Annotated in this window: 50 protein-coding genes, 1 tRNA gene, 2 rRNA genes, 1 pseudogene and 1 riboswitch (2 of these 55 cut by a window edge); of the genes and pseudogenes, 15 read left to right on the top strand and 39 right to left on the bottom strand. The window is 66.1% G+C overall.

The window, feature by feature from the left end:
* From M5E06_RS15925 to M5E06_RS15875, 10 genes are all read right to left on the bottom strand, one after another.
* Window positions 1-608 carry the 5' portion of an IS630 family transposase gene (locus M5E06_RS15925; protein WP_252138993.1) on the bottom strand. The gene continues 487 nt to the left of window position 1, outside the view, so only the first 608 of its 1095 coding nucleotides appear in the window; its start codon is at window positions 606-608; the stop codon falls past the left edge of the window.
* Between the two features lie 344 nt (window positions 609-952).
* Window positions 953-1726: a 3-oxoacyl-ACP reductase gene (locus M5E06_RS15920; RefSeq protein ID WP_252138992.1), complete on the bottom strand. Its 774-nt coding sequence runs from the start codon at window positions 1724-1726 to the stop codon at window positions 953-955.
* A gap of 10 nt (window positions 1727-1736) precedes the next feature.
* The gene (locus M5E06_RS15915) at window positions 1737-2747 is read right to left on the bottom strand and encodes an ABC transporter substrate-binding protein (RefSeq protein ID WP_252138991.1); all 1011 of its coding nucleotides are present in this window, start codon (window positions 2745-2747) and stop codon (window positions 1737-1739) included.
* Between the two features lie 6 nt (window positions 2748-2753).
* Window positions 2754-3503 carry an ABC transporter permease gene (locus M5E06_RS15910; RefSeq protein WP_252138990.1) on the bottom strand — a complete coding sequence of 250 codons (750 nt, stop codon included), beginning with the start codon at window positions 3501-3503 and terminating at the stop codon, window positions 2754-2756.
* Window positions 3500-4282: an ABC transporter ATP-binding protein gene (locus M5E06_RS15905; RefSeq protein ID WP_252138989.1), complete on the bottom strand. Its 783-nt coding sequence runs from the start codon at window positions 4280-4282 to the stop codon at window positions 3500-3502. Before M5E06_RS15905 ends, M5E06_RS15910 begins: the two co-directional genes overlap by 4 nt.
* Complete coding sequence (locus M5E06_RS15900) at window positions 4272-5747, bottom strand: acyl-CoA reductase (RefSeq protein ID WP_252138988.1); 1476 nt, start codon at window positions 5745-5747, stop codon at window positions 4272-4274. Before M5E06_RS15900 ends, M5E06_RS15905 begins: the two co-directional genes overlap by 11 nt.
* A 14-nt stretch (window positions 5748-5761) precedes the next feature.
* Complete coding sequence (locus tag M5E06_RS15895; protein ID WP_252138987.1) at window positions 5762-6859, bottom strand: LuxE/PaaK family acyltransferase; 1098 nt, start codon at window positions 6857-6859, stop codon at window positions 5762-5764.
* Between the two features lie 104 nt (window positions 6860-6963).
* Window positions 6964-7096: riboswitch (TPP riboswitch) on the bottom strand.
* A gap of 611 nt (window positions 7097-7707) precedes the next feature.
* Entirely contained in the window at window positions 7708-8811 is a 1104-nt protein-coding gene (locus M5E06_RS15885) for an ABC transporter ATP-binding protein (protein WP_252138986.1), read from the bottom strand.
* A gap of 17 nt (window positions 8812-8828) precedes the next feature.
* Entirely contained in the window at window positions 8829-10256 is a 1428-nt protein-coding gene (locus M5E06_RS15880) for an amidase (protein ID WP_252138985.1), read from the bottom strand.
* A 13-nt stretch (window positions 10257-10269) separates the two neighbouring features.
* On the bottom strand, window positions 10270-11649 hold the full coding sequence (locus M5E06_RS15875) for an aminotransferase (RefSeq protein ID WP_252138984.1): 1380 nt from the start codon (window positions 11647-11649) through the stop codon (window positions 10270-10272).
* A 212-nt stretch (window positions 11650-11861) separates the two neighbouring features.
* Between M5E06_RS15875 and M5E06_RS15870 the strand changes: the two genes are divergently transcribed.
* The 4 genes from M5E06_RS15870 to M5E06_RS15850 all read left to right on the top strand — a co-directional run bounded on the left by M5E06_RS15870 (window position 11862) and on the right by M5E06_RS15850 (window position 15975).
* Entirely contained in the window at window positions 11862-12815 is a 954-nt protein-coding gene (locus M5E06_RS15870; RefSeq protein WP_252138983.1) for a transketolase, read from the top strand.
* A complete protein-coding gene (locus M5E06_RS15865; RefSeq protein ID WP_252138982.1) occupies window positions 12812-13843 on the top strand; it encodes a transketolase family protein in 1032 nt (343 codons plus the stop codon). Before M5E06_RS15870 ends, M5E06_RS15865 begins: the two co-directional genes overlap by 4 nt.
* Window positions 13844-13901: 58 nt before the next feature.
* The gene (locus tag M5E06_RS15860) at window positions 13902-15215 is read left to right on the top strand and encodes an aspartate aminotransferase family protein (RefSeq protein ID WP_252138981.1); all 1314 of its coding nucleotides are present in this window, start codon (window positions 13902-13904) and stop codon (window positions 15213-15215) included.
* Window positions 15216-15297: 82 nt separating this feature from the next.
* Entirely contained in the window at window positions 15298-15975 is a 678-nt protein-coding gene (locus tag M5E06_RS15850) for a GntR family transcriptional regulator (RefSeq protein WP_286208854.1), read from the top strand.
* 24 nt (window positions 15976-15999) lie between these two features.
* Here M5E06_RS15850 and M5E06_RS15845 read toward each other — a convergent pair whose 3' ends face one another.
* From M5E06_RS15845 to M5E06_RS15780, 14 genes are all read right to left on the bottom strand, one after another.
* Complete coding sequence (locus M5E06_RS15845) at window positions 16000-16746, bottom strand: SDR family NAD(P)-dependent oxidoreductase (protein ID WP_252138980.1); 747 nt, start codon at window positions 16744-16746, stop codon at window positions 16000-16002.
* The gene (locus M5E06_RS15840) at window positions 16743-17546 is read right to left on the bottom strand and encodes an ABC transporter permease (protein WP_252138979.1); all 804 of its coding nucleotides are present in this window, start codon (window positions 17544-17546) and stop codon (window positions 16743-16745) included. Before M5E06_RS15840 ends, M5E06_RS15845 begins: the two co-directional genes overlap by 4 nt.
* Window positions 17547-17584: 38 nt before the next feature.
* Complete coding sequence (locus M5E06_RS15835) at window positions 17585-18835, bottom strand: ABC transporter permease (protein WP_252138978.1); 1251 nt, start codon at window positions 18833-18835, stop codon at window positions 17585-17587.
* Between the two features lie 25 nt (window positions 18836-18860).
* A complete protein-coding gene (locus M5E06_RS15830) occupies window positions 18861-19919 on the bottom strand; it encodes an ABC transporter substrate-binding protein (protein WP_252138977.1) in 1059 nt (352 codons plus the stop codon).
* Between the two features lie 79 nt (window positions 19920-19998).
* On the bottom strand, window positions 19999-21042 hold the full coding sequence (locus M5E06_RS15825; RefSeq protein WP_252138976.1) for a polyamine ABC transporter substrate-binding protein: 1044 nt from the start codon (window positions 21040-21042) through the stop codon (window positions 19999-20001).
* Between the two features lie 1005 nt (window positions 21043-22047).
* Entirely contained in the window at window positions 22048-22797 is a 750-nt protein-coding gene (locus tag M5E06_RS15820) for an SDR family oxidoreductase (protein ID WP_252138975.1), read from the bottom strand.
* Window positions 22798-22888: 91 nt separating this feature from the next.
* Window positions 22889-23602, bottom strand: a complete 714-nt coding sequence (locus M5E06_RS15815; protein ID WP_252138974.1) for an ABC transporter ATP-binding protein — start codon at window positions 23600-23602, stop codon at window positions 22889-22891.
* Window positions 23603-23636: 34 nt separating this feature from the next.
* Window positions 23637-24839 carry an ABC transporter substrate-binding protein gene (locus tag M5E06_RS15810; RefSeq protein WP_252138973.1) on the bottom strand — a complete coding sequence of 401 codons (1203 nt, stop codon included), beginning with the start codon at window positions 24837-24839 and terminating at the stop codon, window positions 23637-23639.
* Window positions 24840-24895: 56 nt separating this feature from the next.
* Window positions 24896-25897, bottom strand: a complete 1002-nt coding sequence (locus M5E06_RS15805; protein WP_252138972.1) for a branched-chain amino acid ABC transporter permease — start codon at window positions 25895-25897, stop codon at window positions 24896-24898.
* Window positions 25898-25900: 3 nt separating this feature from the next.
* Complete coding sequence (locus M5E06_RS15800; protein ID WP_252138971.1) at window positions 25901-26818, bottom strand: branched-chain amino acid ABC transporter permease; 918 nt, start codon at window positions 26816-26818, stop codon at window positions 25901-25903.
* On the bottom strand, window positions 26815-27564 hold the full coding sequence (locus M5E06_RS15795) for an ABC transporter ATP-binding protein (protein ID WP_252138970.1): 750 nt from the start codon (window positions 27562-27564) through the stop codon (window positions 26815-26817). The genes M5E06_RS15800 and M5E06_RS15795 overlap by 4 nt, the downstream gene beginning before the upstream one ends.
* Before the next feature lie 92 nt (window positions 27565-27656).
* Entirely contained in the window at window positions 27657-29300 is a 1644-nt protein-coding gene (locus tag M5E06_RS15790) for an MFS transporter (protein ID WP_252138969.1), read from the bottom strand.
* Between the two features lie 138 nt (window positions 29301-29438).
* A complete protein-coding gene (locus tag M5E06_RS15785) occupies window positions 29439-30941 on the bottom strand; it encodes an aldehyde dehydrogenase (protein WP_252138968.1) in 1503 nt (500 codons plus the stop codon).
* A 223-nt stretch (window positions 30942-31164) separates the two neighbouring features.
* Window positions 31165-31785 (bottom strand): helix-turn-helix domain-containing protein, encoded by a 621-nt coding sequence (locus tag M5E06_RS15780; protein WP_252138967.1) that lies wholly within the window; start codon window positions 31783-31785, stop codon window positions 31165-31167.
* A gap of 230 nt (window positions 31786-32015) precedes the next feature.
* Here M5E06_RS15780 and M5E06_RS15775 point away from each other — a divergent pair, with 230 nt between their 5' ends.
* The 5 genes from M5E06_RS15775 to M5E06_RS15755 all read left to right on the top strand — a co-directional run bounded on the left by M5E06_RS15775 (window position 32016) and on the right by M5E06_RS15755 (window position 38311).
* A complete protein-coding gene (locus tag M5E06_RS15775) occupies window positions 32016-33443 on the top strand; it encodes an NAD-dependent succinate-semialdehyde dehydrogenase (RefSeq protein ID WP_252138966.1) in 1428 nt (475 codons plus the stop codon).
* 72 nt (window positions 33444-33515) lie between these two features.
* Window positions 33516-34880, top strand: a complete 1365-nt coding sequence (locus tag M5E06_RS15770) for a class-II fumarase/aspartase family protein (protein WP_252138965.1) — start codon at window positions 33516-33518, stop codon at window positions 34878-34880.
* A 132-nt stretch (window positions 34881-35012) separates the two neighbouring features.
* Entirely contained in the window at window positions 35013-36404 is a 1392-nt protein-coding gene (locus tag M5E06_RS15765; RefSeq protein WP_252138964.1) for a class II fumarate hydratase, read from the top strand.
* Window positions 36405-36444: 40 nt separating this feature from the next.
* Entirely contained in the window at window positions 36445-37293 is an 849-nt protein-coding gene (locus M5E06_RS15760; RefSeq protein WP_502801984.1) for an SDR family NAD(P)-dependent oxidoreductase, read from the top strand.
* A 124-nt stretch (window positions 37294-37417) separates the two neighbouring features.
* A complete protein-coding gene (locus tag M5E06_RS15755) occupies window positions 37418-38311 on the top strand; it encodes an AraC family transcriptional regulator (protein WP_252138963.1) in 894 nt (297 codons plus the stop codon).
* 201 nt (window positions 38312-38512) lie between these two features.
* Here M5E06_RS15755 and M5E06_RS35575 read toward each other — a convergent pair whose 3' ends face one another.
* Window positions 38513-38641, bottom strand: coding sequence for a hypothetical protein (locus tag M5E06_RS35575; RefSeq protein WP_286208823.1), 129 nt, complete (start codon window positions 38639-38641; stop codon window positions 38513-38515).
* Window positions 38642-39305: 664 nt separating this feature from the next.
* Entirely contained in the window at window positions 39306-39806 is a 501-nt protein-coding gene (locus M5E06_RS15750) for a hypothetical protein (RefSeq protein ID WP_252138962.1), read from the bottom strand.
* Between the two features lie 422 nt (window positions 39807-40228).
* Here M5E06_RS15750 and M5E06_RS15745 point away from each other — a divergent pair, with 422 nt between their 5' ends.
* Window positions 40229-42106, top strand: a complete 1878-nt coding sequence (locus tag M5E06_RS15745; protein WP_252138961.1) for an ELWxxDGT repeat protein — start codon at window positions 40229-40231, stop codon at window positions 42104-42106.
* A 160-nt stretch (window positions 42107-42266) separates the two neighbouring features.
* Entirely contained in the window at window positions 42267-42542 is a 276-nt protein-coding gene (locus M5E06_RS15740) for a hypothetical protein (protein WP_252138960.1), read from the top strand.
* An 80-nt stretch (window positions 42543-42622) separates the two neighbouring features.
* Here the strand turns inward: M5E06_RS15740 and M5E06_RS15735 are convergent, their stop codons facing one another.
* From M5E06_RS15735 to M5E06_RS15695, 9 genes are all read right to left on the bottom strand, one after another.
* The gene (locus tag M5E06_RS15735; protein WP_286208822.1) at window positions 42623-44182 is read right to left on the bottom strand and encodes a nitrite reductase; all 1560 of its coding nucleotides are present in this window, start codon (window positions 44180-44182) and stop codon (window positions 42623-42625) included.
* Between the two features lie 38 nt (window positions 44183-44220).
* Window positions 44221-44724, bottom strand: coding sequence for a siroheme decarboxylase subunit beta (gene ahbB / locus M5E06_RS15730; RefSeq protein WP_252138959.1), 504 nt, complete (start codon window positions 44722-44724; stop codon window positions 44221-44223).
* Window positions 44721-45197, bottom strand: a complete 477-nt coding sequence (locus tag M5E06_RS15725) for an AsnC family transcriptional regulator (protein ID WP_252138958.1) — start codon at window positions 45195-45197, stop codon at window positions 44721-44723. The genes ahbB (M5E06_RS15730) and M5E06_RS15725 overlap by 4 nt, the downstream gene beginning before the upstream one ends.
* Entirely contained in the window at window positions 45194-45685 is a 492-nt protein-coding gene (ahbB, locus tag M5E06_RS15720) for a siroheme decarboxylase subunit beta (protein ID WP_252138957.1), read from the bottom strand. Before ahbB (M5E06_RS15720) ends, M5E06_RS15725 begins: the two co-directional genes overlap by 4 nt.
* 32 nt (window positions 45686-45717) lie before the next feature.
* A complete protein-coding gene (locus tag M5E06_RS15715; RefSeq protein ID WP_252138956.1) occupies window positions 45718-46176 on the bottom strand; it encodes an AsnC family transcriptional regulator in 459 nt (152 codons plus the stop codon).
* Window positions 46177-46190: 14 nt separating this feature from the next.
* Window positions 46191-47396 (bottom strand): cytochrome D1 domain-containing protein, encoded by a 1206-nt coding sequence (locus M5E06_RS15710; protein WP_252138955.1) that lies wholly within the window; start codon window positions 47394-47396, stop codon window positions 46191-46193.
* Window positions 47393-47737, bottom strand: coding sequence for a c-type cytochrome (locus tag M5E06_RS15705; protein WP_286208821.1), 345 nt, complete (start codon window positions 47735-47737; stop codon window positions 47393-47395). Before M5E06_RS15705 ends, M5E06_RS15710 begins: the two co-directional genes overlap by 4 nt.
* Entirely contained in the window at window positions 47730-48533 is an 804-nt protein-coding gene (gene cobA, locus M5E06_RS15700; RefSeq protein WP_252138954.1) for a uroporphyrinogen-III C-methyltransferase, read from the bottom strand. Before cobA ends, M5E06_RS15705 begins: the two co-directional genes overlap by 8 nt.
* Window positions 48534-48610: 77 nt before the next feature.
* The gene (locus M5E06_RS15695; protein ID WP_353654345.1) at window positions 48611-50200 is read right to left on the bottom strand and encodes a cytochrome D1 domain-containing protein; all 1590 of its coding nucleotides are present in this window, start codon (window positions 50198-50200) and stop codon (window positions 48611-48613) included.
* Between the two features lie 258 nt (window positions 50201-50458).
* Here M5E06_RS15695 and M5E06_RS15690 point away from each other — a divergent pair, with 258 nt between their 5' ends.
* The 4 genes and pseudogenes from M5E06_RS15690 to M5E06_RS15675 all read left to right on the top strand — a co-directional run.
* A complete protein-coding gene (locus tag M5E06_RS15690; protein WP_252138953.1) occupies window positions 50459-51160 on the top strand; it encodes a Crp/Fnr family transcriptional regulator in 702 nt (233 codons plus the stop codon).
* A gap of 3 nt (window positions 51161-51163) precedes the next feature.
* The gene (locus M5E06_RS15685) at window positions 51164-51943 is read left to right on the top strand and encodes a cyclic nucleotide-binding domain-containing protein (protein ID WP_252138952.1); all 780 of its coding nucleotides are present in this window, start codon (window positions 51164-51166) and stop codon (window positions 51941-51943) included.
* Window positions 51944-51989: 46 nt separating this feature from the next.
* Entirely contained in the window at window positions 51990-53207 is a 1218-nt protein-coding gene (nirJ, locus tag M5E06_RS15680; RefSeq protein ID WP_252138951.1) for a heme d1 biosynthesis radical SAM protein NirJ, read from the top strand.
* A 464-nt stretch (window positions 53208-53671) separates the two neighbouring features.
* Window positions 53672-53794 (top strand): annotated as a pseudogene (locus M5E06_RS15675) (transposase domain-containing protein); the annotation flags it as partial.
* Between the two features lie 18 nt (window positions 53795-53812).
* Here the strand turns inward: M5E06_RS15675 and M5E06_RS15670 are convergent.
* The 4 genes from M5E06_RS15670 to M5E06_RS15655 form a co-directional block, all read right to left on the bottom strand.
* A complete protein-coding gene (locus M5E06_RS15670) occupies window positions 53813-54097 on the bottom strand; it encodes a hypothetical protein (RefSeq protein ID WP_252138950.1) in 285 nt (94 codons plus the stop codon).
* A 40-nt stretch (window positions 54098-54137) separates the two neighbouring features.
* Window positions 54138-54214: transfer RNA gene (locus M5E06_RS15665), tRNA-Met, on the bottom strand.
* Between the two features lie 78 nt (window positions 54215-54292).
* Window positions 54293-54408, bottom strand: a 5S ribosomal RNA gene (gene rrf, locus M5E06_RS15660).
* Between the two features lie 147 nt (window positions 54409-54555).
* Window positions 54556-56869: ribosomal RNA gene (locus M5E06_RS15655) — 23S ribosomal RNA — on the bottom strand; it runs 431 nt beyond the window's last position.

Below are 56869 nucleotides of genomic sequence, written 5' to 3'. Positions count from 1 at the left end.
GTGCGCCGCTCCACTTGACCAGGGCGCATCGGCAGCACCGGCTGAGTGCGGTCGAGGGCTTGGATCTGGGTCTTCTCGTCCACGCACAGCACCAGAGCACGAGCGGGTGGGGCCAGGTAGAGGCCGACGATGTCGCGCACCTTGTCAACGAACTGCGGGTCACTCGAGAGCTTGAAGGTCTCGCTGCGGTGCGGCTGGAGCGAGAAGGCCCGCCAGATGCGGTGCACGGTCGCGGACGACAGCCCCGAGGCGCGGGCCAAGGAGCGCGTGCTCCAGTGGGTGGCGTCGACCGGCGCCGCCTCGAGCGTCGTGGTGACGACCTCGGCCACCTTGTCATCGCCGATCTTACGGGGGGCGCCCGGGCGGGGGTCGTCAAGCAAGCCACCCATCCGCCGCTCGGCAAAACGTCGGCGCCACGTCGCGACCGTCAGGCGGGTGACGCCGATCCGCTCGGCAATGGCGACATTGGTCAGGCCGTCGGCGGCAAGCAGAATGATCTCCGCCCGTACCGCATCGGCCCGCGCGATCTTCCGACGGCGCGAGCGCGCCTTCAGTTCACCTTGCTCGGCCTCGCTCAGTTCAATCCGTACCGCCGATCCCCAAGCCATGCCGTCCTCCATATCGGTCAGGCCGCTCAGAAAACCATCTCCAACGGCATATGGATAAAAATTCCTGAGACGGAACCCTAGGCGATAATCCGGCGCTTAGACCAAGCGCAGGCCGGGGCAAACTCGACATCCGTCAGGCACGTGTCATCGGCCCCGGATGAGGTACGCACCATCAAAACGACGATAGAGCCCTTATTCCATGCCGATTCATACCAGTTTTCCTCAATTTATGCGCCATGGTCTCCACCGGATTGGGAATCGGCCCCTTCGCCGACACACCGACTCTGATGCACGATCTTGGACAGGCGGCTCTCCAGCACTGGTCGCGCAGGCCCGGAAACAGGTCAGGTGCCGCCCATCACCAAGCCTCCATCCACCGTCAGCGTCTGCCCGGTTATGAACCGGCTCCAGTCGGAGGCGAGGAACAGCACCGGCCCGGCGACGTCCTCCGGCGTCGCGATACGGCCAAGCGGGGTTAGGGCGGTGATGCGGTCCTTCACCGGTTCCGGTGTCGACCGACTGGCGTCGGTGGGATAGACCAACCCCGGCGCCACGCAGTTGACACGGATGCCAAACGGCCCAAGCTCCGCCGCCAGGGTGCGGCTGAAGCCAATCAGCGCCGCCTTGGCGGTCGTGTAGTCGTGGTAGGGAACGGTCGGCCGCGCCACGAGGTCGGTCGCCATGTTGACGATGCTGCCCGCTTCCCGCCGGCGCAGCGCCGGCAGCACCGCCCGGCAGACGGCATGGGTGCTTTTCAGCGCCCCGTCGATCTGGGTCTGGTAATCGTCCCACTCGGTTTCCCAGAACAGCCGCCGCCGATCAGGGTCGAAGACATAGGGAGCGAAGGCGTTGTTGACGACCACGTCCAGCCCGCCGAACTCCGCCACCGCCGTCTCCACCATCCCGACGACCGCCGCTACGTCGGTCACGTCTGCGCGCAGCGGCAGCCCGTCGCCGCCCAGCGCCCGACACTCCGCCGCCACTGCTTCAGCCGCCAATTGGTTCCGGAGGTAGTTGACCACCACCATGGCCCCTTCCGCGGCGAAGGCGCGGGCGATGGCGGCACCGATGCCGCGCCCGGCACCGGTGACGAGGATGACCTTGCCCTGGAAATCCATAACGGTCCCGTTACTGCTTGGGTGGAATCAGGTCGGTGCGCACCACGGCACCCGTGTCGAGCGGGCGGGCGATCAGGCCCAGTTGGTGGAAGGTGTCGGCCCCCTTCTGCATCACGCCGGGATCGAAGGCGCCCAGCCCCTCGCGCTCCGTCGTCTCCGACACGGTGGAGGCGTTGCGCAGCTTGATGATGCCCAGGTTTACCGCCTCGTCCGAACCGTTGATGGCGCGGGTGACGGCGATGCGGGCGGCCTCCTCCGGATTGGCGATCATCCAGGCGGCACTGTCGCGATAAGCGGCGAGGAAGCGGGCGAGCAGCGGCTTCTTATTGCGGTAGGTCTCCTCCGTCACCACGAAGATGTCGCTCGGCAGGTTCAGGCTGTCGCGCACCTCGATCACGTTGACCTCGGGCAGGCCCTTCAGCCGCGCGACGTAGAGGCCGGTGTCGGTCGCCGCCGTGGCGTCCACCTGCCCCTGGATCACCGGGGCGAAGTTCAGCAGGCCGGTCACCTCGATGGTCACGTCCTTCTCGCTCAAGCCGACCTGATGCAGGAGCACGGCCAGATTCTGCCGGGTGCCGCTCGACAGGCTGTAGACGCCGACGCGCTTGCCCTTCAGGTCGGCGGGCTTGGTGATGCCGTTGGCCTTGGGCGACACCACGTTGAAGACGTTCTGCGGGTAGATGTTGTAGATGGCCACCAGCTTCTCGCCCTTGTCCAGCGCCAGATAGAAGGCGGCGGGATCGGTGAAGGCGATGTCGGCCTTGCCGGTCAGCATGGTCTGGATCGCCGACCCGCCGCCGGTGCCGGGCACATAGTCCAACGCGATGCCCTTGGACTTGAAGAAGTCCTTGTCGGGCTCGGCCAGCAGATTGGTGATCTCGCTGATCGGCTGGCTCCAGCCCGCCACCGTCACCTTGTCCAGCGCCCCGGCCGGCGTTTGGGCGAGCGCGCCGGACACGCTGCCCAACAGCAACGCCCCCACGAGTGCGGACACCCCCGCCGCACGAGAAAACAGCCCCATTCCCAGTTATCCTTTCGCCTGTCGAGACAATAGCCACCGCTCGATCAGCAGCGTGGCCTGATACACCAGCATGCCCAGCGCAGTGATGACCGCGAACAGGGCGAACATCAGCGGGGTGTCCATCATCCCCTGCGCGGCGATGATCGAGGCGCCCAGCCCCTGGCGCCCGCCGATGAATTCCCCCACCACGGCGCCGACCAGCGCCAGCACCACCGCCACCCGCAGCCCGGCCAGGATTACCGGCAGGCCCGAGGGAATTTTGAGCCGCGTCAGGGTGCGCCAGCGCCCGGCCCGCAGCATGCGGAACAGTTCCCGCTTGGCGGGATCAACGCGGTCCAGCCCGGTTAGCGTGTTCTCCAACAGCGGGAAGAAGCAGATCAATGCCGTGATCGCGACGGTGGAGGACATGCCGAAGCCGAACCACAGGATGAACAGCGGCGCCAGCGCCAGCTTCGGCACCACCTGGCTGGCGATGACGTAGGGGTAGAGCAAGCGGCGCAGCCCCGCGACTTCCGCCAGCGCTACCCCGGCGACAAAGCCGACGAGACAGCCGATGCCCAGCCCCAGCGCCATCTCCGTGGCGGTCATCGCCAGATGCGACAGCAGCCGTCCGCTCGCCAGACCGCTCCACAACGCAGCCCCCACCGCCGAGGGCGACGGAAGCACCAGCGCCGGGATCCCCGACCAGCGGCAATAGCCCTCCCATCCCGTCAGCAGCAGCGGCGGCAGCAGGATCGCGGCGATGCGGGTCGTCATTCCGCCGCCTCCGCCCGCCGGAGTCCGGACGCGCCGTCCATAGCGTGGCGCAGATCGCGGCACAGCGCGTTGAAGCGCGGGTCGTAGCGCAGGTCACGCGGGCGCGGGCGGGGCAGATCGATGGAGACGCTGTGGCGCAGCCGCCCGTCCGCCATCACCGCGACGCGATCGCCCAGATAGACCGCCTCGGCGATGTCGTGGGTGACGAACAACGCGGTGGTGCCGCGCTGCGCGCACAGCCGCAGAAGATCCTCCTGCAACTCCTCGCGCGTGAGGGCGTCAAGCGCGGCGAAGGGCTCGTCGAGCAGAAGCAGCGCCGGATCGGCAATCAGCGCGCGCGCCAGCGCCACCCGGCTCTGCTGCCCGCCCGACAGAGCCCGCGGTCCCCGCTGCGACAGCCCCGCCAGCCCGACCAGTTCCAGCAGGTCCAGTGCGCGGGCGCAGTCGTCGGCGGTGGCACGGCGGTGCAGCGTCACCGGCAGCAGCACATTATCCAGCACCGTCAGCCATTCCAGCAGCGTCGGCGTCTGGAAGACGACGCCCACCGCATCGCCCGGCCCCTGCACCGGCGCCCCGTCCAGCCGCACCTGTCCGGCGGCGGGGGCGAGAAGTCCGGCGGCCAGCTTCAGCAACGTGGTCTTGCCGCAGCCGCTGCGCCCCAGCAGGCAATGAACCGCCCCACGGCCAACCGTCCAGTCGACACCATCGACAATCGCAGCATCGCCGTAATCGAAGCGCACGCCCTCGAAAACCAGGAAGGTGGCCGGATCAATCGGCATAGCGGGCTAACCCCTCTGCCAGCCCTTCCGCCGACCGCTCGATCTCCGTCACCGTCACCAGATCCAGCAGGTTGAACCGGCCGTCGTGGTGCCAGCCGGCCTCCGGCGCGGTCATGTTGCCTAAGGCGCAGAGCCGCGTTACCCCCGCCGCCCCCAGTGGTCCGGCCAGGCGGAACAGTTCCTCCGGCGCCGCCGCGATGCCGGCGGTCTGCAAAATGGCGCGGTGCGGGGCGACGCGGCCCGCCACCTCCGCCAGATCGTCCACCGCCACCACGGCGATCGTCCGGTTCAGCGCGGTCGGCGCCAGCCCATCCGGCGCGTCGGTGCAGGACACGCACCAGCCGCCCGCCGGGTCCGACAGCAGCAGATGACCGGACCCGTCCAGGCCGCGCATCGTCTGCCTGTCGCGCCAGCCGGCGACCTCGCCGGCCTCCGCCATCGACAGGGCCCGGCGCGGTTGTTTGCGAGCCAGCACCGCAAGTTCATGAGCGAGCATGGCGGCGAAATCCTGCGGCGAGAGCCGGCCGCCGCGTTCGACAAACAGCGTGTGCGGCGAATAGCAGCCTTGCTGATCGTAGCGGGCGATGTCGTGGGCGGCCAACCGTGCCGTCTCCCCCGCCCGCCGCGGGTCGAGGGCGGCTCGCGACACCAGCGCGAAGCTGATCTTGTGACCATAGGGCAGGAATCGGGTGCTCACCGGCACCCGGTCGCGGATCGCCGCCAGCGCCGCATTGCCGCCATAGGCGACCACGGTATCGGCCTGGGCCAGCCATGCCCGCTCCGCCGCCGCGTCGCCGCCCTTCCACCACACCACCGCCAGGCAGTCGCCCAGCCTGGGATCGATCTCCGCCAGCAATTGCGCGAACCAGCCCGCGAACAGCGGTTCGGCGCTGGGCAGCTTGCCGACCGTCCCGGACTTGACCAGCAGGCCAGAGATAAGGCTCCATAAAGGCAGTCCCGGCACATTGCCCGCCCAGACATGCAGCAGCAAATCGGGACCGAAGGCGCGGGTGAAGCCGCCCTTGGGTGCCGGCTGGAACTCGTCCAACACCTGCGGGTTCGCGAAGTCCTCCGTCAGGAAGCGGCGCAACTCATGCGCGCGGAAGGTCTTCAGATAGCCGGTCAGCCCCAGTCTCACCATCTCAGCGTCATAGCCGGTGACGATGGGCAGCAGCCGCTCCGCCCTGCGGCGCCAGGGATCCTCGCGATTGAGCAGCCGTTGGATCGCCGCGTCGATCACGGTTACGATGTGCGCCGTCGACAGCGTCTTCAGATAGCCGCGCGCCGTCGCCCGGACCGTCGCGGAGACCCGCTCCACCTGCCAGGCATCCAGCACCGGCACCGCCACGCGCAGCGCCGCAGCGCCCGATCCGAAGGTCAGCACGCGCCGCTCCACCGCCTCCGGCGGCAGACCGGGCAGATGACCGGCCGGTTCCGGACGGGAGAAATCGTCGCCGAAAGCCAAGGCCGCGCTCCCGCTCAACCGCGTGCGGCGGCGAGGAAATCCTCCACCGCCAGCGAGCAGCCCTTGGCTTGCGCGCCGGCGACACGTCCCAGCAGGCGGAAGCCCCCCTCCTCCAGAATGCCGGCGTCTTCGGTCAGGATGGCGGCGACCGAGTTGATGTGGGCCAGATCATGGTGCACCAGCACGCCCATGTTGCCGGGCGGCACGTCCAGGCCGGACAATGCGTCGACGACGCGGCTGCGGATCCAATGCGGGCCGGATTTCAGCGACGGACAGACCGCATTGCCGTCGTCGTAGAACTGGGTGCTCAGCTCCGTCATTCCGTACATGTTGATGCAGCGCTGACGCGGCACGCCGAAGAATTCGGCCAGCTGGCCGTAGAACTCGTCCGGTTGCAGCTCGCGCGACTGGCCCTTGAAGCCGCCGGTGTCGAGGATGCGGCTTCCCTCCGGCAGGCCGAAGCGGCGGCCGTCGCGCGCCATGGCGTCCATCAAATGCACGAAGCCATAGCTGGCGCCCAGCAGGGCGAAGGGCTCCCCCGACCGCTCGGCGGCGTCCAGCCGGTCATAGAGCCCGGCGATGTCGATGCCCGCCTCGCCGATCCAATGGAGGCTGTCCGGCGTGCCGCATTCCGCCCGCGCCAGCTCCAGATAATGGGCGAGCGAGGAGTTCGGCATTGCCGTCTCGGTCGGGAACAGGATGCCCATCGCCATCCGCTCGTCCCCTGCCCCTGCCCCTGGCATGAAGCGGCGGCGGAAGTTGAGCAGCGTGGAACGGTCGTAAACCGTCAGGGTCGTGTGGTGGATCTGGCCGCGGATGCCGCCCTTGGTCGTGCCGCTGGTCATGAAGATACGGGCGGATTCCTCCGCCGGGCGGCAGCTGAGCGTCAGATCCTTGAAGGCGTTGATCGGCACCGCCGGGATGTCGCGCCAGCTCTTTACCCCGCGCGGCACCCGGCCGCGCTGCATGGCGAAGCGGCGATAGGGCTGGTTGTGCTCGAACTGGTGGGCGAAGACCGCCAGCGCCAGGGCGTTGAAGGCCTCGTCGGCCGCCGCCCCGGTTCCGATGTCGGCCTCCATGAAGGCCAGAACCTTGTCGTAGATCGCGCTCACGGCCACCCTCCTCATCCCATTTATCTCCAAACGGCACCGACCGATGGAGCAACAAACGAATCCGGAACGAGCCTGTGGGGTATGGATCTGCGCGTCGGCCGCAAAGGCCTTCTCGTCCCGCATCCCTACGCCGGCATGACCCGGATCAGGTTCTAAGGGTTGCCGCGTCGCCCGGACGCGAAGGACCGGGCCGGCGGGTGTCTCAGCCTCCTGAACGAGGCTCCCCTGGGAACGGAACGGAGCCTAGAAGACCATCGCGCCTTCTGTCAACGCCGGGGATGCCGGCCCTCTCAGCGTCAAGGATTGTCATTTCCCCCTCCTCCTGCTGGCGTGCATACACCGTCGACAGAACGCCGGCTCGGCGAGGGAAGGTGAAACTCAATATATTTGCGGAGCAATAGCCTACCCGCTCCGCACCACCGGCGATGCCGCCGTTCCGTCGGCGGTGCGTCTCCTTACGCTCCTCCGCTAACGCACTCCCCTGCCAGCGCGGGGCTGGATTCCGACCTGCACAGCGAGCTGGCGGGCGTCCTGGCGGTCTGCGAGGGCGCCGCTCGGATGCGCAAGACCCAGATGCACGAACGCCCCGGCTCTTTCGAACCGGGGCGTCAAGTGTCGGTGGTTGCGGGGGCAGGATTTGGCCTTTACCGGACGCGTGCTCGATATTGAAGAACGGATGGAGTTCGAAAAGCATGGTACGAGGAAGCGACGATCCTGGCGGAAGCTATACATCGGCATGGATGTGGCAAACGGCCGGATTGTCGCCGCAGCTCTCACCGACCACGCGGTCCCAACTAACGGTGTGGAAGGCGCGAAAGCGCCTCCCCGCCGGCGGGATGTCGTTTCGATCAGTGACCCACCGGCAGTGCGATGGCGTCGGCCGGTCCCCATTCCACCCGATAACGGCCGCCCGGACGCACATGCTGGTGATCGGCATTGTTGGGAATTTTCGCGACCAGCCCGGCGGCCGGACCGTCCGCCAGATGCACGCGGATGTGGTCGCCCAGATAAATCAGGTCGGAGACATGGCCGAACAGGCTCCGCTCTCCTCCGGCGCCACCAGCCGCCTCTGCCGGCACCAGCCGGACCCGCTCGGGCCGCAGCGACACGGTGACCGAAGCACCCGCCTCGAGACCGGCGGCAACACGGGCCTGCACCACCGAACCGCTTTCCAAACGGATGGTCCCGCGATCGTCCTGCCGGTCGGCCAGCACCCCAGACAGCCGGTTGTTCTCGCCGATGAAGCCGGCGACGAAGACGGTGGCTGGTTCCTCGTACAGTTCCGCCGGCGTCGCCAGCTGTTCGACCCGGCCGCGGTTGAAGACGGCAATGCGGTCGGACATGGTCAACGCCTCCGCCTGGTCGTGGGTGACATAGACCATGGTCACGCCGAGACGTTCATGCAGATGCTTGATCTCGAACTGCATGTGTTCCCGCAAGTTCTTGTCCAACGCCCCCAATGGCTCGTCCATCAGGACCAGATCCGGTTCGAACACCAGCGCCCGCGCCAGCGCCACCCGCTGCTGCTGCCCGCCCGAAAGCTGGGACGGGCGGCGCTGCGCCAACGCACCCATCTGCACCATGTCGAGCGCGCGGGCCACCCGCCGCTCCGTCTCCGCCCGCCCCATCCGCCGCACCTTCAGCGGATAGGCCAGATTCTCGGCGATGGTCATGTGGGGGAACAGCGCGTAGTTCTGGAACACCATGCCGATGTTACGGCGGTGCGGCGGCACATTCTGAATCGGCTTGCCGGCCACACGGATTTCGCCGCACGACGGCGCCTCGAACCCCGCCAGCATCATCAGGCTGGTGGTCTTGCCGGAACCGGACGGCCCCAGCATCGTCAGGAACTCCCCCTTCGGGATCGACAGGTCCAGCCCTTCGATCACCAGAGTGCGCCCGTCATAGCTTTTCTGGACGCCGGCGAACTCCACAAATCCCTGATTTTCCATGATCATACCCTCCGGGGTCAGGCGGCGTGGACGGGCGGGCGGCGGTCCCGCCAAGGGCGGGCGGCTTCCAACTGGGCGGCAAGACGGAACAGCGTCGTTTCATCGCCGGCGCGGCCGGTGAACTGGGAGCCGACCGGCAGCCCTTCGGCGTTCCAGGACAGCGGAACGCTCATCGCCGGCAGACCGGCCATGTTGGCGAAAGTGGTGAAGGCCAGGAATTGCATGAAGCGGTCCATCACTGCCTCCCCGCCATACAGCCCGGCATCGAAATGGCCGAGCTTGGGCGGCGGCGAGCCCAGCGTCGGCGTCAGCCAGACATCGTAGCGGTCCAGGAAGCGTCCGAGGATGCGCGAGAAGTCGTGGAACCAGCCGAGATCCGTCACGTAATCCGCCGCCAGGATGCGGCTGCCGCGCTCAAACAGGTAACGGTTGAAGGGTTCGACTTCCTCCACCAGCGCGGCGGGGGAGCGGTTGTTGGCGCGGCCGATGCTCCACAGGCTACGCGTCGCCGTCATCGACCAGAAGCGGCGATAGGCCGATTGGTACTGCTCCGCATCGAAGACCGGGGCGGCGATTTCAACGTCATGCCCCAGCTCGGCGCAGAGGCGTGCGGTGTCGCGCACCGCCGCCACGCAATCCGGGTCGACGTCGGTGCCCAACAGCGACCGGTCGGTGACCGCGATGCGCAACCGTCCAGGCTCGCGGCCGACCTGCGACAGGAAACTTCCGGCCGGCGGGGCGGCGGTATAGGGATCGCCGGCCATCGGCCCGTGGGTGGCGTCGAGCAGGACCGCGCTGTCGCGTACGGTCATCGTAACCACATGTTCGTTGACGATGCCGCCCAGGCTGTCGCCCAGATCAGGCCCCATGGTGATGCGCGCCCGCGTCGGTTTCAGACCGAACAGGCCGCAGCAGGAGGCGGGAATGCGGATGGACCCGGCGCCGTCGCCGCCATGGGCCGTCGGCACCATGCCGCCAGCCACGGCAGCCGCGGCGCCACCGCTCGACCCGCCGCTGGAGCGGCGGGTGTCCCACGGGTTGCGGGTCGGGCCGAACAGCACCGGCTCCGTCGTGCCGAGCGTGCCGAACTCGCACAGGTTGGTCTTGCCGACCGTCAGCAGGCCGGCCCGGCGGTAGCGCGCCATCAGTTCGCTGTCATGATCGACGACGGCGCCGGCCAGAAGGCGGGAGGCGCCGGTGGTCGGCGTGCCGCTGACATGGCAGTAGAGATCCTTGATCAGGAAGGGCACGCCGGCGAAGGGGCCGGACGAGGCCTCTCCACGCGCCAGTGCGGCGCGCGCCTGATCGTAGAGCGGCAGGATCACCGCGTTCAGCACCGGGTTCACCGCCTCGATGCGGGCGATGGTGGCATCGAGCAGTTCGGCGGCGCTGAGCTCGCCGTCGCGGATCAGGCGGGCCTGATCGAGCAGATCGAGATAAGTCATGACGCGTCCCTCCTCAGGCGGCAAGGCTGTCGCGGGACAGCGCGTCGGCAACATCGTCCAGCGCGGCGCGCAGCCGCTCCACCAGCGCGTCGATCTGGCCGGGCTCGATGACGTAGGGGGGGCAGAGCGCGATGTTGTCGCCCATGTTGCGGATGATCGCGCCATTGGCGAGGCAGCACCGCTCCACCTGCGCACCCACCCGCAGGGCGGGGTCGAAGTCGCGGCCGGTCGCCGGGTCGGCGGTCAGGCCGATGCCGGCCAGCAGGCCGACGCTGCGGATTTCACCGACCAGCGGGTGCCCGGCCAACGCCTCGTCCAGCGCGGCGCGCAGATGGGCGCCCAGCCGGCGGGCGCGGCCGACCACGTCGATCTCGTGATAGATGCGGATCGCCTCCGCCGCGACCGCTGCCGACACCGGGTGACCGGAATAGGTGAAGCCATGGCCGAAGACGCCGACCTCCGCGCTCTGGTCGGCAATCGCCTGATAGATGCGGTCGCTCAGCGCCACCGCGGCGATGGGGATGGCCCCCGACGACAAGCCTTTGGCCATCGACATCATGTCGGGCAGGAAGCCGAAGGTCTGGCTGCCGAACCAGTTGCCGGTGCGGCCGAAACCGCAGATCACCTCGTCGGCCAGCAGCAGGATGTCGTGGCGGGCCAGCACCGCCTGGATTTTGGGGAAATAGGTCTCCGGCGGCAGGATCACCCCGCCCGCCCCCATCACCGGTTCGGCGATCATCGCCGCGATGTGATCGGCACCCTCCGCCTGGATCAGCGCCTCCAATTCGGCCGCCAGCCGCGTTGCATAGTCCTCCTGGCTTTCTCCCGGCTCGGCATGGCGGGCATGGTTGGGGCAGGCGGTGAAGACCACGCCTTGGTCCGGCAGGTTGAAGGCGCGGTGCATGTGCGGCAGGCCGCTGAGCGCCGCGCCCATCACCGTGCTGCCATGGAAGGCGCCAAAGCGGCTGATGATCTTGCGCTTCTCCGGCCGGCCGCGCGCGGCGTTGTAGTACCAAGCCAGCTTCACCATGGTGTCGTTGGCTTCCGACCCCGAATTGGCGAAAAAGATCCTGCCGCCCTTGATCGGCGAAATGCCCGAAATCGCCTCCGCCAGCGCCACGCAGGCGTCGTTCGTGCGGTGGTTGAATGTGTGGTAGGTCGCCAGCGTCCGCATCTGGCGGGCGGCGGCATCGGCCAGCCGCGCCTCGTCGAAGCCGAGTGACGCGCACCACAGCCCGGCCATCCCCTCGATATAGCGGCGGCCGGCCTCGTCGACGACATGGACGCCGTCGCCCCGCACCAGGGCGAGCGGCCCGCGCTCCTCGTGGGCGCGGGCGTTAGTTTGCGAATGCAGATGCAGGTCGATGTCCAAGGCACGAAGGGCGTTGGTCATGGGATCGGCTCTTCCTGATTGCGGGAATTGGGTGGGGGCGCCGACGGCGTTCCGGCTGCGGACCCGACTGGAGAGTGGGTCGGAAGGAGCGGCAACGTCGCGCTTGCCATTTCCAGCTTGTATCTTATAAGTTATAAGTTGTCGAGGGCAATTCGGCGCGCCTTCGTACCCCGCCGCTCACGTTCCAGCGCCGATCCGCTGACAGGAAGACCATGCCAACGACCGCCACCGCCGCACCGGCGCCCGATCCCATGGGCGCCGACCGGACCATCACGCCTGCCCCTCTGACACCCGAAACAATCGCCCATCTGGAGGAGCGGGCCCGCCATGTCCGGCTGGAGACGATCCGGCTGATCGCCATCGCCAAGGTCGGCCACTATTCCTCGACCTTCTCGTGTGCGGAACTGTTCGCGACGCTCTATTACGACGCCATGCGCCTGCGGCACGGCGAGCCGCGCTGGCCGGACCGCGACCGCTTCCTGATGGGCAAGGGCCATGCCGCGGTCGGACTTTACCCGCTGCTGGCCGACTGGGGCTTCTTCCCGAAGGAGCTGCTGGACGGCTACACCCGGCTCGGCAACCCACTGGGCGACCATCCGGACATGACCAAGGTGCCGGGGGTGGATTTCAGTTCCGGCTCCATTGGGCATGCGCTGTCCGCCGGGCTCGGCATGGTGATGGGCGGCCGGATGACGGGCCAGCGCTTCGACGTCTATGTCATGCTCGGCGACGGCGAGATGCAGGAGGGGCAGGTGTGGGAAGCTGCGATGGCCGCTGCCCACCAGAAGGCCGGCAACCTGATCGCCATCGTAGACCGCAACGGCTACCAGCTCGACGGTCAGGTGGACGAGGTGATGGGGATCGAGCCGCTGGCCGGCAAATGGCGCGCCTTCGGCTGGGAGGTGCATGAGGTGGACGGCCACGACGTCGCCGCCCTCGCCACCCTGTTCCGCCGATTGAAGCAAGACAGCGCGCGCGAAAAGCCCGCCTGCATCATCGCCAGAACGCTGAAGGGCAAGGGCGTCGGCTACATGGAGCGCGAGGCCGGCTGGCACCTCGGATATCTGGCGCCGGAGGACGAGGCCGCCGCAATCGCCGAGATCATGGGCCAGCCCGCCTACCCGGCCACCACCCGCGAAGACGCAGCCCAGGGAGACGCCCGATGACCGCCCCGATGACCGACGCTATGATTGCCGCCACGACCATCGGCGACACCCTCACCCGTCCGGTCGATCCCGGCAGCTGGCAGTACCGGCAGCTCAACTCCCGCGCACCCGGACTGTCCTACCTGTCGGACGCGCTGTCGGCACTGGTGGCGGAAGGCCATCCGGTGATGGCCGGGACCGCCGACCTGCAATATTCCAACGGCCTGGCTCGCTTCGCCGCCCGCCATCCCGACCGCTTCGTCCAGTTCGGCATTTCGGAGCAGAACATGGTGTCGGCGGCGGCCGGCATCGCCACAACCGGGGTGATGCCTTTCGTGGCGACTTTCGCATCCTTCCTCGGGCTGTTGTGCTGCGAGCAGATCCGCATGGATGTCGCTTATTCCGCGCTGCCGGTGCGGCTGATCGGACACCATGCCGGCATCGCGCTCGGCTTCTACGGCACCTCGCACCATGCGACGGAGGATCTGGCGATCATGCGCTCCATCGCCGGGCTGACCGTGGTCAATCCTGCCGACGGGCCGCAGCTGGCCGCCGCGATCAGGGCATCGGCCGACCACCCTGAGCCGATCTATTTCCGCATCGGCCGTGGGCAGGAACCGAACGTCTACGACGACCTCCCGGACTTCCAATTCGGGAAGGCGATCGAGCACGAAACGGGCACCGATCTGACCGTCATCGCCTGCGGCACCATGGTCCATCCCTGCCTTGAAGCGGTCCGCACCCTGCGGGCTTCCGGCCTGTCGGTCGGGCTGATCGACATGCACACGATCAAGCCGCTCGACCGCGACGCGGTGCTGGTGGCGGCCGAACGCTCCCGCATCATCCTGACTGTGGAGGAGCATAACATTCTCGGCGGCCTCGGTGGCGCCGTGGCGGAGGTGATGGCGGAGGCCGGCACGAAGGCGCTGCTGATCCGCCACGGCATCCGCGACGAATACAGCCTGATTGCCCCGCCGACCCATCTCTACCGCCACTACCAGCTCGACGCCGCCGGCATCGAGACGGTCATCCGCGACATCCTGGCCTGACACAGCCGGCCGGGACGGCAATTTCGGCTTCGTCCCGGCTGCACCATAAGGACCGACCATGCCCAGCAAGACCGACAACGCCGCGCTGACCGCGCGGGCGCGGGCCGTCATGCCTGGCGGGCTGCTCAGCCCGAGCCGCCAGCTGGCCCACCCCTATGTCTTCGTGCGCGCCTCCGGGCCGTACCTGTACGATGCCGACGGCAACGAGCATGTCGACTATCACTGCGGCTTCGGCGCCAACATGCTGGGCCACTGCGCCGACGCCGTGCGCGACCGCGTGACCGCGGTGTCCGAGCGCATCGACCTGATCGGCGCCGCGGCGCTGGACCTGGAGATCGAGGCGGCGGAAACGCTGGTCCGCCTGATCCCCTGCGCCGACCGGGTGGCCTTCTGCAGCAGCGGGTCGGAGGCGACCTACCATGCCCTGCGGCTGGCCCGCGCCGCCACCGGGCGACGCACCGTCATCAAGTTCCAGGGCGGTTATCACGGCTGGCACGACTATGTCGCCATGAACGTGCAATCGCCCGCCGACCGCATCGGACGGTACGATCCGGTGTGCGACGGCATCCTGCTCGACGCCGCGCGGCACACCGTGGTGCTGCCCTACAACGACGCCCAGGCGTTCGAGGATTACCTAACCGCCCATCCAGGCGAGGTCGCCGCGGTGATCGTCGAGCCGATCGCCCACAATATGGGCTCGGTGATCGCCCATGACGCCTTCCTGCGCGACCTGCGCCGGCTGACCGCCGACCATGGCACCGTGCTGATCTTCGACGAGGTCATCACCGGCTTCCGCCACGCGCTGGGCGGCTACCAGTCCATTGCCGGGGTGACGCCCGACCTCGCCACCTTCGGCAAGGCGGTGGCCTCCGGCCATCCGGTCGGCATTCTGGCCGGCCGCGCCGATCTGATGGAGCGGCTGGCACGGACCGGCGAGGGGGCGGTCTTCATGGGCGGCACCTTCAACGGCACGCCGCCGTCGCTGGCGGCCCTGCTGGCGACCATCGGCGAACTGGAGCGGCCGGGCACCTACGAGCGGCTGTTCGCGCTCGGCGACCGCATGCGAAACGGCCTGTCCGCCATCGTGGAGCGGTTGGGGATCCCGGCGCAGCCGGCCGGCTACGGTTCGGTGTGGCTGCTCTATTTCTTCCGGGGCACCTTCCAGCGCTACGAGGATCTGCTGCGCAACGACAACGCCGCCGACCTCGCCTTCCGCCGGCGTCTGGTGGAGCAGCGGTTCATCTTCCAGCCCCTGCCGCTGAAGCGCCTCTACCTGTCGACCACCCATGACGAGGCGCTGATCGACCGCACGCTGGACGCCATCGCCGAAACGCTGCATGCGCTGCATCTGGCAATGCGGGTCGGCGCCTGACTTTCCGTGTTATAGCTTATAGGACGGCAGGAGGCGGCGCCCCCTGCCGTTCGTCCGTGTGTGAGGAGATGATGTCGTGCGAATGCAGCCGATCGAACCGGGAAACCTGTCGGCACGGTCCTATGTGGCGGTGCGCGAAGCGCTGATCGCGGGGAGCTTCAAGCCGGGCCAGCGGCTGGTCATGCAGGATCTGGCGGACGAGCTGGGCACCAGCATCACGCCGGTGCGCGAAGCCTGTCTGCGGCTGGTCAGCGAACAGGGGCTGGAGCTGAGGTCGGGCCGCTTCGTCTGCGTGCCGGGGCTCAGCCTGTCTCGCTATCTGGAAATCCGCACCATCCGCATCGCGCTGGAAGGTCTGGCAGCGGAGATCGGCGCCGCCTATGCCACGGCGGAGGACATTGCGCGGCTGACCGAGGCGCACGCCCGGTTCGACGCGGCGGAGCGCGCACGCGATGTCGCGGCGGCGTTGCAGCACAACCGCGACTTCCATTTCACCGTCTACCGGCTGTCTGGATTGGAGATGCTGATCGGCCAGATCGAAAGCCTGTGGGTGTCGATGGGACCGATCCTGAACGTGTTCTACAACGATGTCGAACACGACGATTATGCCGGTGCCGACGAGCATCTGGCCCTGATCGCCGCACTCCGCGCCCAAGACGGCCCCGCCGCGCGGGCCGCCATTGAACGCGACATCGTCCGCGGCGGCGAGAGCCTGATCCCCTATCTGAAAAAGGTCGGCCAGTCCCTGACGCCGGCCTAACCGGCGCCGGGGAACAGCCTTTATTCAGTCTTCGTCCAGACCGCGGGGCGTCCGCATGCCGGCGGTCTCGCCGCCGTCGATGGTCAGGACGGTGCCGTTGACGTAGCTCGACCGCTCCGACAGCAGCCAAGCGACCGCGTCGGCGACCTCCTCCGGCGCGCCGAAGCGGCCGGCAGGGATACGCTGCTCCAGGCGGCGGCGCTTGGTCTCCTGGGTTTTGATGCCCTGCATCATGCGGGTGTCGATCTGACCGGGGCAGACGGCGTTGAAGCGGACCTCGTCGCCGAATTCCAGCGCCAGCGCCTGGGTCATGCCGATCACCGCCGCCTTCGACGCGCAGTAGATCGCCAGCCCCTCCTCGCCGATCTTGCCGGCGACGGAGGCGACATTGACCACCGCCCCGCCCGCCGCCCGCAGCCCCGGCAGGGCGAGGCGGGTGAACAGGAAGGCGCTGCGGGCGTTCACCGCCATCACCAAATCCCAATCCTCCACCAGCGCCTCGGCGAAGGCAACGCGGCGCGACATGCCGGCATTGTTGACCAGCCCGTCGATGCGGCCGCCGCCAAGCTCCATCGCGCGTTCGACCGCAAGGGCGCAGTCGTCGGGCGAGGCGACATCGCCCTGCTGGAAGACGGCCCCCGGACAGCGGCCGGCGAGGTCGGCGCCGGCCGTCTCGTCCCGGCCGATGAAGAGGACGCTCCGCCCCTCGCCGGTCAGGCGCTCCACACAGGCACGGCCGATGCCGTGCGTGCCGCCGGTCACGATGATCATGCGTTGCTCCCAGGCTTTGAACCGGTCCCCCGCCCCAGCCGGGTCAGGAGAACCATGAAGACGACGGTGACGCCGACCAGCAGGGTCGACATCGCCAGGATGGACGGGTCGATGGTGTCGCGGATGCCGTCGAACATCTGGCGCGGCAGGGTCCGCTGCTCCGGCCCGCCGATGAACAGCGCCACCACCACCTCGTCAAAGGAAAAGATGAAGGCGAACAGGCCGCCGGACAGCACGCCCGGCAGGATCAGCGGCAGCGTCACCGTGAAGAAGGCGCGCACCGGCGAGGCGCCCAGGCTGTAGGCCGCCCGCACCAGTGTGATATCGAAGTTGCGCAGCGTCGCCGTCACCGTGATGACGACAAAGGGGGCGCCCAGCACCGCATGCGCCAGGATCAATCCCAAATAAGAGGCGGTCAGGCCGATCCGCGCGAACAGGAAATACATGGCGACGCCGCTGATCACCACTGGCACCACCATCGGCGCGATCAGCAGACCGAGCAGGAAGGAGCGTCCCGGCAGGTCGTTGCGCGCCAGCCCCAGCGCCGCCAGCGTGCCCAGCAACGTGGCGAGCGCCATGGCGCCGACGCCGACGATCAGGCTGTTGCTCAACGCCGGCAACCAGGGGCCGGAGGCCGCCAGCACCTTGTCGTACCATTGCAGCGACAGGCCGGGGATCGGGTAGGACAGGAAACCGGCGGAGCTGAAGGAAATCGGGATGACCGCCAGAATCGGCCCCACCAGGAAGACCATCATCGCGCAGTAGAAGGCATAGTGGAGAACACGGGTCGGACTGGACATGGTTCGGCCTCTCGTGATTGCTCTTTGGAGCGGGGACCTCACTGGATGCCGGCGATGCGACCGACGCCGATCAGGCGTCCGACCGTCGCGTAAAGCAGCATGATGCAGAGGAGCAGGATCCCCCCCAACGCCGACGACAGGCCCCAGTTGATTGTGGTGTTCGCATAGTAGGCGATGAAATAGCTGGTCATCTGGTCGCGGGCGCCGCCGACCAGGCTGGGCGTGATGTAGTAGCCGACGCCGATGATGAAGGTCATCAGGCAGCCCGCCCCGACGCCCGGCAGCGTCATCGGCAGATAGACCTTGAGGAAGCCGACCGCCGGATGGGCGCCCAGCGAGGCCGAGGCCCGCATGTAGGAGGGCGAAATGCCCTTCATCACGCTGAGGATCGGCAGAATCATGAAGGGCAGCAGGATATGCACCATCGCGACATAGAGGCCGAAGCGGTTGAACACCAGCTCCAGCGGCGCATCGACGATGCCGAGCCGGGTGAGCAGCCCGTTCAGCACGCCCTCCTTCTGCAACACCACGATCCAGGCGCTGGTCCGCACCAGAAGCGAGGTCCAGAAGGGCAGCAGCACGCAGACCATCAGGACCGACGCGAAGCCCCGCGGCAGGCTGACCAGCGCATGGGCGAGCGGGAAGCCCAACACAAGGCATAGAAGCGTGGTGACGAAGCCGATCCACAAGGTTCGGCCCAGCGTGTCGATGTAGATGCGCTCTTCCGCCGGAGCCCTCACGATGGATCCGCCGTCGTCCATCCGCAGGTCGAGCGCCGTCAGCAGATAATAGGGCGTCAGCGGCGGGCTGGCCCGGCGCAGCGCCGCCCAGGTGGCAGGCTCGCCCCACCGCGTGTCGATGGCAGTCAGCTCCGCCGTCCAGCCCGCCTGCGGCCGGTCGATAGCCCGGACGGCGCGCGCGGTCTTGGCCAGCAGCGCGCGGTAGCCGGCGCGCTCGTAATTCAGGCGCCGGCTCGCCTCGCCCAGGCGGGGCTCGCCATAGGCGGCCTTGAGGTCGCGGGCCAGTGCCGCATAGGCGCTCTCGGGCGGTAGGCCCTCGCCGGTCCAGCCGCGCATTTCCGCAGCGGCGCCGGGCAGCGCCCCGCCCACCTCGCCATTCTCCACCGCGTGGAACAGCATGCCGCCCAGCGGCAGCACGAAGACCAGGGTGAGGAACAGGACCAGCGGTGCGATCAGCAGCGCCGAGACCATCCGGGCCTTCGCGCGCGATGACAGGGACGGCGGCGCCAGCGCCGGAGTCCCGTCCAGAGTTTCAGTGGTGCTTGCCATACGCGTCATCGCTCCGTCCCGCTGGTCATCGGGAGCGCCAGTTGGCGAAGCGGGCTTCCAGCGCCTCGCCATGGTCGGCCCAGAAAGCGGTGTCGAGCGGGACCGCCAGCTGGAAATTCGCAGGGTTCGTCGGCAGGTCGGCAGCTAGCGCCGGGTCGATGCCGAGGTTAGCCTTGCGGTTGGTCACGCCATAGGCGATGTGGCTGGGAAAGCGGGACTGCACCTCCGGCCGGCTGGCGAAGGCGATAAAGCGCTCCGCCGTGGCGCGGTTCTTCGCCCCCTTCGGGATCGCCCAGTAATCGACGCCCAGCACCTGCCCGTTCCAGGCGAGCGCGAAGGTCCGCCCGCTCTGGTTGGCTGCCGTTACCCGTCCATTGAAGGCGGCGGACATGACCACATCGCCCGACGCTAGCCGCTCGATTGGTTCCGCGCCGGAGGTCCACCACAGGATGTTGGGCTTGAGCCTGTCGAGTGATGCGAAAGCGCGGTCCACCCCGGCCGGCGTCGCCAGCAGCTTGTAAACCTCGCCGCGGGGCACGCCATCGGCCAACAGGGCGATCTCCAGCGTCATCTTGGCGGTCTGGCGCAGGCCGCGCTTGCCCGGCCAGCGCTGCACGTTCCAGAAATCGGCCCAGCTCTTCGGGCCGTCGGCGATGCGGGAGCGGTCGTAGGTCATCACCATCGACCAGACGAAGGCGCCGACACCGCACTCGCTGTAGGCCTCTTCGATGAAATCCTTGCGGTCGCCGATGGCTGTCCAGTCGATCTTCTCGAACAGACCCTCCTCGCAGCCGCTCAGCAGGCTGTTCTGTTCGACCTGCAACACGTCCCAGCTGACGCTGCCGGTATCGACCATGGCGCGGACTTTCGCCATCTGGCCGGAATAGGAATCCTCGGTCAGCTGTACCTTGCCGGCATCGGCGAAGGGGCGGAAGAACACCGCGCGTTCGGCGTCCTGCAACACGCCGCCGGCGCCCACGACGGTAAGTTGCTGGGTTTGTACGGGAGATTGCCCCAGGGCCGGCACGGACAAAAGTCCGGCCACCAGCGCGCATCCGACGATGCGCGTCGCGTAAAGCATCATGACTCTCACCTGTTCAGGGAATTGTTTGCGGCGGGCTGTTCACCTGGTCCGCCCTGCACCCGGTCCGGTGAACCCGGATCTACTGGGCGACCCAGCGCTCGAAGCGCTGCTGTAATTCGTCTTCGTTGTTCACCCAGAAGGGTGTGTCGATCATCAGCGCGCCCGCCATGTTCTGTGGGGCGGTCGGCAGGTCCGGCTGGATTTTCGGGTCGATCAGGGCGGAGGCGCGGCCGTTGGTGACGCCGTAGGGGATCGTCTCGGCAAAGCGCTTCTGCGCGTCCGGGCTGGTCATGTAGGCGACAAGGTCCCTAGCCGCCACCAGCTTGTCGGTGTCCTTGGGGATCGTCCAGTAGTCGGCGGAATAGAGCTGCTGCGTCCACAGCATGGTGAAGTTACGCCCATCCTTGTTGGCGGCGGCGACCCGCCCGTTGTAGGCGGAGGTCATGACGACGTTGCCGGCGGCGAGCCATTCGACCGGCTGCGCGCCGCTGACCCACCAGCGGATGTGCGGCTTGATCTGGTCCAGCTTGGCGAAGGCGCGGTCCACCCCGGCCTTTGTGCCCAGCGTCTCATAGAGCTTGTCCGGAGCGACGCCATCGGCCAGCAGAGCGATCTCCAGCGTCATGCGCGCCTGCTTGCGCAAGCCGCGCTCGCCCGGCCATCGCTTGAGATCCCAGAAATCGGCCCAGGACCTCACACCGGGGGTCTTGGCCGGATCGAAGGCCAGCACCTTCGACCAGACGAAGGCGCCGACGCCGCAGGGCGCCTTGACCTGCGGGAGGATGTCGGCGGCGCCGGGCTGGCTTTTCCAGTCGAAGGGTTCGAGCAGCCCCTCGTCGCAGGCCAGCGTCATCTCGTTTTCGTCCATTTGCAGGACGTCCCAGGTGACCGTCCGCGACTGGTTCATCGCCTTCAGCTTGGCGATGCCGCCGGTATAGGATTCCTCGATCAGCGGCGCACCCGACCGTTTGGCAAAGGGCTCGAAATAGGCGGTGCGCATCGCATCCTGCAACGATCCGCCGAAGCCCACGACGGTCAGGTCGCGCGCTTGCGACGACCCGGACGCAATCAGCATGGCGAACAGAATGGGCGCGCCAAGGCGCCCTGCCCGTCTCGTCATCATCCGACCCTCCTCACTTGGATCCCGGAAATTGTGTGGAACCCGGAAGGCCGGCGGCATCGCGCCGCAACAGACCATCCGATGCAGCGATCTTATAACTTATAAATTACCTGTCAAGGCGGGCAATTCAATCAATGCGTCGTTTGGTGAAATGCGGCGCAGACTATGAACCAGCATCCAAGCGGAACCCCATGCTGAGCAGATCAACTCTTTGAAACAGCTGACAAAATCTCTCCTATGACGGGGTCCCAATCGGCGCCGATTGAGACCTCATATCGGAAAAAAGTTCCCTAATTTACATAACCTTACGCCAATCCTGACAGGGGGGCCGCTTGTGGCTCATTAACAATCAGATCACGCTGCAGCCGGACGGCAAGGGTATGGCAATCATGCTGCGCGGCGATCTGGCAGCAATGCTGAGTTTCGCCGCGAACACGACGAGACCCAGCCTCCGTGGGGAGACCGGGCTTATCTGCGATTCGGGATCGCAAGCATCTTTGGTTGCGAGGCAGGATTTGAACCGACGACCTTTAGGTTATGAGCCTGAAAGTGGGTGGGTTCAGTAAATGCCGCCAACCAGCAAGACCTGCTCAGCACGAAAGCACCGTGCTTACTGGAGCACCCAACCGGCCTAAACGTAGTTGCTAGGTGATCGAAAAGTTGGTTGGGGGGCTAGGATTCTACCCCCCATCCGCCCGCCTCGTCACGACCGCTCAGAAAGCCAGTTCCGCCGCGGTTCTTTTGATTATGGGTGATCGATGGACACCACGCCGCACTTGTCATGACGCAAGCGCCTACTCCCTGATAGCGACGTGGCGCGCTGCATGATAGCCTGACGGATGAAACAAGTCGGCCTGGAGGGAGCGACGCGTGGCAAGGCGATGCGCACCACGATTAGCGACCTCAAAGTCGTGCATTGACCAGAGTAACAGAGCGGAAGCCGCCTGAATGCCATATTCTGCAATACATTCGTCAGCGCGGCTTCCGCGGAGCTTCGACCGGTAACGGTCAGATGGTTCTACCGCCATCCACCTCCAGGACGACGCCGGTGATGAACTCGGCTTCGTCCGACGCCAGATAGAGGCAAGCGTTGGCGATATCCTCCGGCCGCGAGAGACGGCCCAGCGGAATGGTGGCGAGGAACTTTGCCCGGTTCTCCGGCGTATCCGGAACGCCCATGAGCGGTTCGAGCATATTGGTGGCGCCGATCACCGGGGCGACGCAATTAACGCGGATGCGGTCGGGCGCCAGTTCCGCCGCCATGGATCGTGACAGCAGGTTGACCGCTCCCTTGGAGCCGTTGTACCAGGTCAGGCCCGGGCGCGGCCGGATGCCCGCGGTTGATCCGATGTTGAGGATTACGCCGCCGCCCTGCTCCTTCATCACCGGGACGGCTGCCTGGGTCATCAGGAAGACCGAGCGCACATTGACGTTGAAGACACGGTCGAATTCCTCGCCAGTGACTTCGAGCAGAGGCTTGTTCCGGTGGGTCCAACCGGCGTTGTTGACGACGATGTCGAGCTTGCCGCCGAACTCGACCGCCGCCTGAACCGCGCGGGCGATGTCCTGGGCGGAGGTGACATCGCCCTGGACCGCCGTCGCCGCGCTCCCGATCGAGGCCGCGACGGACTTTGCGCCATCGCCGTTGAGGTCCATCAGGACGATTTTGGCCCCTTCGCGGGCGAAGGTCCGGGCGATGCCGGTTCCGAAGCCGGACGCCGCGCCGGTCACGAGGGCAATCTTTCCTTGCAGACGCATGATGATCTCCAGATACAGGTTCGTTGGATGGAGGACGATGGGACCCGCCCAAGGTCGGGGCGATGCCGATGACGGGTCGATTGAGGGCGGGTCAGTTGAGGTAGACGCGCTGAAGCCGCTCCTCGGTCATTTCGGACGGCGGGGCGTGCATCACGATCCGGCCGCGCGAGACGACATAGACGTCGGTGGCGAGTTTCAGCAGCCGCGGCACCGTCTGCTCCGCGACGATCACCGTCAGGCCGGCCTCGCGGTGCAGCCGTTCCACCACGTCGAAGACGCTTTGGACCATGACCGGCGACAGGCCCAAACTCGGCTCGTCCAGCATCAGCAGCTTGGGCTTGCTCATGATTGCCATGCCGATGACCAGCATCTGCAGTTGCCCCCCTGACAGGACGCCCGCCGGCCGGTCGAGCATCTCCTTCAGGAAGGGGAAATAGTGCAGCACCATCTCGAACCGGTCGGTCGCCCCCTGGCGGCTGACCAGCGAGGCGGCGCGCAGGTTCTCCGCGATCGAAAGCTCCCGGAAGCACTGCCGGCCATCCTGGACCAGGGCGATGCCGCGCCGGGACACCAAGGCCGGATGGCAGCCCCGGACCGAGGAGCCCTCGAACAGGATGTCGCCCGTGATGAGCTCACCCCGCTCGAACGGCAACATGCCGACGATCGCCTTCAAAAGCGTGGTCTTGCCAGCCCCGTTCGGACCCAGCAGGGCGACGAGACAACCGGGAGCGATGGACAGGCTGACCTGTTCCAGCGCGGTGATGGCCCCGTCGTACACCGCGAATACATCTTTTACCGCAAGCATCTCGGCAGCCTTTCCTGCATCGGTGCGAGCCCGCTTAGCGCGCATCGATCCAGTCGCTGACCGGGACGTATTTTCCGTCGCGGATTTCGGCGATGCGCGCCAATGTCGTGCCCTGATGGGTGTCGTAGTTCGCTTCCGGGACGATCCCGCCGACATCCAGGCCGTGCAGGCCGGCCATCTCGTCGCGGACGGCCTTACGGAAGGACCGGATGTCGTCGGGCACCTTGCCGCCATTCTTTGCAATGGCATTCTCGATGGCCTTGGCCATGACGATGCCCTGGAACCAGCCCTTCATGTAATAGACGTCCTGCTTGGCGATCTCGTTCTTTGCCCGGAAGGTGTCGATCTCCTTCATTGCCGGAATGTCGGCACCGAAGTCGGCATAGATCTGGATCGTGCGGAATCCTTCCGCTCCCTTGCCCAATTGTTCCGGGATCGCGGCGCTGATGTTGTACATGTTGCCGATGAAGAGCTTCGCCGGCAGCCCGACCTTGGCGGCATCACGAAGGATGACGAGCAACTGCGGCGTGCTGGCCTGGACATAGACCATATCGGGATTGCGGCTCTTCAGCCGCAGCATCTGGGCCGTCAGGTCCTGGGTGTCAAAGGGGAATTCGATGGTATCGACCAGCTTCAGTCCGGTCTTCTCGATCAGGCCGGACTGACGCACGACGTTGACCGGGCCACGGCCGTACTCGTTGTCCGGGTGCATCACCGCAACCGTCTTGCCGCCCTGCAGCTTCAGGGCGCGCAGCGCGATGACCATCTGCTGCTCGTAGGTCGGTCCGGGGATGAAGATGTAGGGCAGCTTGACCGGGTCGAGCACCTCGCTGGAATGGCTCTGCGCCATGAAGGGGATCTGGTCCTGCTCGATCTGGTCGCGCAGCGCCTTGACCGCACCGGTGGACCAGCCGCTGACGAAAACCGCCTGTTCCTGATCGACGCAGCGCCGGTAGCTCTTCAGCTCCTCATCGAGCTTGTAGCGCCCGTCCAGCAGCAGGGGCCTGACCTTCTGCCCGGCGAGGCCGCCCTTGAACTGGTTGAGATATTCGAAATAATCGCGGGCGCCGTAGCTCATCCCGTTCAGGATGGCGTCGGGTCCGGTGATGGTCCCCCACAGGCACACCGAGACGTCCTGGGCGGCGACTGCGGTTTTGCCGATGCCAGGCGCAAATACACCGGCCGCAAACAGGGTGCCGGCCAGTACCGACACCTTCAGAGCCCTGATGATAGACATGGTTTCCTCCTCATCGTCTTTTGTTTTGGCGGGTTCGGCCGTAGTGGATTTGGCCGTCAGACCGCTTCGGTCGTCGCGGCCGGCGATTTGCCGCCCGGCTTCGACGCGCCCAGCCGCAGGCGAAGCTTGCGGAGGACGGCCATCAGACCGAGCGGTTCAAAGATCAGGAACAGGATGATCAGCATCCCAAAGGCGAACTCGCGCAGCGCCGACAGGATCGAGGGCATGTTGAAGAGTTCGCCGACGCGCTGAATCACTTCCGGCAGAAGCGTAACGAAGGCTGCCCCCAGCAGCGGCCCGGTCAGCGTCCCTTGTCCGCCGACGATGATCATCGCCACGTAATCGACCGACAGCGCGAAGGAAAAGGCTTCGGGATTGGCGAGCCGGGACGCGATGCCGGACATAGCACCGGCGATCCCGGCTATGAAGCCGGACAGCAGGAAGGCCCAGAACTTGGTGCGGGCGACGTCGATGCCCATGCCACGGGCGACGATCTCGTTCTCGCGCACCACCAGGAAGGCGCGGCCGAGATTGGTGGCGCGCAGGGCGCCGATGCCGCTCCAGACCAGGACCAGCAGCGCCACCGCCAGAGCGGCGTTGGCCCGGTCGTCCTGAATGGCGAACCCGAAGACCGTCGGCGGCCGGATCAGCAGGCCGGAGATCCCATGGGTCAGCGGCTCCAGGATCTTGAACAGATATTCGAGGATGAACTGGGCGGCGAGCGTCGCGATGGCGAAATAGAGGCCGCGCAGACGCAGAGCCGGCAGTCCGATCACTATGCTGGCGGTCGCGGCGGCCAGACCGCCCAGCGGAATTGCGAGCAGGCCCAGACCGGCGTTGCAGAGATTGCCCGCGGTGTAAGCGCCGATCCCCATCAGCCCGGCCTGGGCGAAGCTGATCTGCCCGCACAGCCCCGTCAACAGGTTGAGCCCGAGCGCACCGATGCTGCTGATCGCCACGATGGTGACGAGATAGGCGACATAACGGTCGAGAAAGGGCATGACCGCGAGAACGGCGGCGGCAACCGCCACCCCGACGATGAAATGCGCGCGTTTCATTGCTTACAGCCTTTCGGAGCCTTTCCGGCCGAAGATCCCCTGCGGGCGCAGGAGCAACACCGCGACCAGAAGGGTGTAGGGAACGACCTGCTGCAGGGCGCCGACCGAATAGATCGTGGTGTGGGCGCGCAGCAAATCCTCGATCATCGGGGACAGTAGGCCGTCGGTGAAGGATTGCAGCAGGCCCAGCAGAAGGCCGGCGACCAGCGCGCCGCCCAGGCTGGTCAGCCCGCCCAGCACGATGACGGGAAAGGCGATCAGCCCGATGTCGGCCAGCCCCAGCGACAGCCCGTTGAGCGTCGCCAGCAGCGTTCCGCCCCCCCCGGCCAGCCCCGCCGACAACGCCCAGGCCAGCGAAACCTGGTTGCTGGTGTGAATGCCGATGGCCAGGGCCGCCCGCGGATTGTCGGCCGCGCACCGCTGCATCAGGCCGACCGGGGTGAAGCGGTAGAAACCTAGGAAGCCGAGACTGAGCAGGATCGAAAGAACCCCTGCCGTCAGATAGTTGTAGGTGATGAAGACGCCGAACACCTCCAGCGCGCCGTCGGGGAAGATCCGGGGAAAGGCCAGCGGATCGGGCCCCCAGACGGCAAGGCAGGATGCCCTGATCATGATCAGCATGCCGAGCGTCACCATCATGACGGCGACGACCGGCGCCTTCAGCATCGGCCGCAGGACGACCCGTTCGGCAAGCACTCCGATCCCCGCCATCAGCACCAGCGCGAGCGGAACCGCCAGGGCTGGCGGAAGGCCCAGCCTGGAGCCGGCGAAGGTCAGGTACGCCCCCATCATGACGAAGGCGCCCTGCGCAAAGTTGACTACGCCGGAGCATTTGTAGATCAGCACGATCCCGATCGCGATCAGGGCATAGACGCTACCGACCGCCAAGCCGGCGGTGATCAGTTGCAGGATGTAGGTCATGGTTCACCCAAATAGACGCGGCGGACTTCGGGATCGACCTGCACCTCGTCGGACGAACCGTCGAAGATGCGCGATCCGGCAGCCATGACGACGATGCGGTCGCAGGTCCGGTTGACGACGTCCATCTTGTGCTCGACCATAAGGATGGTGCATCCATGGCGCTCCCGCACGCCACGGATGACGTCCGCCAACTCATGCGCTTCGCGTGACGAAAGGCCGGCGACCGGCTCGTCGAGCAGAAGCAGCTCCGGCTCTGCCGCGATGGCCCGTGCCAGATCGACCGCCTTGCGATGCCCGTAGGAAAGCATCTGGATCGGCCGGTGCCGCGCGTCCGCCAGACCCAGAGGCTCCAGCAACGTCTCGGTCAATTCCTCGGCCAGCGGATCCCTGGTGGTGAACAGGCCGAGGGGGCGTCGGTTCGCCCTGCCCCGTCCGAGCGAACGGCCCAGCCGGACGATGTCGAGAACCGTCAGATCATGCAGCGAGGCGACATTCTGGAAGGTCCGGCTGACGCCGCACTGACCGAGCGCGTTGGGCGTCAGCCCAAGGATATCCCCGCCCCTCCACGTCACCCGACCGGACTGCGGGACATAGGCGCCGGAAACGCAATTGATGAAGGTTGTCTTTCCGGCGCCGTTTGGTCCGATCAGGGCGACGATCTCCCCCTGCCGGACATCGAGATCAAATCCGTTTACGGCGACCACGCCGCCGAAACGGATGGTGACGCCACGCGCCTCCAATCCCATGGAAGGTTCCTCCCCAGAGTCTGGTCGATTTTTGAGAAACGTTCTTTTATAGTAGAAAATTCTGCAGAAGAAGCCCGCAATGGCAAGCCTCCTCAGTCCGGATCGGTCCTGCTTTCGCGATAGAAGAGTCCGGTGATGACGATGCCGACGATCAGCCAGCCAACCGTGTACCAGAGGCCGGCGAAAATGTTGCCCTTCGCCACCGCGATGGCGAAGGCGAAGGTCGGCAGCAACCCGCCGATCCAGCCGCTGGAGAAATGATAGGGAAAGGACATCGCCGTGTAGCGGATGCGCGCCGGAAACATCTCCGCCATGGCGACGCCGACCGGCGAATAGCCGAGCGCCATCGCCAGCAGCAGCACCAGCAGCAACCCGACGATCTTGACCTGCGCCGCCGCGTCCGGATTGCCGGGAACGCCGAAACCCGCCTGCTTCAGGGCATCCTTCAGGTCCCGCGTAAACTGCGCCTGATCGAAGCCGGCAGCACCGTTGACGGTGATCACCCGGTCGCCGACCTGCACCTCGGTCGCCGCCGAACCTGAACGGTCCGTACGCTCGTAATTGACGGAGGAGCCGGACAGGACCTGCCGCGCCACGTCGCACGGGGCGGTGAAGCTGCGGTTGCCCAGCGGATTGAACATGAAGGAACAGCCGGCCCCGTCGGTCCGGATGGTGACCGCGGTCTTCGCCTGGGTCTCCGCCAGCGCCGGGTTCGCCAGTTCGGCGATCTGATGGAAGACCGGAAAGGTCACCACCGCCCCCAGCAGGAAACCGGCCAGCATCACCGGCTTGCGCCCCACCCGGTCGGACAGCCAGCCGGCGAACCAGATCATCGGGATGGAGCATAGGGCAGCGACGGTGGTCATCAGGTTGGCGACCGGCATCGGCACGCTCAGCGTCCGGCTGAGGAAGAACAGGGGATAGAGCACGGCGTTGTAATAGACCACCGACATGCCGCCGCCGATGCCGATCAGCGCGATCGCCATCAGCTTGACGTTCTCCCAACTGCCGAAGGTCTCGCGCACCGGGCTGGTGGACAGGCGCTTCTCCTCGGCCATCTTCTTGAAGACCGGGGATTCGTGCATCTGCAGCCGGACCTTGATCGACACGGCAAGCAGGACGATTGAGATCAGGAAGGGAATCCGCCACGCCCAGGCATCGAACACCGCCTGCGTTACCACCGCCTGCACCAGTTGGATCGACAGCAGCGCCATCAGAAAGCCCAGCGTTCCGGTCATCTGGATGAACGACGTATTGAGACCGCGGCGGTTCCTGGCGACGTGCTCGGTCACGTAGATGACGGCGCCGCCATATTCCCCGCCCAGCGCCAGCCCTTGCAGAATGCGCAGCGTGATCAGCAGGATGGGTGCGACGATCCCGGCGGTCTCATAGGACGGCAGAAGACCGACGGCGAAGGTTGCCAAGCCCATGATCATGATGGTGATCATGAAGGTGCGCTTACGCCCGATCCGGTCGCCCAGTCGGCCGAAAACGAGGGCGCCGACCGGCCGGACGATGAAGCCGATCCCAAAGGTCAGCAGGGCGAAGAGGAAGCCGATCGAGGGATCCAGCCCGCTGAAGAACTTGCCGGCCAGAACCCCGGCCATCGCGGCGTAGAGCGTGAACTCGTACCATTCGAAGACCGTCCCGAGTGCCGCGGCGGTGACGGTGCGGATCTGTGCGCCGACCGGCTTGGTGGAGGCCAAGGGAGCGGCGATCGCTTCTGATGCATCCATCGCGAAACCTCCGCTTCTACCGGTCGACGGGGATGAGAAATTCGGACGAGCGCGTCCGTGGGCCGAGCATGGTCATGCCTCCCTGTTCAATTTTTCTGATTGTGGAACCGGCGGACCGGGTGGAATGCCGCGCGGCAGTCAGCCGCCGGAGGACTCGGTGCCGGGCAGCCGCATTACGAACGGCGACGGCACGCCGCGCCGGGTATTGATGAAGACGCTCTTGGCTTCGAGATAGTCGAGGATGGCGTCCTTGCCGTTCTCGCGCCCGATGCCGGAATTCTTGAAACCGCCGAACGGTGCCAGATAGCTGACGACCCGGTAGGCGTTGACCCATACCGTGCCTGCCCGCAGCCGCGGCGGCAGGTTGATCGCCCGGTCGAGGCTCTGGGTCCACACGCCTGCGGCGAGGCCATAGGGCGTATCGTTGGCGATCTGCACCGCCTCGTCGTCGGTGCGGAAACGGATGACCGACAGGATCGGCCCGAACACCTCCTCCTGCGCGATCCGCATGCCGTTGTGGACGTTGGTGAAGATGGTCGGTTTGACGAAGAGGCCGTTGCCGAGGCCCGGCCCTTCCGCCGGCGCACCGCCCAGCACGCAGGTCGCCCCCTCGCCCTTGGCGATCTCGATATAGTCGAGGATCTTGCGGAACTGTGGCGGCGTGGCGATCGGACCGATGTCGGTGTCGGGCAGCAACGGGTCGCCCAGCTTCGCCTGCGAGACGAAGGAGACCAGCCGGTCCACGAAGGCGTCGTGGATGCTGTCCTGGACCAGCAGGCGCGAACCGGCCATGCAGGTCTGTCCGGCCGCGGCAAAGATGCCGGCGACGGCCCCCTTCACGGCATCGTCGAGATCGGCGTCGTCGAACACGATGTTGGCCGATTTGCCGCCCAGTTCCAGCGACACCCGCTTGAAGGATTTGGCCGCCGCCTGGTAGACCGCCCGCCCACCCCCTTCGCCGCCGGTGAAGGCGATCCGCTCGACCAGCGGGTGGTTGGCCAGCGCCTCCCCCACTTCGCTGCCGACGCCGGTGACGACGTTGAGCACGCCGGGCGGGAACCCCGCCTCCTCGAACAGGCTGGCGAGATGGATCATCGAGGCCGAGGAGTATTCCGACGGCTTGACCACCATCGTGTTGCCGGCGGCGAGCGCCGGAGCCAGCTTCCAAACGGTCAGCACCAGCGGGGAGTTCCACGGGACAATCGCGGCGACGACGCCGATCGGCTCGTACCGGATGTGGTGCATGATCCCAGGCCGTTCGACCGGCGTCACGGCGCCCTCGATTTTATCGGCAAGTCCGCCATAATAGCGGAACCATTCCGGGAGATAGCGCATTTGGCCTAGCATCTCGGGAAGCAGCTTCCCGTTGTCGCGGACCTCCAGCTCACCCAGCCGGTCGGCGTTCGCCTCGACGAGGTCGCCCAGCCGGTAGAGCAGCCGGCCGCGTTGTGTCGGCGTCATCTCCGCCCAGGGACCGCTGGTGAAGGCGCGGTGGGCGGCGCGGACGGCTTCGTCCACATCCTCGGCCGTTGCGGCAGGGACCCGCGACCAGACCTGCCCAGTGAAGGGGTCGCTACTATCGAAGAATTGGCCGTTCGCCGACGGGCGGCTGCGCCCATCGATGTAGAGGCCGAGATCCATGATCTCTTTGGAACGTGGGTCCACAGTGATCCTCTCTTCCAAACTGCAGTTTATCTCTCATAGCAGAAAAATTATCCTTTGGAAGAGAAATTGTTGGGGAGGTGAGCGAAGCGGCCGGCGCGCGCCTGCCCGCCCGGTGCCCACGAAGCAGGCCCGAGTTGGGGAATTTCCTGGAATTGGAAGCCTGAAATTGGAAGGAAGTGTGCGGAGCCGCCGGCTCCGCCTACGCGGCCCGGTCCCGCCGGGCGATGACGAGGTAGTAGCTGCAAGCTGCCTTGGAGCGGTTCTCGAAGGAGTGGTCGACGTTCGCTTCGAAGAACAGCGAATCGCCCTGCTTCAGACTGTGATCCGCTCCTCCGATCACGACGACCAGTTCACCCTCCGCCACGACCACATACTTCTCAGTCCCGCTCGGATATGAGGGCATGTTGCCGGTGGAGGCGCCGGCGGGAAGCAGGTGCAGCAACAATTCTACCGTGCTTCCGGCGATCGGCGGCGACAGCAGGTGGCGCTCGAACCCGGTGTCGCGGTCCCGGAAGACGTGACGCTGGTCCTTGCGAACGACGGCGACCGCCCGGCGATCCTCCTCGCCCCCGGTCAGGAAGGACAGCGAGGTGTTCAGCGCCCGGCAAATCCGCTTGGCGACCCCGATGGTCGGGCTTTTCTCGCCGCGCTCCACCTTGGACAGCATCGCCCGGCTGACGCCGGACTGACGGGAAAGCTCCTCCAGCGTCAGGTTGCCCCGCTTGCGCAGTTCGCGGACGCGGTCGCCGAACTGCCGGCTGAGGTCGTCCGGCTCGTCATTGTCATCCGGAGCGGGCGAAGTTTGCTGAGCGCTGTCCATCTGTCTCGCGGTCCCAATGTGGGGCATACCGACAATCCGGCGAGATGCCGCTTGCCAAGTCGATCCCTGTCATGCTAACCCGTCTCCTATAGAAGATATTTTCTTCCACCCGGGCGGGCAGCGTCGCACCCTCCGCATATGCGGCCATTTCGCGGCAAACGCAAGCGAAGCCGATGCAGAGCCGATTTGTCTGCCGCCCCGGCGAAGCGAACCCCCTTTAAGGCAAACCCATGACAATTGAATTTCCCCTGGTGATCGACGGCGTCTGGCGCGAAGGCGCGAAGGGCGCCGGCGAGGACGTGCTCAATCCGGCGACCGGCGACAGCATCGGCAGGGTGGCGCACGCCTCCACCGCCGACCTCGACGAGGCGCTGGATGCGGCAAGCCGTGGCCTTCGCGAATGGCAGGCGGTGTCGCCCTGGCAGCGCGGCGCCGTTCTCAAGGACGCCGCCGACCGGCTGCGCGCCGATGCCGACCGCATCGCCCGCAGCATCACGCTGGAGCAGGGCAAGCCGCTGGCCGAGGCGCGGGTCGAGGTGATCCGCTCCGCGGAGTTCCTCGAATGGGGTGGAGAGCAAGCTCGGCGTATCGCCGGCCGCACCATGCGGGGACGCGATGCCGGTCATCGGATCGAGGTGGAGACGCATCCGGTCGGCGTCGTCGCCGCCTTCACGCCGTGGAATTTCCCGATGGCGCTGGCGGCGAAGAAGTTCGCCGGCGCGCTGGGTGCCGGCTGTTCGATCATCTGCAAACCATCGGAGGAGACGCCGGCTTCGGTGCTGGCGCTGGCGAAGGCCTTGCTGGAGGCCGGCCTGCCGCCGGCCGCCATTGCCGTGGTGTTCGGCCAGCCGGAGGACGTTTCCTCCTATCTGATCCCGGCGCCGGCCGTGGCGAAGATCACCTTCACCGGATCGATCCCGGTCGGCAAAATGCTGGCCGCCGCCGCCGGCAAGGCGATGAAGCCGGTCACCATGGAGCTGGGCGGGCACGCCCCGACCATCATCTGCGGCGACGTCGATCCGGAGAAGGCCGCGGATTTCCTGGTCAAGGCGAAGCTCACCAATTCCGGCCAGATCTGCCTGTCGCCCACCCGCTTCTTCGTCGAGGAGAATATCTGCGAGCGCTTTACTGCCCGCTTCGTGGAGCATGCCAAGGCTTGGCGCGTCGGCGACGGGCTGGATCCGCGGACGCAGATGGGGCCGCTCGCCAACGAACGGCGCGTGCAGGCCATCTCCCACCTCGTGGAGGATGCCCGCGGGCACGGCGCGACCGTGGCCGCCGGCGGCGAGAGGCTGGGCGACCGCGGATTCTTCTACGCACCGACCGTCCTGACCGAAGTTCCCAACGGCGCTGAAATCCTCCGAACCGAACCCTTCGGCCCAGTGGTCCCCATCCTTCCCTTTACTGATGAGGAGGCCATGCTCGAACAGGCGAACGGGCTTGAGTTCGGGCTGTCGGCCTACGTCTTCACCAACGACGCCACCCGGCAGCAGCGGCTGAAGGACCGGCTGCAATTCGGCACAATCGGCATCAACGATGTGGTGACCCACCCGCCGGAAGTGCCGCTTGGCGGCTGGAAGGAGAGCGGGTACGGGACCGAAGGAGGCATCGAAATCCTCGCGCCCTATCAAAAGACCAAGTTCATCAGCGTCCGGTAGGACCACGGGCAGGCCCCGGCGGAAGACGCGCCGGGCCGCCATGACGTCTCGCAGCAACATCGGGAGGGCACCGTGGGCACCACGGTCTTCGACTCCATTCTGTTTCGCGACATGTTCGGCACCAGCGAAATGAGGGCGATCTTCAGCGACGACGCGCTGATCCACCGATACCTGGACGTCGAGTCCGCACTTGCCCGTGCGCAAAGCCGCTGCGGACTCATTCCGGGGGAGGCGGCCCAGGCGATCGGCCATGCTGCCGATACCATCCAGATCGATCATGACCGGCTGCGTCGCGAGACGGAGAATGTCGGCTACCCAATCCTGCCCCTCGTCCATCAGTTGGCCGAGGCGGCTGGCGAGGCCGGACGATATGTCCATTGGGGAGCGACCACCCAGGACATCATGGACACCGCAAGCGTGCTCCAAATCAGGGCCGCTCTCGGCATCCTGCGCCGCGACCTGGGCGAATTGCGGACGATCCTTGCAGCCAAGGCAATCAAATACCGCGACACGCCGATGGCGGGCAGAACCCATCTGCAGCAGGCGTTGCCGATCACCTTCGGCTACAAGCTGGCCGTCTGGCATTCTTCCGTCGAGCGTCATATCGAGCGACTGGAGCAGGTGTCGCCGCGCGTGCTGGTGGGTCAGCTTTCCGGTGCAGCCGGTACGCTCGCTTCGATCGGCGACGGCGGGCTGGATATGCAGCGTCTGTTTTGCGAGGAGCTCGGGCTGAGCCAGCCGACGATCACGTGGCATGTCGCCCGCGACGGGTTCGCCGAGGTCGTGGCCCTGCTCGGTCTGATCACCGGCACGCTGGGCAAGATCGCGACCAATATCATGATGATGTCGGCGACGGAGTTCGGCGAGGTCTCCGAACCCTTCGTTCCCGGCCGTGGCGCCTCCTCGACCATGCCGCAGAAACGCAACCCGGTCGCAAGCGAACTGATGCTCGCCGCCGCCAAGGCGGTGCGCCAACAGGTGGCCGCGATGCTGGACGGTATGATCCACGACTTCGAACGGGCGACCGGGCCGTGGCACCTGGAATGGCTGGCACTGCCGGAAAGCTTCCTGTTGACCGCCGCCTCCTTGGCGAACGCCAAGTTCATGCTGGGCGGGCTGGTCGTGCACGAGGATCGGATGCGGCACAACCTGCATCTGAGCCATGGCCTGATCGTCGCCGAGGCGGTGATGATGGCGGCAGCGCCGCAACTCGGACGCCAGCGGGCCCACGACATCGTCTACGACGCCTGTCGTGTCGCGATCGACCGTGGCTCGGGCCTCGCCGACGTCCTTGTCGCCGTTCCGGAGATCGTCGGGGCATTGGGAGGTGCCGAGATGATCAGACTCCGGTGCGATCCCGGCAACTACCTCGGCCTATCAGGGGCGATGATTGATCGTGCCCTGGAGGCGTCGGCCGACAAGCCCGCAGCATCGTGATCCACCACTCGGCACCGATGTGCAAGGAACCACCGGAAAGCCGCGCCTTCGGGACAATCACGGCTTCCAGGTTGCGGTGAGCATGCACAGACCGAACTCTCCGCCTCCGATGGCTTGATCTGAGAGGTCACCATGTCGATGAACAATCCACTGCAGACACGGACCGAGCAGGACGCGTTCGGCCCGATCGAGATTCCGGCGGAGCGGTACTGGGGCGCTCAAACCCAGCGTGCACTCGGTGTATTCAAGGTCGGCGACGAGCGCCTTCCGGCCGGTGTGATCCATGCCTTCGGCCTGCAGAAGATCGCGGCTGCACGCGCCAACCGACGGCTGGGCGCTCTTCCCCCGGATGTGGCCGAGGTGATCGAGGCGGCGGCCGGCGAGCTTCGTGCCGGCCTGTTCGACGGCCACTTTCCCCTGCCCGTCTGGCAGACCGGCTCCGGCACCCAGACCAACATGAACGCCAATGAGGTGATCGCCAACCGCGCCAACGAGATGCTCGGCCAACCGTTGGGCACCAGGGCGCCGGTGCATCCCAACGACCATGTCAACCGATCCCAGTCGTCCAACGACAGTTTCCCCGCCGTGATGCACATTGCCACCGCCCTTGCAGTGCGGGACCAGCTGCGGCCGGCGCTGGCGGTGCTGAAGGCTGCCTTGGAGGACAGGGCCGCGGCGTTCGCCGGGGTTGTGAAGATCGGCCGGACCCATCTGATGGACGCGGTGCCGATGACCATGGGACAGGCGTTCGATGCCTTTGCCCGTCAAATCGGGCACGGCATCGACCGGCTGGAGGCGACCGGACCGCGTCTGCGCTCCCTGCCGCAGGGGGGCACGGCGGTCGGGTCGGGCCTCAACGCACCGGTCGGCTTCGACGTCGCGTTTTGCGAGGAGGCGAGCCGGCTGAGCGGGCTGGACTTCACCCCCAATCCCAGCAAGTTCGAGGGCATGGCCGCTCATGACGCTCTGCTGGAGGTCAGCGGTGCACTCAACGTCATCGCCGCATCGCTGATCAAGATCGCCACCGACATCCGCTTCCTCGGCTCGGGTCCTCGCTGCGGTCTGGGCGAACTGATCCTTCCGGACGATGGTCTCACCTCGTCGATTATGCCCGGCAAGCGCAATCCCACGATCGCCGAGGTCGTGGTCCAGGTGGCCTTCCAGGTCATCGGCAATCACGCCACGATCTCCGCCGCCGCCGCCTCGGGGAATTTCGAACTCAACGTCGCCAAGCCGGTCCTGCTCTACAACCTTCTGCAATCGATCCGGCTCATCGCCGACGCTGCGCAGGTCTTCGCACAGCGGATGATCCAAGGCATCGATGTCGACCGGCGGCGGCTGAAGGGCAATGTGGACAATGCGCTACTGCGTGCCACAGCCCTCAACCCGGTCCTGGGATACGACAAGGTGGTGGAGATCACCGCCAAAGCACTGCGCGACGACGTGACACCAAGGGACGCCTGCATCGCGTTGGGGTTCCTCAGCGCCGAAGACTACGACCGGCACGTCGGCGCCGCACCCTGAACGGGGGATCGCACCTCGCGTAAGGACCAGTCTCGGAGGATTGGGCAAGAACGGCCGACCATCCGGCAACTTCGATCCCGGCGAATCGGCGATAGTGCGTTCACCGCAATGCAACGCCTTCAGGAATTCAGAAATGACCAGCATTTCCATCGTCACCGGTGCCAGCCGCGGCCTTGGCCGCAACACTGCCCTCAGCATCGCCCGCCGCGGCGGCGACGTGATCCTCACCTACCGCAGCGAATCCGGTGCGGCCGATGCCGTCGTGGCCGAGATCGCAGCGGTCGGCCGCAGGGCGGTCGCCATCCAACTCGACGTCAGCGACGCCTCGGGCTTCCCTGCTTTCGTCGAAAGCGTCCGGTCGACACTGAAGTCGAACTGGGGCCGTGACCGCTTCGACCATCTCGTCAACAACGCCGGCCATGGCGAAATGGCGGCGTTCGCAGAGACAACCGAGGCGCAGTTCGACAGCCTCTTCAATGTGCACGTCAAGGGCGTGTTTTTCCTGACGCAGGCGCTTCTGCCGCTGCTGGCCAACGGCGGCCGGATCGTGAATTTCTCTTCCGGCCTGACCCGTATCTCGTTTCCTGGCTTCTCCGCCTATTCCGCGGCCAAGGGTGCCGTCGAAGTGTTGACCCACTACATGGCCAAGGAGTTGGGAAGCCGTGGAATCACGGCGAACACCATTGCTCCCGGAGCGATCGAGACCGACTTCCTGGGCGGCGCCGTGCGTGATACCCCGGCCTATAACGAGGCCTTTGCCGCCATGACGGCGCTGGGCCGCGTCGGCGTGCCCGACGACATCGGTCCGGCGGTCGCGAGCCTGCTGGGCCCGGACAACCGCTGGGTCACCGCGCAACGGATCGAGGTTTCCGGCGGTCAGAACATCTGAGCCTGATCGGAGCACCAAACCCGGTGGGAAGAACGTCCTTTGGGGAGCAGGCGAACGTCCATCCCACCGGGTTCTTCGCCCCGGATCGCCACCATGAACTGGTATCAGGTCGATGACTGATAGCTTGCTGGACACCGTGCGCCGGTACGCCCAGGCGCATGCCGACCGCGACGGCATTGCCCGAACGCCGATCCCTGGCTTGACGCTGATCCGGGAGACCGGCCCGACGCCGTTGCGGTATGCCGTCAGCCGGCCTCTGGTCGCGCTGGTGCTGCAGGGTGTCAAGCGGGTGAGCATGGGGGAATGCAGCTTCGAATTCGGCGCCGGCGAATCCCTGCTGATCGCCGCCGATGTGCCGACGGTCAGCCAAGTCACACGCGCCAATCCAAGCACGCCTTACTTCTCGCTGGTCATCGACCTCGATCTTGCGGTCATCGAAGCACTCGTCGCGGAAATAGGACCCGCCCCCTTCGCCGCCGGCAGGCCGGTCAGTATCAATCCAACGGAAGCGGAGGTGGTCGACTCCGCTCTGCGATTGCTGCGGCTGCTCGACAGGCCGGCCTCGGTGCCGATCCTGCAGCCGCAGTTGCTTCGCGAACTGCATTACTGGTTGCTCATCGGGCGGCACGGGGGCGCCATGCGCAGCCTGGGCGTCACCAACAGCCATTCGCGCCGGGTGGCGCGGGCGGTCGCCGTCATCCGTGACGACTTCGCCCGACCGCTTAGGGTAGAGCATCTGGCCGAGGTGGCCGGCATGAGCCCCTCCACCTTTCATGAGCACTTTAAGTCCGTCACCTCCCTGACGCCGCTCCAGTATCAGAAGCAGTTGAGATTGATCGAAGCGCGCCGGATGATGCTGGCGGATGGGGAACCGATCAGCAGTGCTGCCTATGCTGTCGGATATGAAAGCGTCGCTCAGTTCACGCGCGACTATGGCCGCATGTTCCGGCTGCCGCCAGCCCGCGACCTGAAAGCGGCCAGAGCGCGGATGCAGCCGGGAAATTTGGGATACGGATGACGCTGTTGCATCGAGCCGATGAGGCGAGCTGTCGCTCTTCACAGCGTATAGGATTTACGCGATGCGGACGGACTCCGGGCGTCCGAGTTCGAGCATGCGGTTGAGGACGAGGACGGCGACAGCGCTTTCGGTCTGCTGGCGGTCGTCGGTTTGGAAGCGGACACCGTTCCCGATCACGTGTTTGTAGCGGCTGAAGAAGGCCTACACGAGCGCGCGCAAGGTGTAGCCGGACTTTGCCTGCCACGCCATGCGGCCACCGTCGGCGCTGACGGCCTCGAAGGGCTCGGCGATTTGATCCAACAGGCCGCCGACCTGGGAAACGTCGTCCACATCGTGGTCCGTCAGAGTGGCCGCGACGATCCGGCCCGTCTCGGGTTACAGGCCAAGGTGTAGCTTCTTCCAGGCCCGGCGACGCTGGGTGCCATGCTTGGCGACCAGCCACCCAACGGGTGGACGGGGCGGCGATCGGGGAAACCAAGCGCTCCGGCACCAGCGCTCCGGCAGGGCCGTCAGACGTCGGCGGGTCGCCCACTCGGTCACCACCCGTAGCCCGCCGTCAAATCCTGTTGCCCTGAGTTCCCGCCATAGTTGGGCCCCATTGTGGCATCCTTCTCCTCATCGCCGTTCGAGAATGGCCAGATGAGCAGCCAGGATACTGCGGCGGGGACGGTGCACCTCCGGTTCGCCGCCTTGCAGGAACTTGCACACCGTTTCGCGGGCCAAGCCGAGCCGCCGGCTTATGCCTCGCGCCGAGACGCCCTCAATGCGCAACCGGACCACCTCCTTCTAGGTCGCGCGGCGCCGCTCCCAACCAGTCCATTGCCGTCGTTCGGCGTTGGTCATCGGCGGTGACGTGTCACCGGCTGTCTCCGTAACCCTGGCGATGGTAGCGGCCTCGGAGGAGATCTTTTGTGCCGCCGCGCGGAGCGTCGACTTATGCCGGTCCAGAATTGTCTGGACCGCCTGTCCGAGGTTCGCCAGCAAGTGCCATCGGTCAGCCACCGCCACGGCCTAGGGTGCGCCGCGACGGGCGGCATCGGCATAGATGGCTCCACGGTCGCGGCTGACCACGGCGATGTTCGGGCGCTTCTCCAGCCACCGGGCGGCGGTGTCCGCGTCGCGGTCGGGCAGCAGGTCGATGACCGCATGCTGTTCCAGGTCCACCAAGATGGTGCCGCGCGTTGACCACATAGGCGGCGATGACGCGGGCGCGTGACCCCGGCGCCGCCCGATGCTGGATCAGCACATAGAGCGGAACGGCAAAGGCTCCACCGGCCGTGGCGATGATGAACAGGTCGGCCAGCAGCGGCAGCGCCCGGGGTTGAACCAGCAGGGCCAGCGGCGACAACGGTTCCGCCGCGGGACCGATCGGCGTCAGCAGGGGCAGCACGGCACCCGCCAGGACGCTGACCAGACCGGCCAGGACGGCGCGGCCGGCGTCGGCAGTGGACGGCGTGCGACGGCTGAGGCCGGCGAGCACCGATCCGGCGGCCACGCCGCGCGCTCTCCACCTGAACGTTCTCCACCCGGGGACTCTCCATCCGGGGATCGTCGGGCCGAACGGCCGCCGGACCGCGGCTTGGGGACCCGGTGGAACGGCCGGTGGCGCTGTCGATATTCATAAACGGCCTGAAGGGCTTGGTTGGCAGGGCCAAGCAATTGTCCATTGGTTGCTCGCGGGGTCAACCCGCCCGCGCTGAAACCCACCCCAGCGGCACCTTCGCCAGTAGGCCTGGAAGGACGACGTCGACAACAGCATTTCCAGAGGGACAGCAGACGTAACATGTTGAAAGTCAAAGCAAAGTCATAATGCTGTTACTTTAAAAACAATGGGAAATCATGTCAGTCATTTACCCCAAATATGTCACAGAACATCTCGCGAATTACCGATCAATGCTTTCTCCGACTGGAGGGGTCATGGCGCAAACACAAATCGCTATTTTCACAGCCACAACGGACGACACGGGTACGGAGCTCTGGGTGACTGACGGCACGCCGTCGGGGACCCGTCTCCTCGCCGACATCAGGCCCGGCCAGCAGGGAAGCGCGCCTGAGGATGCCGTCGTCGCCGACGGCAAGATCTTCTTCACCGCCGATGACGGCATTCATGGCCGGGAGCTGTGGGTGAGCGACGGGACCGCGGCAGGCACCCGGATGGTTGCCGACATCATGCCGGGAGCGCAGGGATCCTCGCCATCGGCACTGACGGCGGCACAAGGCCGGGTTTATCTGCACGCAGATAGCGGGACCCACAGCGGGATCTGGAGTTCCAACGGCACTGCCGCCGATACCCGCTTGTTTCATGAGATGGCACCGCTCTCCCCATTGTCTCAAGGCATTTCCCTGGTCGGCATGACCGACGGACGGCTGGCTTTTCACGAGGGGGCGGCGTCCTGGGCCTCCAACCTCACTTTCATCAACGCCGACGGCAGCACGACAGCCTTCACGGACATCATCCCCGACAGCGGGGCTGTCCGCTATGCCGCCACGCCGGACGGGATCGTGGCGTCGGTCACCACGGTAATCGACTGGACCGGCAGCATGGAATGGCCGACCGCTGTCCGGCATTCGACCTTCTGGGCCACGGACGGGACGGCGGAAGGCACGCGGTACGTCGGCAACCTGACGATGCAGGGGTGGGACCTCGGTCGTGTCGTCGGTCTGCACGACGGCCAGGTGGTGTTCACAAGCGACATGGACGTCTACCGGATCGAACAGGGCAACGCCTCGAAGACCGGCGTGCTGGATGAAGCCACAGGTCAGATCAGCTTCCTCCCGGGACAGGAACTTACCAAGCCGCTGGGATGGCTCGACCAAGGGACGTCCGGCGAGGAGGGCGACCGCCTGCTCTTGCTGGACGAAAGCTATTGGTCGGGTTCCCAACGCCTCCTGGCGACGGACGGCACGGCGGGCGGGACCGTTGAACTCCACCAGAACAGCTGGATGTATCAGGACATCGCGATTGCCGGAAACCGGGCGTTCTTCCTGACGGACCAGAACGGAGCCGATCCCGCCGGGCTCTGGGTGACCGATGGAACATCCGAGGGCACGCACCACCTGGCGCCGATGGGGGGAGGAGCGTACGGTGACAAGTTGATGGGGGAACTTGATGGCCGCATGCTGGGTTTCGATCGCGACTATTCTGCCAACATCGATCGGTTTTTCCTGTCCGACGGCACGACGGGCGGTACCGTCGTGCTTGCCGAGCTCCCCCCCGGCACGGGGGCGGACTATTGGGATCATACGGCCAGGCTGCTCGGGGTCATCGCGGCGCCGGACGGCATCCGCAAGGGGTCCGAATGCGACGACACGCTGTGGGGCGAGGATGGTGCCGACCGGATCCACGGCCTGGGTGGCAACGACCGCATTCTGGCCGGCGCTGGGGATGACCGACTGAACGGGGGCGCCGGCGCGGACTATATCGATGGAGCGGACGGTGCCGATCGCCTCTACGGCATGTCCGGGCAGGACATTCTTGTTCCCGGAGCGGGACGCGACATCGTCGATGGGGGTACCGGCGACGATGTGCTGCTCGCCGAACGGGACGGCGAGAGCGACCAGTTCTTCTTCGCACCCGGCAGCGGCGCCGACGTGCTGACAGCCTTCGACCCGCATCTGGACATCCTCATCCTGAAGGGGTTTGCGCAGGACGTCGGCACCGCGGCGTGGCGGGTGGAGCACGTGACAGACCTTGGAGATGGGGTGCGGGTCGATTTCGGCGGCGGCGACAGTGTCCTCGTCCTGGACACGACGGCGCATGACCTGCGCTTCACCCTCATCGACCCGATCATCTGACAGGAGCGCCAAGCTCCGGAGCGTCAACCTGGATCCGGCGACAGATCCTGGGCTGGTCGCCAAGCATGGCACCCAGCGTCGCCGGGCCTGGAAGAAGCTACACCTTGGCCTGTAACCCGAGACGGGCCGGATCGTCGCGGCCACTCTGACGGACCACGATGTGGACGACGTTTCCCAGGTCGGCGGCCTGTTGGATCAAATCGCCGAGCCCTTCGAGGCCGTCAGCGCCGACGGTGGCCGCATGGCGTGGCAGGCAAAGTCCGGCTACACCTTGCGCGCGCTCGTGCAGGCCTTCTTCAGCCGCTACAAACACGTGATCGGGAACGGTCTCCGCTTCCAAGCCGACGACCGCCAGCAGACCGAGAGCGCTGTCGCCGTCCTCGTCCTCAACCGCATGCTCGAACTCGGACGCCCAGTCTCTGTCTGCGTTGTGTGATCAGGGCCACCAACCCGCCAGCATCAGTTTTTGCTGCCTCCATGCAACTGCCTCCCGCCGGAGTTCCCAAAGCGGTTTGCTCAATGGCTAGTCCCTTCGGAATAGCGTGTTTTGTTAAAGACATTGTATTTCCCCACCGGCTTGCGCATGGGCAGACGCTTGACCTCCTCGAAGCTGGCGGTGTCGTAGACCACCAGGGCGCCATCATCCTCCCAGATGCTGACCAGCGCGTGGCGGCCGTCGCGGGTGAACTCCACATGCGACGCAGTCTTGCCCGGTGACGGGACCAGCGTCCGGACGATTTCCAGCGTCCGCTTGTCGATGATTTCGATGGTGTCGCGGCGCGGGCTGAGCGAGGCGTCGGTCCAAGCGTAGGGCGTCGCCTCGTGGCTGCGCATGAAGAAGCCGGGGCCGAGCGTGTCGATGCGCCTGACCGTCTTCCAGTTCTTCATGTCGATGACGCTGACCGCCGCCCCCTTCAGATGCGGCGTCGCCATCACCCGCCGGCCGTCAAGCATCCAGCTGATACCGGACCCCAGATGCGGCATGCCGGGCAGGTCGACCTCGGCAATCCTGCGGCCTACCGCCAGGTTGACCACCTGCCCCTTGCCACCGTCGCGCGACGCACCGATCACATTGGCATAGGACGGATCGAAGAAGAAGTCGTCGAGCGGCTCCTCTAACTCAATCCGCCGCACCGCGAACAGGCCGTGCTGCGCGCCCACCGCTTCCACCATGCCCTTCTCATAGCTGTGGACGAAGCCGTCATAGACCGGGCCGGCGTTCTCGTCGGTGGCGATCTCCCAGATCTCCGGCACGTCCTTCAGGGCGAGGATGAAGCTCTTGCGCGGTGGCGCGGCGTAGACGGCGCTGACCCGTGCGCTGCCCTTCGGTGTGACGACCGGGATTGTCTTCAGCGGTGTGAGATCGCGAGCGTCGAGCAGGACCAGCGTGCGCGGCAGCGTATTGCCGACGGCGACGAAGCGGCCGTCGGCCGACACTGCGATGTTGCGGGTGTTGATGCCGGCCCGGATTTCCGCCACCGGCACCAGCCCATACAGGTCGTAGACCGACACCCAGCCGTCGCGCGAGGCGAAATAGGCCAAGCGGCCGTCCGGCGAATATTTGACCCCGCCATGCAGGGCGAAGCGGCTGGGGAAGCGGGCCAGTGGCTCGAAGCTGTCGCCGTCGAGGATGGTGACATGATGGTCCCCGGCCTCGACCACGGTAAAGAGGTTCAGCGGATCGGCGTTATGCACAGGCTTGGTAACCAGCGCCGCGTGGGGCGTGTGGATGATGTGACTGGCGACCATGTCGGCCTCGGTCCATGCCGGTTCCTGGGCGGGAGGGGCGAGGACATAGGCGGCGAGATCGGCGATCTCCGCCCCGCTCAGCCGGTCAGCGAATCCGGGCATCTGGGTAGCGGGCCGGCCCCCGGCGATCAGCGCAACGGCGTCGGCCGGCTTCATCCGCCCAAGATTGTCGGGAAGCAGCGCCGGGCCGATGGCGCCCAGCCGGTCGCCGCCATGGCAGGCAGCGCAATGCTCGGCGTAGCGGGCGGCGGGGCCCTCCTGCGCCGGAGCCGTTCCCGGCAGCAGGGCGATGAGCGCCGCCATGGCAAGGACGATGCGTGCGTGCATAGGGAATTTCCGGCGAAAGGAGAGGAGATGGCAACCGGTCACGCTGACAGGCGCAGGCCGGTCTTCTTGAGGATGCGGGTGCTGTAGAGCACGGCATGGCTGCGGCTGCGCCCTTCCAGCAGGTCGGCCATCGCACCGATGCGGGCCTCGACCTCGGCGCGGTCTCTGGCATGGACCATAGCGAACAGCGTGTAGGGCCAATCCGGCGGATGTGCCGGACGGCGGTAACAATGGGTGACGAAGGGCTGAGCGGCCAGCAGACGCCCAGCCTCGTCGATGACGGCGTCCGGAACCTCCCACACGCTCATCCCGTTGGCGGCATAGCCCAGCCGGTAATGGTTCGGCACGGCGGCGATACGGCGGACGATCCCGGTCCGCAGCATCCGCCCGAAACGGGCGATCACCTCCTCTTCGGCGATGCCGAGCCGGGCGGCCAGCGCGGCGTAGGGTCGCGGTACCAGCGGCAGGCCGGCCTGCGTTTCCACCACCAGCCGGCGGTCTACGGCATCGAGTATGGTCATGTCGGACGTGGACTCGGTCATGCCTCGAACCTCAGATCCAGCGCGTATTCGGCGAGCTTGGGAAAAAGCCGGACGGCAAGGCCGGTTCGTGACTCGATGGCGGCAGCCACCTCCACCACCCGTTCCGGCGTCTCGGTGGCGAGGACGAACCACAGGCTGAGCGCGTGGTCACGCGCATAGTTGTGGGCCACCTCCGGGAAGCCGTTCACCAGCGACGCCACCGCGTCGAATCGCTCCGCCGGCACTGCCATGGCGGCGAGCGACAGGCCGCCGCCCATGCGCTCGGCGTTGTAGAGCGGCCCGAAGCGGCTCAATACCCCGGCCGCGCCCAGTGCGGCGATGCGGTCGATCACCGTGTCCTCATCCAGGTCAAGCTCCGCCGCCACGTCGGCGAAGGGACGGGAGGTCAGCGGCAGCCCGTCCTGCAGGCGGTTGATCAATGCCCGGTCGATGGTGTCCAGAAGGGGGTCCAGGGTGGCGACAGGTTGCATCATGTCCTCCCGTCCCGGCCATAGCAGGGGGCCGTCTGCTTAAAGCGGCGGACGGTGAACAACAGTTCCCGCGGCAGGTCGGTCAGGCCGCAGACGGCCGCCAGATCATCAACCAGCATACGCACCTCGTCGCGGCTGCGGCCATGGATCATGGTAAAGAGGTTGTAGGGCCAGACCGGTGGACGGCGCGGACGGCGGTAGCACAGGGACACCCCGCGCCGGCAGCCGAGCGCCGCCCCCACCGCGTCCACCCGCTCGTCCGGCACGTCCCACACCACCATGGCGTTGGCGGTGAAACCAAGTGCCGCGTGATCGACGATGACGCCGAAGCGTGACGCCGCGCCATTCTCCACCAGTTCGCGGATGGCGGCGATCACGCCGGCTTCCGATTGGCCGATGGCCTGCCCGATCGCCAGGAACGGCCGGGCCACCAGCGGCAACCCTTCGCGCAGCCGGCGCAGCAACCGGTCGTTCTTCTCGGGCAGGCTCACGGGCCGCGTCCGCTCCGCAACCGACGCCCTGCTCAATTCCATAGCGGGAACCCCAGATCCAGATGATAACCGTGCTCCAGCGGCAGGTCGAGCACGGGCAAGCCGGTCTCGGACTTGATCTCCGCCAGCACGGCGCGCACGCGCTCCGCATCGGCGGCGGTGACGACGAACCACAGGTTCAGCCGGTGCTCGCGTTCGTAGTTGTGGTTCACCTCCTCGAAACGCCCGACCAGTGCTGCGACGTGGGCCAGATCGCCGGGCGGCACCGCCATGGCGGCAAGCGTGCTGGCCCCCACTCTGTGTGGCCGGAAGGTGGCGCCGATACGGGCGACGGCACCGGCGGCGGTAAGGCGCCTCAGCCGGTCGAGGATGTCGGCCGGCGTGCTGCCGAGCCGGGCGGCCAGTTCGGCGAAGGGGCGCGGGACCAGGGGGAAGCCGCGCTGGAAATCGTCGAGCAGGCGGCGGTCGGTCGGATCCTCGATGGTGTCCATGATTGGATGCTCCGTCACAGGCCGATGCGGTGGGCGCGCGCGGTGAAGAAGATGCCACTCGGCTTGTCCGCCGGTAGCGCGACGACCTCGGCGAAGCTGGCGGTGTCGTAGACGCGCACGCAATCCAGGTCGCGCACCGACACCCAGACCTGCTCCCCGCGAGGCGTGAATTCCAGATGCAGCACACCCGGCCCCGGCTCCAGCGTCCTGACCACGCTGGCCGTCGGCACGTCGATCACTTGCACGAAACCGTTGTCGGGCAGCGCAAAGTTGACCCAGACCTGCCGCCCGTCCGGCCGCGCCATGACGAAGACCGGCTGCCCCTTCACCGGGATACGGGCGGTTTCGGTCCAGGTTGCGGTGTCGACCACCAGCACCTCGTGACGGCCGACCGCCGGCAGGTAGAGCCGCCCGCCGGCCTGAGCCCAGCCGCGCAGATGCGGCATCTTGTAGACCGGCAGCGGTTGCTCGCCCCGGCCGTAACCGTCAAGGATGCGGCGCACCCCGGCGTCGGGGTTCCACAGGTCGAGCAGGGCGAGCCCGTCCTCGCCGAAAAGACCGGCGATGTAATGGCGCCCGTCCGGCGTCACCAGCCCATCATAGGGCTGCCGCCCGATGCCGGTGTATTTGCGCAAGGCCGGCTGCGCCGGGTTCGACAGGTCGGCGATCCAGATTTCGCCGGCGTCGTACAGCGTGAAGACGAAGCGGTTGCCCGGTGCGTCGGCCAGCCCGACCACCTTCGACCGCGCCGTTCCGTCGCCGTAGGTCGCCGGGATGTCGGCCACCAGCTCCAGCGTCGCGGCGTCGAAGACCTTCACCCCGCCGGGCTCGTAATTCTGCACGGCGACCAGCCGGCCGTCCTGGGAGATGGCGCCGCCAATGCTGTTGCCGGCCTGCTCCACCCGCTTGACGACCGTCGCGGTCAACAGGTCCAGCTTGTTCAGCCCGCCGTCGCGGCCAAAGACATAGGCGTAGCGCCCGTCGCGGGAGAAGACGGCGGCGGCGTGCGACAAATCGCCCAGCCCTTCGATCTCGGCCAAGCGACGGCGGCCGCTGTTCTCCACCAACAAGACACGGCCGATGGCCCGTTCGATGACGATGCCGAGATCGCCGGTTCCCCGCAGTTCGGTTTCGGCGGCGGCCGGAAGGCCGGACAGTGCCAGCCACGCGGCGATCAGCGACGCGGCCCAGCGGAGGACGGTCGGACGGTGTAAGGTCATCGGTCGAGTCCTCCGGTCAAGCGGTTGACAATCCAGAGCGCCTCGTCCTCGGAGAGCAGACCGCGCCAGGGCGGCATCGGCGTGCCGGGAATCCCGTCCAAGACCACGGCGGCCAGCGCCTCCGTCGATTTGCCCACCAAGTCGGCCGGCAGCAACGGCCGGCCGAGCCCGCCCTTCAGCGTCATGCCATGGCAGGAACCGCAATCCTGCCGGACCAAGCGAGTCAGCTCCGCCTGCCGTGACGGGGTGATCCCGGTTGCGCTTGCGCCAGCGGCAGCGAAATTGACGGCTGCTGCTGCGAGCGCGAGCCCGGAAAGATGGCGTCCAGTCCGGCTAACCATTGAGAGCCCTCCGGAGACAAGAGGACGTTGCCGGCGACGGGGCGGCGATCGGCTCCGGAGCCCATGCCAATTGCGGGGCGAGGGACACGACGCGGCCGATGATGGTCAGGCAGGGCGTCGGCGGTGACAGCGCCGCCACCCGCTCCGGCAGATCGCCCAGCGTCCCCAGGCATACGATCTGGTCGACGGAGGTCCCGCGCGACACCACGGCTGCGGGCGTGTCCGCCGGCAGGCCGGCCGCCACCAGCTGCGCCCTGATTTCGGCGAGATTCAGCAACGCCATGTAGATGACGAGCGTCGTGTCCGGATCGGCGAGGCTCGCCCAGTTCAGCGACAGCTCGGCGTCCTCGCGGCAGTGGCCGGTGACGAAGCGCACACCGGTGGCGAGCCCGCGATGGGTCAGCGGGATGCCGGCATAGGCGCCGCAGCCGCAGGCGGCGGTGACGCCGGGCACGATCTCGAAAGGAATGCCGTGCGCGGCGACGGCCAGCGCCTCCTCGCTGCCGCGCCCGAAGACGTAGGGGTCACCACCCTTGAGGCGGAGGACGCGGCGTCCGGCCAGCCCCAGCCGGACCAGCAGGGCGTTGATCTCATCCTGCGACAGTGTGTGGCGGCGTGGCGCCTTGCCGACGAAGATGCGATCGGCGTGGCGCGGGATCAGGTCGAGGATACGGTCCCCAACCAGACGGTCGTAGACCACGGTTTCGGCAGCCTCGATCAGGCGCATCGCCTTCACCGTCAGCAAATCCGGGTCACCGGGACCGGCCCCCACCAGATAAACCCGTCCGACTGCCATGGCGCCCTCGATCGTCAGGAATGGGATAGGGAGAACGGGCGGCGGCACACGGCCGTCGCCCGTTGCGTCCGGTGGGGTCAGTAGATGTCCATCTTGGTGTTGTAGACGTTGAACTTACCGGTCGGCGTGATCAGGCGCGGATCTTTGATCACCTGCTTCAGCTTGCGGGTCTTGTCGTCGACCACGACGATCGCCGACTCCTGCTCCTTGCCGTTCCACACGGAGAACCAAACCTCGCCGCCGTCCTTGTCGTATTCGCCCTGCACGACGCGGTGCGCGCCGCCCTTGACGCCGGACCATTCGACGATCGGCAGCACCTCGAAGCCCTTGCTCAGGTCACGGGTGTCGAACACCGCCACCGAGGAATGGATGGCCTCATCCGGGTTCAGCGGCGTGTCGACCCACAGATTGTTGGATTTCGGGTGGGTCTTGATGAAGAGGGAGCCGCCGCCCTGGCCGTCGATGGTGCCCACCACCTTCCAGGCATACTCCTTGTGCTTTTCCGGATCGGTGCCGATCAGCGAGATCTTCTCGTCGCCAAGATGGCTGGTCGCCCACACCGGACCGAATTTCGGGTGCACGAAGTTGGCCCCGCGGCCGGGATGCGGCGTCGCGCCCTTGGTGTCCACCAGGGCGGCCAGCTTATCCTCCTTGGTGTCGACCACGGCGATCTTGTTACGGGCATTGGCGGCGACCAGGAAATAGCGGCCGGTGCTGTCGAACCCGCCGTCATGCAAGAAGCGCTCGGCCGGGATGCTGGTGACCTTCAGGTTGGTGATGTCCTGGTAGTTCACCATCAGGATCTGGCCGGTCTCCTTGACGTTGACGACGAACTCCGGGTGGAAGTGCGACGCCACGATCGAGGCCACGCGTGGTTCAGGATGGTATTCCTGGGTGTCGACCGTCATACCGCGGGTGGAGACGATGTTTTTCGGCTCCAGCGTGTCGCCGTCCATGATGACGTACTGGGGCGGCCAATAGGCGCCGGCGATCGCGTATTTGTCCTCGAATCCCTTGAACTTGGAGGTCTCGACCGAGCGCGCCTCCAGGCCGATCTTGAGCTCGGCGACCTTGGTCGGCTCCGCCGCCCACAGGTCGGTCAGGTCGATGCGCCCGTCGCGGCCGATGGTGAAGAGATAGCGCCCCGACGCCGACATGCGTGAGATGTGCACGGCGTAGCCGGTCGGGATCACCTTGACGATCTTCTTGGACTTGCCGTCGATCAGCGCCACCTCGCCGGTGTCACGCAACGTGACCGCGAAGAGGTTGTCGAGGTCGAGGGTGTTCATCTGCTTTTTCGGCCGCTGGTCGACCGGTACATGCACCTTCCAGCTCGCCCGCATCTCCTTCATGCCCCATTCGGGGGGCTGCGGCGGCTCCTGCATGACATAACGGGCCATCAGGTCGACCTGCTGCTCGGTCAGATCGCCCGAGGTGCCCCAGTTCGGCATGCCGGCCGGAGAGCCGTAGGTTATGAAGGCCTTCAGGGATTCCAGGCCGCGTTCGCGCGTGATGTCGGTGGTCAGCGGCTTGCCGGTGGCCCCCTTGCGCAGCACGCCGTGGCAGCCGGCGCAGCGCTGGAAATAGATTTCCTTTGCCTGCTCGAACTCCTCCTTGGTCATTGGTGGCGCGACCTCCTCGGCGGCGGCCGGCCTGCCCCCCTGCATCGCCAGCACCAACCCGACTGCGGCCGTGAACAACAAGGCCTTGCGCATCATGTGGCTTCCCCCTCGTGAGCTTTCGGTGTGCCCCCGATCCTGGCGCGGTTCCGGCCCACAATCCTTGACTTTGGTTAGTTGGCTCCTTTTCCCGCAGCCCAATTCTTAACGGTGAACGGGCCGGAGGACTTGACGACGGTCAAGCCGCCGCACCGGCAAGGCCTCTATCGTTGGCCATCGATACCGGCAGGCAAGCGAGGTGCCGATATGGACAGCGCGCTCGCGCGGACCATCGCCGACAGCCCTGTGCTCGGGCAGTTGTCGGAAGCCGACCGTACGCATCTTCTGACCTACAGCAGCGAACGGACGTTCGTTCAAGGAAGCGCCCTGTTCCTGCGCGCTCAGCCGGCGACCGCCTTCTATCTCGTGCTGAGCGGGACCGTCGGGCTGACCGTGGCCGAGGACGGCACCTGTTCGAACGTCGTCGACATCGTCGGGCCGGGCCATCTGGTCGGCGAAGATGCCGTGCTCGATTGCGGTCGGCACGCGACGAGCGCCTATGCCCTGCTGCCGGTGACCGCCGTCGCCATCCAGGCGGAGCCGTTCTTCGCCCATCTCCAGGACCGGTTCGAGGTGGTGCAGGCGATGATGGCCGGGGCCACGGCGCGGCTGCGCGGCCTGATCCATGAAATCACCGAGTTAAAGCTGCAGTCCACCACCCGGCGGCTCGCTGGCTATCTGGTTCGGCTGGCCGGAACGCAGCGGGGCCGGGTGCACATCGTCCTTCCCTGCGAAAAGCAGTTCCTGGCGGAACGGCTGGGGATGAAGCCGGAAAGCCTGTCCCGCGCCTTCGCGAAGCTGCGCGCACAGGGCGTGCATTCAGGTCGGCTGGACGACGTCGACATCGACGACATGGAGGCACTGCGCCGATTCTGGCAGTCCAGCACCGATCCTTCGTGGGATGACTGAACCATGTCTTGCGTGCTCGCCCGTCTTCATGCCGATTCCAGCGGCGTCCGCGACGCAGAACCGGCCCGATCCCCCGTCCGATGCCGCGGCCGCCTGTGCCGCCGCGGCCTTGACCTGCCGGCGATCCGCAGCCTGCCGCTGTTCGAGAGCCTGGAACCGGCCGTCATCTGCAGGCTGCTGGGGAACTCCCCGGTGGAGCTCCACCCGCGCAACAGCCCGCTGTTCCAGGCCGGAGACCCGGCCCACGCCTTCTTCATCGTGCTGAGCGGCCGGGTGAAGCTGCTCGCGCTGACCGAGAGCGGCCGCGAGAGCATCGTCGAAACCGTCGAGCCGGTGTCCAGCTTCGCGGAGGCCGCCATTTTCGCCGGGGTCTACCCCGTCGCCGCCGAGGTGGTGGAGAAGGCCGAACTCCTGCGCGTCGGTGCACGCGGGTTCCTCGCCGGCCTTCGCGCCAACCCGGTCGCCGCCTGCTGCATGCTGGGGTCGCTGCTGCGCTGGGAACGGCGGCTCGCCGGGGAGGTGCGCCGGCTGTGCAGCCGAAGTCCAATGGAGCGGGTGGCGGCGTTACTCGTCTCGCTGGCCCCGCAGGTGAGCGGCGAGACTGTGATCGTCCTGCCCATGAAGAAGCTCGTCATCGCCAGCCGCCTCGGCATGGAGCCGGAGTCCCTGTCCCGCGTGCTGGGACGCCTGCGTGAATTCGGCGTGCACACCCAGGGCCGTACCGTGCGCGTCGAGGATGTGGCCCGCCTGCATGCGCTCTGCGCTCCGCCGCCGCGCGCCTGACGTCCGACTGCCGCCCTTCGCTATCGCCACCGCAAGGACCCTTCCGATGTTCCGTCTCAGCCAGTTCATGCGTGTGCTCGTCGCCCCCCCATCGGCGCAGCCGATGAAAGGTCTGACATCGGCGCAGCCGGCGAAGCGTCCGGGGCCGTCATCGCCGTCGGGCCCGGTGGTGATCTGGAACCTCGTGCGACGCTGCAACCTATCTTGCATGCACTGCTACTCCTTTTCAGCCGACCACGACTTCCCCGGCGAGCTATCAACCGCCGAGGCGTTCCGCGTTCTCGACGACCTGAAGGCGGCGGGCGTGTCGGTGCTGATCCTGTCGGGCGGCGAGCCGCTGATGCGCCCCGACCTGTTCGACATCACGCGGCGGGCCAAGTCGTTGGGCTTCTATGTCGGGCTGTCCAGCAATGGGACGCTGATCGACCGGACGCGGGTCGATGCCATCGCCGCCGCTGGCTACGATTATGTCGGTGTCAGCCTGGACGGACTGGCCTCCACGCACGACCGCTTTCGCCGTCGCGCCGGCGCCTTCGACGAGGCGTTGCGCGGCATCCGCCTGTGCCGGGACGCCGGGCTGCGGGTCGGTCTGCGCCTGACGCTGACCGAGCAGACCGCGGCCGACTTGCCGGCACTCCTGGCCCTGATGGAGGAGGAGCGGATCGACAAGTTCTACCTGTCGCACCTGAACTATGCCGGGCGGGGCAACGCGTACCGCCGCATGGACGCGATGAAGGAGACCACGCGGGTTGCGATGGGGCGGCTGTTTGAAACGGCTTTAGCCGACGCCCAGGCCGGACGGTCGCGGGAGATCGTGACCGGGAATAACGATGCGGATGGCGCCTTCCTGTTGATGTGGGCGGCGGAGCGCCTTCCCGAGCGCCGCGCCGAGCTGGAGCGGCGGCTGGTCCGTTGGGGCGGCAACGCGTCGGGCGTCGGCATCGCCAACATCGACACCCAGGGTGACGTCCATCCCGATACCATGTGGGGACATCACACGCTGGGCAATGTCCGCACACGCCGCTTCGCTGATATCTGGAGCGACCAATCCGATCCCATCCTTGCTGGGCTGAAGCAGCGCCCGCGCCCGGTCACAGGACGTTGCGCCAGTTGCCGCTTTTTAGCGATCTGCAACGGCAACACCCGCGTGCGTGCCGAGAAGTTGACCGGTAATCCTTGGGCCGAGGACCCCGGCTGTTATCTAACCGCGACGGAGATCGGGAGGCCCGGTACTGGAACAGAAGCGTCCGTGCCTAACCTGTGACGTGGCACCAGAGCAGGATGTTGGTGCACAGCTTAGCGTTGCGCACTTGGGCCGAATCCGATTACCCTTGGAAGTGTTGGGGGCAACACTCCAGCGCAATCAAGTCCATAGGATGCGGGACCTCCCTTCCTGGGTCGGCAATGCACACCAGACGATGGGAGCGGTAATGCGGAGCAGAACGCGCATCATCACCGCGATGAGTGACGTAAACCCGCTCCGGAGTCTTTATGGCGACGCGCTTGGGGGTCAGCTCGCCAAGCACAATGAACCGGGAGCCGATGCCCCCAGGCCGCTACCGGCCCAGAGGACCTCGCCTTCCCCGGCCAGAATGTCGCGGATGCCATGCCAAGCGCGTTTGGACGCCGATCCAAAGTTGTGTCCCACTCTGGATCAGAATCGCAGCGGCCGAAGGTCCTGGCCTGCACCAGGAATGCGGATGGCCCAAACTTCATTCGGCCTTTACAAAGCTCAACGGCCTCGATCCACAGGCCTACCTACGCCTTGTGCTCGGCTGCATCGCGGATCACCCGATCAACCGTATCGCCGATCTCCTGCCCTGGAACATCACCATTCCAGAGCAGGGGTGAACGGCGCCGGCAACCCATTCACGCCGCAGTCGCCAGACGACACTTACTGCGGACCTGACGTCGGTCCTGCTGCACCCCCTGCTGTCGAACCTCTACCGCCGCAAAGTGGAAGCGCTGGAGGCCGCTCTTGCTGGCGGCGAGGACAGGGCGGAGGCGATGGAGATGGTGCGGATCATGATCGACCGCATCGTCCTGACGCCCTCCCCTGCCGGGGCCGGGCTGGACGCCGACCTGCACGGTGAGCTGGCCGGCATCCTGGCGGTCTGCGAGGGCGCCGCTCAGCTGCGCAAGGCCCAAACGCACGAACGCCCCGGCTCTTTCGAACAGGGGCGCCGAATGTCGGTGGTTGCGGGGGCAGGATTTGAACCTGCGGCCTTCAGGTTATGAGCCTGACGAGCTACCGGGCTGCTCCACCCCGCGGATGTCCTTGATATGGGGTGACGGACGATGAAGATGCAAGCTTATGCTTCTGGATTGAGCGTCTCTTGAGGCTTGGTGACCTGGCGGCGACCTACTCTCCCACGTCTTAAGACGCAGTACCATTGGCGCGGAGGCTTTTCACGGCCGAGTTCGGGATGGGATCGGGTGTTTGACACCTCGCCATGACCACCAGGTCACCAAGGCTCAAGACCGACGCTTTATCCGAAGCATGTGCTTGTTCAGTGCAAGTGAGGGGGAGGATGTATCGAACTGGCGGTGTTGCGTCAAGCAGGGCCTTTCCAAGCAGGCTTGCTGCTGCGCATGGCGCGGTTGTGTGGGGTGAGATCAAGCCGATCGAGCGATTAGTAAGGCTTAGCTTCGAGCATTGCTGCCCGTCCACATGCCTCCTATCGACGTGATGGTCTTTCACGGCTCTCAAGGGAGCTCTGGTTTAGAGGTGGGTTTCCCGCTTAGATGCTTTCAGCGGTTATCCCGTCCATACTTAGCTACCCGGCCATGCCACTGGCGTGACAACCGGTGCACCAGAGGTATGTCCATCCCGGTCCTCTCGTACTAGGGACAGATCCTCGCAAAACTCCGACACCCACGGCAGATAGGGACCGAACTGTCTCACGACGTTCTAAACCCAGCTCACGTACCACTTTAATCGGCGAACAGCCGAACCCTTGGGACCTGCTCCAGCCCCAGGATGTGATGAGCCGACATCGAGGTGCCAAACGACTCCGTCGATATGGACTCTTGGGAGTCATCAGCCTGTTATCCCCGGCGTACCTTTTATCCGTTGAGCGATGGCCCGTCCACGTGGAGCCACCGGATCACTATGGCCGACTTTCGTCTCTGCTCGACTTGTCAGTCTTGCAGTCAGGCGGGCTTATGCCATTGCACTCGACGAGCGATTTCCGACCGCTCTGAGCCCACCATCGCGCGCCTCCGTTACACTTTGGGAGGCGACCGCCCCAGTCAAACTACCCGCCATGCAGGGTCCCGGACCCGGGTAACGGGCCACGGTTAGATGCCAGAGACTTCAAGGGTGGTATTTCAAGGATGGCTCCACACGAGCTGGCGCCCATGCTTCCAAGCCTCCCACCTATCCTACACATGAAGTCCCTAGCACCACTGCAAAGCTGTAGTAAAGGTGCACGGGGTCTTTCCGTCTGACCGCGGGAACTCCGCATCTTCACGGAGAGTTCAATTTCGCTGAGTTGGTGTTGGAGACAGCGGGGAAGTCGTTACGCCATTCGTGCAGGTCGGAACTTACCCGACAAGGAATTTCGCTACCTTAGGACCGTTATAGTTACGGCCGCCGTTTACCGGGGCTTCAATTCAAGGCTTGCACCTCTCCTCTTAACCTTCCGGCACCGGGCAGGCGTCAGACCCTATACGTCGCCTTGTGTGGCTTCGCAGAGCCCTGTGTTTTTAGTAAACAGTCGCTACCCCCTGGTCTGTGCCCCCCGCCATGGCTTGCGCCACAACGGGGCCCTCTTCTTCCGAAGTTACGAGGGCAATTTGCCGAGTTCCTTCAACACCATTCTCTCAAGCGCCTGGGTATACTCTACCAGTCCACCTGTGTCGGTTTGGGGTACGGTCTATACGGCGGGGCTATTTCCTGGAACCGGTCCACAGCATGTCCAATCCGATAAGGACATACACGCTTTCCGATCCGTCACCTCCGCCAGGCCCACGAATATTAACGTGGTTCCCATCGACTACGCCTTTCGGCCTCGCCTTAGGGGCCGGCTCACCCTGCGTGGATTAACCTTGCGCAGGAACCCTTGGACTTTCGGCGACAGTGTTTCTCACACTGTTTGTCGCTACTCATGTCAGCATTCTCACTTCCGATACCTCCAGGCGGCCTCACGGACACCCTTCGCAGGCTTACGGAACGCTCCGCTACCACGTGATCGAAGATCACATCCGCAGCTTCGGTACACGGCTTGAGCCCCGATACATTTTCGGCGCAGGCCGGCTTAACTAGACCAGTGAGCTATTACGCTTTCTTTAAAGGATGGCTGCTTCTAAGCCAACCTCCTGGTTGTCATGGCCTTCCCACATCCTTTCCCACTTAGCCGTGATTTGGGGACCTTAGCTGGCGGTCTGGGCTGTTTCCCTCTCGACGATGGACCTTAGCACCCACCGTCTGTCTGCCGGACTGCACTCTGCGGTATTCGGAGTTTGGTTAGGTTTGGTAAGGCTCGCGCCCCCCTAGCCCATCCAGTGCTCTACCCCCGCAGGTGATATCCGACGCGCTACCTAAATAGCTTTCGCGGAGAACCAGCTATTTCCTGATTTGATTGGCCTTTCACCCCTAGCCACAGGTCATCTCCGACTTTTTCAACAGGCGTGAGTTCGGTCCTCCAGTGCGTGTTACCGCACCTTCAACCTGCCCATGGCTAGATCATCAGGTTTCGGGTCTAAAGCATGCAACTCGGTCGCCCTATTCAGACTCGCTTTCGCTGCGCCTCCACCTACCGGCTTAAGCTCGCTGCATACTCTAAGTCGCTGACCCATTATACAAAAGGTACGCCGTCACCCCATGAAGAGGCTCCGACTGCTTGTAGGCATCCGGTTTCAGGAACTGTTTCACTCCCCTTGTCGGGGTGCTTTTCACCTTTCCCTCACGGTACTGGTGCACTA

The sequence above is a fragment of the Azospirillum sp. A1-3 genome, from assembly GCF_023806445.1.
Classification (GTDB): domain Bacteria; phylum Pseudomonadota; class Alphaproteobacteria; order Azospirillales; family Azospirillaceae; genus Azospirillum.
The sequence above is the reverse complement of the archived record's forward strand: the minus strand, read 5'-3'. Positions and strand labels throughout refer to the sequence as shown.

Excerpts from the sequence above, each read along its gene's own strand:
- M5E06_RS15880 (WP_252138985.1), bottom strand. The coding sequence starts at position 10,256 with ATGACTTATCTCGATCTGCTCGATCAGGCCCGCCTGATCCGCGACGGC.
- M5E06_RS15695 (WP_353654345.1), bottom strand. The coding sequence starts at position 50,200 with ATGCAGGGGGGCAGGCCGGCCGCCGCCGAGGAGGTCGCGCCACCAATG.
- M5E06_RS15915 (WP_252138991.1), bottom strand. The coding sequence starts at position 2,747 with ATGGGGCTGTTTTCTCGTGCGGCGGGGGTGTCCGCACTCGTGGGGGCG.
- M5E06_RS15810 (WP_252138973.1), bottom strand. The coding sequence starts at position 24,839 with ATGTCTATCATCAGGGCTCTGAAGGTGTCGGTACTGGCCGGCACCCTG.
- M5E06_RS15725 (WP_252138958.1), bottom strand. The coding sequence starts at position 45,197 with ATGATGCAACCTGTCGCCACCCTGGACCCCCTTCTGGACACCATCGAC.
- M5E06_RS15800 (WP_252138971.1), bottom strand. The coding sequence starts at position 26,818 with ATGACCTACATCCTGCAACTGATCACCGCCGGCTTGGCGGTCGGTAGC.
- M5E06_RS15775 (WP_252138966.1), top strand. The coding sequence starts at position 32,016 with ATGACAATTGAATTTCCCCTGGTGATCGACGGCGTCTGGCGCGAAGGC.
- M5E06_RS15710 (WP_252138955.1), bottom strand. The coding sequence starts at position 47,396 with ATGACCTTACACCGTCCGACCGTCCTCCGCTGGGCCGCGTCGCTGATC.
- M5E06_RS15885 (WP_252138986.1), bottom strand. The coding sequence starts at position 8,811 with ATGGAAAATCAGGGATTTGTGGAGTTCGCCGGCGTCCAGAAAAGCTAT.
- M5E06_RS15850 (WP_286208854.1), top strand. The coding sequence starts at position 15,298 with ATGCAGCCGATCGAACCGGGAAACCTGTCGGCACGGTCCTATGTGGCG.
- M5E06_RS15705 (WP_286208821.1), bottom strand. The coding sequence starts at position 47,737 with ATGGTTAGCCGGACTGGACGCCATCTTTCCGGGCTCGCGCTCGCAGCA.
- M5E06_RS15860 (WP_252138981.1), top strand. The coding sequence starts at position 13,902 with ATGCCCAGCAAGACCGACAACGCCGCGCTGACCGCGCGGGCGCGGGCC.
- M5E06_RS15690 (WP_252138953.1), top strand. The coding sequence starts at position 50,459 with ATGGACAGCGCGCTCGCGCGGACCATCGCCGACAGCCCTGTGCTCGGG.
- M5E06_RS15715 (WP_252138956.1), bottom strand. The coding sequence starts at position 46,176 with ATGGACACCATCGAGGATCCGACCGACCGCCGCCTGCTCGACGATTTC.
- M5E06_RS15835 (WP_252138978.1), bottom strand. The coding sequence starts at position 18,835 with ATGGCAAGCACCACTGAAACTCTGGACGGGACTCCGGCGCTGGCGCCG.
- M5E06_RS15840 (WP_252138979.1), bottom strand. The coding sequence starts at position 17,546 with ATGTCCAGTCCGACCCGTGTTCTCCACTATGCCTTCTACTGCGCGATG.
- ahbB (WP_252138959.1), bottom strand. The coding sequence starts at position 44,724 with ATGACCGAGTCCACGTCCGACATGACCATACTCGATGCCGTAGACCGC.
- M5E06_RS15865 (WP_252138982.1), top strand. The coding sequence starts at position 12,812 with ATGACCGCCCCGATGACCGACGCTATGATTGCCGCCACGACCATCGGC.
- M5E06_RS15735 (WP_286208822.1), bottom strand. The coding sequence starts at position 44,182 with ATGCACGCACGCATCGTCCTTGCCATGGCGGCGCTCATCGCCCTGCTG.
- M5E06_RS15785 (WP_252138968.1), bottom strand. The coding sequence starts at position 30,941 with ATGGATCTCGGCCTCTACATCGATGGGCGCAGCCGCCCGTCGGCGAAC.
- M5E06_RS15765 (WP_252138964.1), top strand. The coding sequence starts at position 35,013 with ATGTCGATGAACAATCCACTGCAGACACGGACCGAGCAGGACGCGTTC.
- M5E06_RS15805 (WP_252138972.1), bottom strand. The coding sequence starts at position 25,897 with ATGAAACGCGCGCATTTCATCGTCGGGGTGGCGGTTGCCGCCGCCGTT.
- M5E06_RS15875 (WP_252138984.1), bottom strand. The coding sequence starts at position 11,649 with ATGACCAACGCCCTTCGTGCCTTGGACATCGACCTGCATCTGCATTCG.
- M5E06_RS15815 (WP_252138974.1), bottom strand. The coding sequence starts at position 23,602 with ATGCTTGCGGTAAAAGATGTATTCGCGGTGTACGACGGGGCCATCACC.
- M5E06_RS15795 (WP_252138970.1), bottom strand. The coding sequence starts at position 27,564 with ATGGGATTGGAGGCGCGTGGCGTCACCATCCGTTTCGGCGGCGTGGTC.
- M5E06_RS15685 (WP_252138952.1), top strand. The coding sequence starts at position 51,164 with ATGTCTTGCGTGCTCGCCCGTCTTCATGCCGATTCCAGCGGCGTCCGC.
- cobA (WP_252138954.1), bottom strand. The coding sequence starts at position 48,533 with ATGGCAGTCGGACGGGTTTATCTGGTGGGGGCCGGTCCCGGTGACCCG.
- M5E06_RS15845 (WP_252138980.1), bottom strand. The coding sequence starts at position 16,746 with ATGATCATCGTGACCGGCGGCACGCACGGCATCGGCCGTGCCTGTGTG.
- M5E06_RS15745 (WP_252138961.1), top strand. The coding sequence starts at position 40,229 with ATGGCGCAAACACAAATCGCTATTTTCACAGCCACAACGGACGACACG.
- M5E06_RS15905 (WP_252138989.1), bottom strand. The coding sequence starts at position 4,282 with ATGCCGATTGATCCGGCCACCTTCCTGGTTTTCGAGGGCGTGCGCTTC.
- M5E06_RS15790 (WP_252138969.1), bottom strand. The coding sequence starts at position 29,300 with ATGGATGCATCAGAAGCGATCGCCGCTCCCTTGGCCTCCACCAAGCCG.
- M5E06_RS15830 (WP_252138977.1), bottom strand. The coding sequence starts at position 19,919 with ATGATGCTTTACGCGACGCGCATCGTCGGATGCGCGCTGGTGGCCGGA.
- M5E06_RS15825 (WP_252138976.1), bottom strand. The coding sequence starts at position 21,042 with ATGATGACGAGACGGGCAGGGCGCCTTGGCGCGCCCATTCTGTTCGCC.
- nirJ (WP_252138951.1), top strand. The coding sequence starts at position 51,990 with ATGTTCCGTCTCAGCCAGTTCATGCGTGTGCTCGTCGCCCCCCCATCG.
- M5E06_RS15780 (WP_252138967.1), bottom strand. The coding sequence starts at position 31,785 with ATGGACAGCGCTCAGCAAACTTCGCCCGCTCCGGATGACAATGACGAG.
- M5E06_RS15910 (WP_252138990.1), bottom strand. The coding sequence starts at position 3,503 with ATGACGACCCGCATCGCCGCGATCCTGCTGCCGCCGCTGCTGCTGACG.
- M5E06_RS15820 (WP_252138975.1), bottom strand. The coding sequence starts at position 22,797 with ATGCGTCTGCAAGGAAAGATTGCCCTCGTGACCGGCGCGGCGTCCGGC.
- M5E06_RS15870 (WP_252138983.1), top strand. The coding sequence starts at position 11,862 with ATGCCAACGACCGCCACCGCCGCACCGGCGCCCGATCCCATGGGCGCC.
- M5E06_RS15920 (WP_252138992.1), bottom strand. The coding sequence starts at position 1,726 with ATGGATTTCCAGGGCAAGGTCATCCTCGTCACCGGTGCCGGGCGCGGC.